This is a genomic window from Streptomyces sp. NPDC060027 (assembly GCF_042737005.1).
Taxonomy (GTDB): domain Bacteria; phylum Actinomycetota; class Actinomycetes; order Streptomycetales; family Streptomycetaceae; genus Streptomyces.
This window is the reverse complement of sequence record NZ_JBHWVI010000054.1, coordinates 1-44,372: the sequence shown is the minus strand read 5'-3', so window position 1 is coordinate 44,372 and position 44,372 is coordinate 1. Positions and strand designations below refer to the sequence as shown.

Below are 44,372 nucleotides of genomic sequence, written 5' to 3'. Positions count from 1 at the left end.
TCCTCGTACTGGATGTACTTGGGCTTTCGGCCGGTGCGGCGAGAGTGCGTGCCGGGAGTCGCGACGGGGCGAACGTTGCCTGTCGCGGCACTAGTTCTGGGCTCCGGTGGGCACCGCCTCCTCGGTGATGCCGACCGGCTGCGGCTCGGGCTGGGCCGACGGCGCGGGAAGCGCCCTGCGCAGCAGTACGGCGACCAGTGCGGCCATCGCGAGGAGTACGCCGATGGAGACGAAGGAAGCGATCTCCGTACCGTGGGCGAAGGCGTCGTGGGCTGCCGCGCTCAACTCACCACCGACCCGGCCGGGGAGTTCGCCCGCCACGGCGGCCGCCTCGGAGACGCTGCTGCGCGCCGCCTCGTGCGCCGCTCCGGTGACACCGGAGGGCAGGTTGTCGTCGAGGGTGGCGCCGTAGACCGCGGTCGCCAGGCTGCCGACGAGGGCGATGCCGACCGCGCCACCCAGTTCGTTGGTGGTGGAGGCCAGTGCGGACGCGGCTCCGGCCCGCTCGACGGGGGCCGCCTGGACAATGGTGCCGATCCCGAGCGCCATCACCGGGGCGAGACCGATGAACATGATCGCGGACGAGACGACCACCAGCGCCGTGCCGGAGTTCCCGTCGATCTGCGTCAGCACGCCGAAGCCGACGGAGCCGACCAGCAGACCGGCGATCAGCACGGGCGGGGTGCCGATCTTCTGGGAGATGCCGGTACCGACCACCGCCGCGACGATGCCGGGGATGATGACCGGAAGCTGCCACAGACCCGCTTCGGCCGGCGACATACCGAGCACTACCTGCATATGGGTGGTGGCCAGCAGGTACTGGATGCCGCCATTGGTCTCACTATGCGAGACACCCCATTGAGCTACATACCGACTCGCACGCATGTTACGTCCCGCTCGAGACTAACTCGACCTCAGCTCTGCTTCAGCATTCCTGGGGGGAGGCACGCAAGCCGTCGTCGTGGTCAGACGGCGGGCGAGGGCTGCCGTTCCACGCGGGCCACGTGCCACCGTAGGACGAGGGACAGCACCCAGGCGAGCAGGAACAGACCGGTGGCCACCACCACGGTGCACCAACGCAGGTCCGCGTCGGCCACGCGATCGCTGCCCACCCCGGGGTGGAGAGTCGACAGCAGGACGTGGAAGAAGAAGAACAGGCCTGTCAGGTAGAGGGCGTACCAGGCGGGCTTGCTCCAATCCTTCAAGTGGCGTCCGTCCATGCCCGACAACGGGAGCAGGCCGAAGACCACCACTTCGATGCCGGCGACGGCGGCCAACCCGACGGCGTAGGCGGCGACGTAGGGCAGGCTGCCGGGAGCCGCGTGCTCCGTCCGGGCGGCGGCGATCAAAGGTGCGCCCAGCACCCAGACGAGGACCGCGGCCGCCAGCACGCAGATCCCGCCGATCAGGACCGCCTGGCCCCTCCGCGTGCCACCGGGTGGCGTTCCACCACCGGAAGGCCGCACCCCGGCCGCGATGTACACGGCGACCAGGCCGTAGACGTAGGGGACCGGGAACTCGAGGAACCGGGACATCGCCGTCATCGCGACGGCCAGCAGCAGTCCCGCGGGGATGACCTTCAACTGCGAGGTGATCGCGCCCTGCGGCGGGTGAAGCAGCGAGTCCTTGGTCTTCTCGTAGGCCACCAGGATGATGAGCATCCCCGCGGCGGCCCCGACGATCTTGATCGCGGTCGAACCGCTCCACCCTGTTCCGGCGTCGGCCCAGACGGCCAGAGAGCCGCCCAGCAGGGCGAATCCGCACATCGTGACCCACCCGGGCATGCTGATCCGCCGAGATCGCCCGGTCCGCCGCGCCCGCCTCGCCCGCTCCTCCCGACGGCGGCGCCACCAGCGGGTCAGCGCGTTGTCCGCCAACTGGGAGGGAAAGGCCCGCTCCAGGAGGAGGACGAGCACGAGGAACCACGCGGCCATCGCGGCCGACCCGGCCACGTCCTTCAGCTTCCAAGAGACGTCGGCCGGGGTGTGCAGCGACCCGACGAGCCCCGACACCGGCTTGTCGTGGTCCTCTGCAGGGTCGTCGGGGTCTTGGTGCCCGACGTGGCCGGGCTTGCCGGAAGCGCCGCTCGGGTGCGAAGCACCACCGGTCGGGTGGCCCCGTGACGTGGAGGCACTGGGTGACGGTCCGGGCGAGTCGGTACCGCCCGTGGGCGGGGGTGTGATCGCTCCTCGGCCCCCCTCGTGATGACCGGTGGATCCCTGGGGGAGCGCGAAGAACGTCAGCTCCTCGGACGTGGGCAGGGTGATCTCACCCGCCTTCTCCCGAGACAGCCCTGGGCAGGTCAGTTCCACACTCAGGCGGCCCTTCAGGTCGTCCGGTAGGTGCGCGTGGAGATCGATGAACTCCCATTGTCCCGCCCGGGCGTTGCCCTCGAACGAGTCCCTGTCCAGCCAGGTGTCCAGCCGGTGACCTCCAATGACGATGTCACCCCGCGTGCAGGCGACCGGGTGGTCGGTGATGTGGATGGTGACGTCGTGGGGCACTCCGGACGGAGTGACGACGACCTCCGGGGGTTCCACGGTGAAGGTGCCCGAGTCCCGCGTCTCCGCCGGACGCCCGCACGCCGCGGTCACTTCGTGCCGCCCCTTCTCGGCGGTGGACGGGACGGTGATCGAGCTGTTCAGCGACCCGTTCTCGTCCGGCGTCCCTTCCTCGACCAACTCCCCGTCCCAGAGAAGGTCGACTCCGGATCCCTCGTCGCAGACGAAATCCGTGCCGCCGATCGTCAAAGGGGTCGACGGGGCCCCGGAGTCGGATGACAGCGTGATCTCCGGTCGGGGTCGGGGCCGGGACGGCTCGGCGACCTCGAATTCGGCTTGGGCGGTGGGCCCTTCGACGTCCGCGCACCGTGCCGTCATCTCGTACACCCCCGGAGTGGCGTCCTCCGGCACCACGACCGGTTGGTCGAAGGTTCCGGTGTCGTCGACCAACAGCTCGACAGGCGCCTGCCCCTCCACGGAGAACGTCAGGGGGCCCGCCGCCGTACCGTCCCCTTCCGCGGAGCAGGCGAAATGTGTGCCGCTCACCGTGAAGGTCTGGCCCTGCTTCACCTTGACGAAGGGAGGTGACAACGAGGGATCGGGGGGCGGCGGCGAGGGAGTGTCTTCCGTCGCAGTGTCCGTCGGTTGCGGAACGGGCCGCGTCCCGAGGGGAGTTGCCTGTGCCCACATCTGTCCCGGCCCATGAAGCGCCGGGGCATCGGCGACCGCCCGCGCCCCACCGCTCGGACCGACCGCCGTCGGCATCACCGCCATTCCGACGAGCACCGACACAGTGGCGACCGCGCCCCACACTCCGCGGTACCTCACCCGACCGGCAGGCCTCATGGCCGTCCCCCTCCCCCGCCCGCACGGCCCCACCCGGCCGTGTCCCCCTGGGCTCAGCAAGTCCGACGAACCAGCACGCTCCTTCGTTTCCGCACATGGGGGCGTACGAGGGCGTGATGCGGTGCAGGGGAATTTCACGCGCCACCGGCGTACGCCCCGCGTCACCCCGCGGGGGCTCGGCGCCCCCGACAGCACGAGAGTTCTCCGAGCGCGCCAGCGTCACCGAGGCAGGCCGTGTCGGCGGCTCGGCGCGATGGGTCCGCATGGTTCAGACAGTGCGCGAGATCGCCCGGACCGGCCGAGGTTCAGAACACGGGGTCGGTCACTGCCTCCACGCAGGGGCGGTCCGCGCGCCGCCCGTCACTCGCCGCCTCCACGCAGGAGCGGTCCGCGCGCAGCCATCACTCGCCGCGTCGATGCGAATGCGCGGCTGCGTCAGCTCGCCCTCTGGGCGACGGCCGGGGCGTCGTGGGTGCGCTCGTGTTCCACTCGGGCCGTTTCCAGGAGGCTCCGCCAGGAGGTGACGGTCGGCCGACGGCGCAGCAGGGCGCGGCGCTCGCGCTCGGTCATGCCACCCCACACACCGTGCTCGATGCGCTGGTCCAGCGCATAGGCGAGGCATTCGGTGAGTACGGGGCAGCCACTGCACAGTATTTTGGCCCGGTTCTGTGCGGCGCCCTCGACGAACAGGTCGTCAGGGTCGGCCGTTCGGCACAGTCCCCGGTCGCTCCAGTCGGTGCTCGTCATCTCGTGATGCCGTCCTCTCCCCTGGCCCCCGCCTGCGAGTTACCCCTCCGCCCTGGGCAACAGGCATATGACACTACGCCTTTTGAGGACCGTCACTCTATCTGCCGTACGTCACCACACCTTCGAGTGAGCGCCGCTTGCCTCCTGCGCCCAGCAGCGCTATGGAGGTCCGGAACGGCTTGCGGTGCGACCCAAAGGCCGACTTGGCGGGTTTGTCGGTCGCACCGGCCCGGGTCGCGGTTCCTGTCCGTGTCCTTACGGTCGCTCTGGGCGGAGTTGTGGTCGTGGAGGTTGGATTGATCACGTCCGAGCGCCCACGGCGCGACATCCTCGGCGCCGGCGGCTGTCGTTTCACCCTTCCTCGTACGGCGCTTTCACGTCCACCGGCGGCAGCGGCGGATAGCGTCCGAGGAATTGCACGGTGAAGGCGGCAGGAAAGCAGGAGTTGAGTCATGTCCCGGAACAAGCAGACCGTCGAGACCTATCTGGACGGCTTCCGCAAGAACGATCACGCACAGATCCTGAGTTGTCTGACCGATGACATCGAGTGGACCGTCTTCGGCGGCTTCCGTCTGACCGGCAAGGAGGCGTACGACGCCGCCATCGAGGGCCCCGGCTTCGTACCGCCGCCGCAGTTGGAAGTCGTGCGCATGGTCGAGGAGGAGGACGTGGTCATGGCCGAACTGGGCGGAACGGTGAAGCGCGACACCGGAGAGGTGATGCGCATGTCGATGGCCGAGGTGTTCCGGATGCGCGACGGGAAGATCTGCGAGCGCCGCGCGTGGGTGATCGAACTCAAGGAGAACGACTACCGCTGAGCTCGCCGTCGGCGCCGGTGCCGGCCGGTGAAGCGTTCCGGACCTGTGCGAAGTCCGCCGCTCACCTCAGGTGTCGGCCCGGTCCGCGAGCACCGTCTCGCGGAAGGCGGCAACCACGGGCCGCAGATCAATCCGGTGCCAGGCCGCCCAGAGCTGAACGGACCCCTCGTACCAGGGCAGTTCACGGACCGCGACGCCGTCGGACGTGCCGCGCACCATGCTTCTCTGAATGAGCGCGAGGCCCAGGCCGGAGGCGACCAGACCCAGCGCGGTGAGCGGGTCGGCCGCGTCGAGACGGATGTCCGGCGTGAAGCCGGAGGCGACGCACGAGGCGACGAACGTGTCGCGCCACGCCGGGTCCCGGGCGTCGGCCACCGCGATCCACGGCTGCCCGTCGAGATCGTCGGGCGTCACCTCACGGCACTGGGCGAGGGCATGCTTCTCGGGCAGTGCGAGCAGCAGCGGATCCCGCAGCAACGGTGCCGCGTTCAGATCCGGGTCGCCCTCGGGCGGCGGCGTGCGCACCAGCGCGATGTCCAGGCTGCGCTGGCGCAGTCCCTCGAACTGCTCGGACGACTCCTGGTCGTACAGCGCGACGTGAATGCCCGGGCGCTGATCGCGCAGGGTGCGCAGCGCCGAGGGGAGCACGCCGGTATGCATGGCATCGGCCACGTATCCGATGCACAGGCCGCCCTCCTCGCCGCGGCCGAGCCGCCGGCCGAGGTTCTCCAGCCGGTCGGCATGGCGCAGCAGCGCCCGCGCCTCGGTCAGGAAGACCCTGCCGTCGGAGGTCAGCCGGATGCGTTGCTGGCTGCGTTCGAAGAGCGTGAGGCCCAGGTTCTTCTCGAGCTGGGCGATCTGCCGGCTGAGGGGTGACTGGGAGATGTGCAGCCGCTCGGCGGCGCGGCCGACGTGTTCGGCCTCGGCGACGGCGACGAAATAGCGGAGTTGTCGCAGGTCAAGCATGTAGGACCTCGGAGGACTCAACTGTGTCCAAGCAAGTCTTGGACAGTCTCATGTAGGGATCCTAGCCTCGAACACGCAAGGCCGACGGATCACATGTTCGGTGAGATATCCGTCCGAACCACCATTGTGAGGACCCCTCCATGAGCATCAAGCCCCTCCTGCCCGGCGCGCTCGGCTTCGGCACCGCACCGCTCGGCAACATGTTCCGTGCCATCCCCGACGAGGAGGCCGCGGCCACCGTCGAGGCAGCCTGGGACCAGGGCATCCGCTACTTCGACACCGCGCCCTTCTACGGCGCCGGGCTCTCCGAGATCCGGCTCGGCGACGTACTGGCACAGCACCCGCGCGAGGAGTTCGTCCTCAGCACGAAGGTCGGTCGCGTCATCCTCGACGAGATGGAGGACCCGGCCGCCCGCGACCTCGGTGAGAAGGGCGGCCTCTTCGAACACGGCCGCCCGAACAAGATGGTCAACGACTACACCGCCGATGCCACCCTTCGCTCCATCGAGGACAGCCTCAAGCGTCTTCGGACGGACCGCCTCGACATCGTGTGGGTGCACGATGTCGCGCAGGACTTCTACGGGGACGAGTGGCTGGCCGCCTACGAGAGCGCCCGCACCGGTGCCTTCCGCGTCCTGCAGAAGCTGCGCGAGGAAGGGGTCATCAAGGCCTGGGGCCTCGGCGTCAACCGCGTCGAACCCCTGGAACTCACCCTGGACCTGGACGAGCCGAAGCCCGACGCCTTCCTCCTCGCGGGGCGCTACACGCTTCTCGACCACGACCGGGCCCTGCAGCGCCTGCTGCCGGCCGCCGCGGCCCAGGACGTCGACATCGTGGTCGGCGGCCCGTACAGCTCGGGCATCCTCGCCGGAGGAAGCCACTTCGAGTACCAGAAGGCGCCCGCGCACATCGTCGCCAAGGTGGAGCGGATCAAGGCGCTCGCCGAGCGGCACGGAGTCGGCATCAAGTCGGCCGCGCTGCAGTTCTCCCTCGCCCACCCGGCGACGGCCGCCGCGATCCCCGGCGCCACCAGGCCCAGCCGCATCGCCGAGGACGTCACAGCTCTCGGCGAGACGATCCCGGACGCGTTCTGGAGCGACCTCCGCGAGGAGCGACTCATAGCGCAGGACGCTCCCGTCCCCACCGCCTGACCCCTCCACCCCTCCCACCTCGCACACCCGCACACCCGCACACCCGCACACCCGCACACCCGCACACCCGCACACCCGCACACCCGCAGGAGAATCCCGTGGCCACGACCACCGCGTCCATCGACATCGCCGCGTCACCCGACCGCGTCTGGCGGCTCATCGGCGGCTTCGACTCGCTGCCCGACTGGCTCCCGTACATCCCCACCAGCGAACTGAGCGAGGGCGGACGCCTGCGCCGCCTGGAGAACGAGGAGGGCGAGGTCATCGTCGAGCGGCTCGAAGCCTTCGACAACGACGCCCGCACGTACAGCTACTCGATCCTGCGGGCGCCGTTCCCCGTCACCGGGTACCGCTCCACTCTCACGGTGCACGAGACTCCCCGCGAGGACACGGCCCGGGTGGAATGGTCCGGCGCCTTCACACCCGACGGCATCAGCGACCACGACGCCGTCGCCCTGTTCCACGGCATCTACACGCAGGGCCTGACCGCGCTGAGCGAAACCCTCACCGCGTCCGCCGGGTCCGCGGGCCGCCCCGGCGAGGGTGATCAGCGCAGTGTCACAGCCGCCTTGTAGGTGCGCGGCACCGGCGCCGTCTCGATCCGCGTGACGCCGTCCCACGCCACCCGCCGCGTCCAGTACTGGCGCAGGGCCTCCGCGTCGCGGCACAGCGCGTGGACGACCAGGTTCGTCAACGGCCGCCGCAGCCGCGGTGTCCGGCGTGGCCGCGGGGAGCACCGAGCTGTGCCCCGCAAGACGGGCCGCCGCTCCGCGGCGGCCCGCCCATCCATCCATCCATCCGGATGGAAACCCCCGCGCCCGCGGTTCACGGGTGCGGCGATCAGCCCCGGGTCAGGATTCCGCGCGCCTCGGCAGCCGCCAGTTCGGACGGACGAAGTGGCAGGTGTAGCCGTCGGGGTAGCGCTGCAGGTAGTCCTGGTGCTCCGGCTCCGCCTCCCAGAACGGACCGGCCGGTGCGACCTCGGTCACGACCTTCCCCGGCCACAGCCCGGAAGCGTCGACATCGGCGATGGTCTCCTCGGCGACACGCTTCTGCTCGTCGTCGACGTAGAAGATGGCGGACCGGTAGCTGAGACCGATGTCGTTGCCCTGCCGGTTCTTCGTCGACGGGTCATGGATCTGGAAGAAGTACTCCAGGATCGTCCGGTAGTCCGTCTTCGTGGGATCGAACGTGATCTCGATCGCCTCGGCGTGCGTGCCGTGGTTGCGATACGTCGCGTCGGCCACATCGCCACCGCTGTATCCGACCCGCGTGTCCAGCACGCCCGGGAAGGTCCTGATCAGATCCTGCACGCCCCAGAAGCAGCCGCCCGCCAGCAGCGCCTTCTCCTCGTTCCGGCTCATCGCACGCACCCTTCTACCTCGTCCTCGCCAGACTCGTACCGGCGCCACCGCCGCACGCGCTCCGAGCGGTCCGTCTGCCCCGCCCTCGCGGCGACGTGGCACCGATCTGCACAAGGCCGAAGACACCCGTCGAAATTCCCGGTCCGGGCCCTGGGGCCCGAGAAGGGGCAGGGGTCGGTCGGCGGGCCGGTCCCACGGTCCCGCACCGCACCGATAACGATCGTGCAAGTTTCAAACAGCAGCGGCCTGAGAATTTGCTATCGCTACCGGGAAAGGGGCTCAATGTCCGTGCTGTGTCAGCAGAAAATGGATAGGGAGCGGATGAACGGCACGATCGACGGCTTCAGCTACGGACTGGTCACCCCGGTGGCCGCCTACGTGATGGCGTGCGTGGGCTCGGCGCTGGGCCTGCGCTGTGTGGTGCGCACGGTGCACCACGAGCCCGGCTGGAGGCTGGGCTGGCTCGCCCTGGGAGCCACCTCTCTCGGCTGTGGCATCTGGACCATGCACTTCATCGCCATGACCGGCTTCTCCGTGGAGCAGACGTCCATAAACTACGACGTCCCTCTGACCGTGCTCAGCCTGGTCGTGGCGATCGTCGTGGTCTCCGCGGGCGTGTTCATCGTCGGGCACCGCGGTGCCACGCGGAACTCCCTGACCGTGGCCGGCGGCATCACCGGGGTGGGCGTCGCGATGATGCACTATCTCGGCATGTTCGCGATGCGGCTCAACGGAGACCTCCAGTACAACGCGTTCACCGTGGCGATGTCTCTGGTCATCGCCCTCGTCGCGGCGACAGCCGCACTGTGGGCCGCCGTCTCCGTACAGGGCTTCCTTCGCTCCCTCGGCGCAAGCCTCGTCATGGGCCTCGCTGTCACGGGCATGCACTACACCGGCATGGCCGCCGTGAGCGTCCATCTCCACGCCGGTGCGCAGCAGGCGGCCAGCGGCCAGTCCGGCGCCTCGCTCCTGCTGCCCATGCTCCTGGGCCCGACCATCTTCCTCATCCTGGCCGCGGCCGTCGTCATGTTCGACCCGGTCCTGATCCTCGGGGAGAGCAAGGGGAACCGGTCCCCCGAGCGACGCTCCGCGACAGCGGTGAGCGGGAGTCGGATTCCCGTGTCGGTGCCGGGCATCGAGAGGTCTTCGTCCTTCACGTCCTCCGCCTGGCACACCGACAACCGGCCTCCGGCTCCGGCTCCCGCTCCGTGGCTCGCAGCTGATGAGCGGCACGTGTCCCATCACGGCGACAGGAGCACCGGCGAGGCCTACACCTCCCGGCAGAGCACCGAGTAGGTCACCGCGCTCCGCTCCTCATGGTGGCGGAGCGCCACAGTCCTCTGCCCTCGGGACGATCTTGAGACTAGGGTGCCGGGCATGACCTCCATAGCCGTGCGCGGTACCACGCTCCACTACGACGACAGCGGTTCCCCGGCCGGGCTGCCGGTCATGCTGATCCACGGGCATCCCTTCAACCGGACGCTGTGGGACCCACAGGTCGAGGCGCTCGTCGCGGCCGGACACCGTGTCATCACCCCGGACCTGCGCGGCTACGGCGACAGCGGGGTGGACGCCGGTCCCGTCCATCTCGAGCACTTCGCCGACGACCTCGTCGGACTCCTGGATCACCTGGACATCGAGCGGGCGGTGGTCGGCGGCGTCTCGATGGGCGGCCAGATCGCCATGGAAATGCAGCGCCGCCACGCCCGTCGCGTACACGCCCTCGTCCTCTCGGACACCTCCGCACCGGCCGAGACGGACGAGGGCAAGGTGTTCCGCAACCGGCTGGCCGACCGCCTCCTGGCGGAGGGCATGGACGGCTACGCGGACGAGGTCATCGACAAGATGCTCGCCGCCTACAACGTGACCGCGATGCCGGACGTCGCCGCGCGCGTCCTGCGCATGATGCGCGCCACCGACCCCCGCGGCGCCGCGGCGGCCCTGCGTGGCCGGGCCGAACGACCCGACTACCGGGACACCCTTGCCGCCGTGCAGTCCCCCGTGCTGATCGTCGTGGGCGCAGACGACGCCTATACGCCGGTCGCCGACGCCGAGGTCATCCATGGCCTCGTCCCGCACGCGATCCTGACCGTCGTCGAAGGCGCCGGCCATCTCCCCGGTGCCGAACAGCCCGGCCTTTTCAATGCCGCGCTGCTGGACTTCCTCACCACCCAAGTGGTCACCCGTACCTGAGCACACGCTCGGCCGGTGGTCGGCTCGTACGGCGACAGCGCCGCCGTCAGGCGGCCCGCTCCTCCCCCGTGCGGCCCGCTCCCCGCGCACGCCGCTCCCCCGTGCGGGCCGCGCCTCCCGCCACGGTGGTCGGGTCATCCTCCGTACGTGCGCAGGTAGTCGAAACGGGCTGTGGCGCCTGCGGTGTCGAGGGACACCAGACCGATCTTCAGGGCCTGTTCCCGGGGCAGCGACCAGACGCCGGTCCAGGTCCAGTGCGCCCCGTCGGTACTGGTGGCGGCCCGGACCTCGTGTTCCCCGCCCGCGTCGTCCGCGTGGTACGCCAGCCTCATCCACAGCGTGCCCGCGGCCGGGCCGCCGAACATCGGGCCGTAGGCGACCGCGGTCGGGGGTGTGGTGGTGGGCCGGGGGCCCTCCTTCGCGAACTCGGTGACGTGGGTGACCTTCCCGGCGGTGTGGCTGAGCGGCAGTACCGCGTGCACCGGCTTGAAGTACCGGTCGTCGTTCCCGTACAGGACCGGGCCGGCCTGCTGGTTGCCCGGCCCGTTCGTCAGCCCCGGTCTGGTCTCCACGACGAAGTCGCCCGCGGGCGCGTCCCGGGTGAGGACGGAGGCGGTGTTCGTGCCCATGTTCAGTTCGGCGCTCTGGGTCGGCCAGGACAGCGCGCCGTCCCCGGTCGGGACGCCGGCGGCCGGGCCTCGCACCCAGCTCCAGCCGGAGGACAGGGCGGCCGAGTCGAACTCGTCGCTGTAGGCGGGCAGCAGCGCACCGGGTCGTGGGTCGGCGATGCGCCGGTGACCGGCGTGTACGGCTTCACCGCGCCCACGTTGTCGGCCGCCGCTCCGGCGCCCCGGGCGGCCGCACCCACTTTCCCGGCCCGGGCGGCCGTGGCCGGCACGGTACGGGTCCGGGTGGCGACGGCGTCGTGCAGCCGGTCCGCGCTGACCTCGACGGTGAGGCGGGTGCCGCGCAGTTCGGCGGCGACGTTGCGCCAGGCGCTCCACTGGAAGCCGGAGGGCAGCGCCGTCACCTGTTCCCCCGCGCTGACGCCGTTCACCCGGACGTCGGTGACCAGGGCGTCGCGGCTCCGGTCGAGCCAGGCCACGACGTGGTCGCCGGTGTCCTGGTAGGCAAGGACCAGACCCGCCGCGCCGCCCTCGGCCGTCACCCGCAGGTCGGCCTCGGCGCGGGTCTGCGCGGGAGCCCGGGCGGACGTGACCAGGTAGGCCGGGTCGGTGGCGCCGGCGGAGTGGGTGACGAAGGTGCCGGGGTCCTGCTCCGTCGCCGTCGCCCAGCCGGCCGTGCCCCAGCCCTGGGCCTGCCAGCCGCCGAGGGATCCGTCGTTGCGTCGGGTGCCGACGTGCCACTTGCCGACCTGGCCCAGTTGGTAGTCCCGCTCGGCGAGCGCGCCGGGGTAGGTGAAGGCGTCCTCGCGCAGGTCCTCCAGATAACCCACGTTGCGCTCGTAGTTGGCGAGGAGCCGGTGCCGGAACGGCGCCTGGCCGGTGAGCAGGCTGGCCCGGGCCGGAGTGCAGATGGCGGTGGGGGTGTAGAAGCGGTCGAAGCGAGTGCCGGTGGCGGCGAGCCGGTCCAGGTTCGGGGTGGCGACGTGCGGGTTTCCGTAGCACCCCAGCGTGTCCACCCGGTGCTGGTCGGTCATCAGGAACAGGATGTTCACGAGGCGGCCTTCGTGTAGCCGTCACCCGCGTAGAAGGAGTCCGCGGGCGGCGCCTTCTTCAGCTGCCCGGTGCTGACGAAGAAGTCCGTCATGACGTCCAGCCACTTGTCCACGGTGCCGTCCTTGGTCCAGGCGACCAGTTCGGCGGTGGTGAGCGTCTTGACGTGGCTCGCGTCCGCCTCGACCTTGTCCTCCGCGACCTTCAGGAGCTTCGCGGTGAGCTTGACGGACTCGGCAGGATGCGCCGCCCGCCAGTCGTTGGCCTCCTGGAGGACCTTGACCACCTTCGCCTCGGTGGCCGCGTTCACCTTCGCACCGGTGACGAAGGCGGTCGGGAACGAACCCCCGATGTTCTCCGCGCTCGCCACCTCGACCAGGTCGGGCACCTTCTGCTTGATGGTGTCGATGAGCGGGTAGTTGACGTCGGCGCCGTCCGATCTGCCCGGAGGAGAAGGCGGAGACGATGGTCGGCGCGTCCATGGCGACCTTCTTGATGTCGTCCATGGTCATCCCCGCCTCGCGCAGCGCGAGGTTGAGGATCATCTCGCCCGAAGTGCCCTCCGACACACCGACCTTCTTGCCCTTCAGGCCCGCCAAGGACGTGATCCCCGGCTTGGCGATCACACGGTCCGCGTAGGTCAGCGTGTCGATCGCGACGATCCTCGCCCTGCCCGAGGCGGGCAGCCAGATGGCGCCGGGTCCGATGTGGCCGTAGTCCAGGTCTCCGCCGCCCAGGGTCTGGATCTGGATGGGGCCGTTGACGAACGTCTTGTACGAGGCGGACAGGCCGTGCTTCTTCCACAGTCCCCGCTCGTCGGCGATGGCGAGCAGGGACGCTCCGTTGTAGTCGGCTTTGTAGCCGAACCGGATCGTCGTCGCGCCGCCGTCGCCGCCGTCGTCGTCACCCGAGGAGCAGGCGGACACGGAGAGCGCGAGGGTGGTGGCCGGTGGCGTCGACGAAGTGGGCGAAGCGGACGTTGGTCACCGCGTGGGCGTCGATCCGGAACGGCGAAAAGGTGACCTCGCGTACGGGACCCTCGCCGTCCTCGGGGAAACCGTCCGTGTCCCGTGTCCCCATCAGGAAGGTGCCGCCGTCGAGCAGCAGGCTCGCGTCCCGTCCGTGCACAGGCGCGGAATCCGGTGCGTGGCGAGTCGCCGCGCTTCCCTGTTCACGCGGGGGCGTCGCGGCATCCTGTTCGCGTGCCGCGGGCTCTTCCCGGTTCCGGTCGGTCGGGGCTCGGCGGCCGTCGTACGTCGCCCCGCGGCCCTGTGGGTCACGGACGGCCGGCCCCGAGGAGGTTCCGGCATCACCCCGGCCGGCCGCGGGCGCGCAACAGCTACTGGACTCGGCCTCGTTCTCCCGGCCCCCTCAAGAGGTGATCTTCACTCCGAGGCTACGGCACCGGTGATCCGCCGAGCGGTCCGGTCACAGCAGGAATGACGAAGGCGTCTGCAGCGGGATTTCGAACCACATGGTCTTGCCGGTGGGCATCCGCGTGCTGCCCCAGGATTCGGCGAGCAGATCGAGCAGTTCGGTACCGCGTCCGCCCTCCGCGTCGGCGTCGACCTCCCGGCGTACCGGGCCGGCGGGGTCCGTGTCCTCGACCTCGCACCGCAGGCGGGAGCCACGCGCGCACAGGTTGAGCCGCAGAGGGCCGCGTGTGTGGCGCAAAGCGTTGGTGACCAGTTCGCTGACCAGAAGTTCCGCGGTGTCGGCCAGAGCCTCCAGATCCCAGTCGGCCAGTTGCGCGGTCACCAGACGGCGGGCCCGGCGCGCGGAGGTCAGTTCCCGCGTCAGGGGCCAGGAGGTGTCCCAGGCGGTGACACGGGCGCGCGGCGCGTCGAACGGCCGGATGGGTTCCAGGGCGCGCGACCAGAGAGCCTGGTGCCGGGCGAGCCACGAGGTGGGGGCGGCCGGGCCGGACCGGTCCTTCTCCTCCGCCCGGTTCTCGGCATCCTCGCGCCCCGACCCCTCGGGCCGGCGGTAGAACCGTGCGAGACGCCCACGGCGAGGTATCGCCGGGAAGTCGATGGCCCCGGGGGCCATGGGAATCAGTCCCTTCTGCACTGCTGGCGACCACGGCTGCCGGGGCGGTACGGAACCCGTCGATGACTGGTTCAGGCATGTGCCAGGTCACGCGTTTACATGGCGCTCGTCACGATAGCAAATATACATGTAGCACTCGCTACGGTAAATATGCTTTCCGATGGTACCCATCCGGGCATATGGAGTGTGTTCGGTGTTACGGAGCCGCACGCAGCCACAGGGGGAGCCCCATGCCACGGCCGCCCGACCAGGCCAAACGACGCGATCTGATCGACCGGGTCCGCCTGTACATGATTCGCCACGGCCTGGCGGATCTCTCCCTGCGACCTCTCGCCCAGGAGCTGGGTACCAGCGACCGCATGCTCCTCTACTACTTCGGGACCAAGGAACGCATGGTCGCCGAGGCGCTCGCCCTCGACGAGAGGCGACCCCTCCTACGGGCCCGGGGCGCGCTCGGCCCCCCCGGCTCTCCCCAGGACCCGGCGGGCTTGCGCCGCTTCATGGAGGAGAGCTGGGAGCAGTTCAGGGCTCCCGGCCTGCGCGCCGCGCTCCCCCTCTACCTCGAGATCGTGACGGCCAGCCTTCTGCATCCCGACCGGTACGGGCCCATCATGCTCGACATGCTGACCGAGTGGACCGGCCTCCTCACCTCCGTCTTCCGCGACCTCGGCATGACCGAGGCCCGGGCCCGGACAGAGTCCACGCTCCTGGTCGACGCGACCTTCGGCCTGCTGGTCGCTTCGCTGGCCGAGGACGACCGGGACCGGACGGACGCGGCGTTCCACGCCCTCCTCGACCGCCTCGAGCCCGGCTGGCACGTCACACCTGAGGCTTGTCGGCCCGAGCCTTGACCCGCGGATGCGCCGTTCTAGGCGGATCACCGGGCGTCAGAGCTTGGCCCCGAAGTCCTGGGTCCACCACGGGCCGCCCGACCCCTTGTGCACCCCCACCCCGATGTTCTTGAACGAGCAGTTCAGGATGTTCGCGCGGTGGCCGGGGCTGTTCATCCAGGAGTCCATCACCGCCTGCGGGGTCTGCTGGCCCATGGCGATGTTCTCGCCGTAGGTGGACCAGCGGTAGCCCGCGGTGGTGATGCGCTCACCGGGGTCGGCGCCGTCGGGGTTGCTGTGCTCGAAGAAGTCGCGGGCGGCCATGTCCTCGGAGTGGGCCAGGGCGGCGTCCTCCAACTGCGCGTCCTCGGTGACCGGACCGCAGCCGGCGGCCGCCCGCTCCTTGTTCACCAGCGCGACGACCTGGGCCACGGTGCCTGTGGGGGCCGACTGCGCCTGGGGTGCGGCGGACACCCGCCGAGTCGGGGCAACCGAGGAAGGGGTGGCCGACGCGCTCGACTTGGCAGGGCGGGGCGATTTCGAGGTCTTCGCCTTCGGCCGCTTCGACGCGGACTCCGATGAAGAGGGGGACGCCGAGGCCGACTCGGACGCGGGAGGGCCGGCGGCGCCGGGTGCCGCGAGGTCCATGACGGAGTCGCCCGCGGTGCGCGAGGGGGTCGCCTCGTCGGTTCGTGTCCCGGGCCCGATACCGAGATACCAGAGGCCACCGCCCGCCACACAGGCCGCCAGGACGGCACCGCCCACGGCCCGGCGCCGGACGCGCCGGCGTCGGCGCGCCTCGCTGCGGGAGGTCGCTCCGCCCCGGGGCGCACGGTGCCCGACCGTGACCGAGCCCGCTTCTGCGTGGCCCGCGACGGCCTTGAGCTGCGATGTCGACCCCGCGGCGGCCATCCCGTCGGAGGTGGTCCGCAGGGCCGCGAGCAGCCCGGGCGATACGGCGATCAGCGCCAGGCCGGCCAGCAGTCCCTCTGCCGGCACCAGTCCGCTCCACAGGCCGGAGCAGCGTGCGCAGTCGCGGGCGTGCCGGGCTATTCGCTTGCGCCACAGGGCCGAGGGGCGGCGGTCCCAGGAAGCGAGGACGCCCCGCAGTTCCTCGCAGGGCGGCCGGCCGTCGAGGGCGCGTACCACCACACGGGCCGTCTCCAGCTGCGCCTTCATCCGCTGCACCCGGACCGCCGTGTGCTGCGGCGAGAGCTCCAGTGCCTCGGCGACCTCGGTCCGGGTCAGTTCACCGGCGCATTCCAGCCACCACAGGGAGAGGACTCCCCGATCGTCGGGCTCGAGCCAGCGGGTCGCCAGCGCGGTCTCCCGGCGCTGGCCGGAGAGCTGGAGCCGCACCATCGTCAGGTCCACGAAGTCGGCGCCGGGGTCCGCGAGCTCCTCGGCCTCCTCCACGGCGCCCGGGGCGAGCTGCCGGTCCTGCCAGTGCGCCCGGACCTGGTTCATCGCGATCGCGACCAGCCAGGGGCGGAAGCTCTCCGGCGACCGCAGCCCCTCCAGACCGTCCAGGGCGCGGAGCATGGTGTTCTGTACGACGTCGTCGACATCGACAGAGCCGTTCAGGGCTCGTCCCACAATGTTGTAGACCAGCGGCAGGAAGGTGCTGACCAGAGCGTCCTGGGCCTCTCCGTCACCCGCTCGGGCGGCAGTCACCAGTGCCGCCGTCGCCACCCCGTGCTGTCTCCTCATGAAAACTTCCCTGTCCTCGACTCCGAACGATGCTGCCGTCACCTGGGAGACCGCCCGCAGAACCTCGGATAACAGTTCTTCGGAGACTCGTTGCGGGAGACACTTGCCGCCTCGGTCCGTCGGCCGCAATGGGAAAGGTCACATCCGGGCCACCCCGTCCGAATGAGTCGGAGCGCTATGGCGGCCTTGCCCGGATTCGACCATGTACCCGCATCGCCCGCCGCACGTCTGTCCGCCGGACGGCGGGCACGCGCAGCGCCGGATGGCGGACCGGCGGGCACCCAAGAGCCCGCTGGTAAAATGGGGGCACGCTTCGTGTCGCCGGGGCCCGTGCCAAGAGGTACGGGCCCCGGGGCGTTCCGGGCGTCAGACTGAGGAAGGTTCCCCATGAACGCGAAGCCGCCGGCCCCTGGACTCTCCCCCGCCGGCGAGCGCCGGCCGACGACAGCGCCGGAGGGCGACGTCTCGACACCACAGACCCTGGCCTCGGGCCTGCCTCCGGCCGCGTCGTTCGACGCACTCGGCCTGCCGCCGGAACTGGTGAAGAAGATGACCGGCCTCGGGGTGACGGAGCCCTTCCCGATCCAGGCCGCGACGCTGCCCAACGCGCTGGCCGGGCATGACGTCCTCGGCCGCGCGCGGACCGGTTCCGGCAAGACACTGGCCTTCGGACTCGCCCTGCTCGCACGGACCGCGGGCCGGCGCGCGGAGGCGAAGCGGCCGCTGGCGCTGGTCCTGGTGCCGACCCGGGAGCTCGCACAGCAGGTGAGCGACGCGCTGGAACCGTACGCGCAGACCTTGAACGTACGACTGGCGACGGTGGTGGGGGGCCTGTCGATCAACCGGCAGCAGGCCCTGCTGCGGACCGGCGTCGAGGTGCTCATCGCCACGCCTGGGCGGCTGACCGACCTGGTGTCACGCCGGGACTGCGTCCTGAACCACGTGCGGATCACGGTGCTGGACGAGGCGGACCAGATGTGCGACCTGGGCTTCCTGCCGCAGGTCTCGGACCTCCTCGACCAGGTCCCTGCCGACGGACAGCGGCTGCTGTTCTCGGCCACGCTCGACCACAACGTCGACCAGCTCGTACAGACCTACCTTCACGACCCGGTTCTCGCCTCGGTCGACCGGGTGGCGGGCTCGGTCACCACGATGGAACACCATGTGCTGAACATCCACGGCGCCGACAAGTACGCGACGGCGACCGAGATCGCCGCGCGGGACGGCCGGGTACTGATGTTCCTGGACACCAAGGCAGGCGTGGACCAGTTCACCCGCCACCTGCGGGCCAGCGGCATCCGGGCCTCCGCCCTGCACAGCGGGAAGTCGCAGCCGCAGCGCACGCACACGCTCGCCCAGTTCAAGAATGGTGAGATCAACGTGCTGGTGGCCACCAACGTCGCCGCGCGAGGCATCCACATCGAGGCGCTCGATCTCGTCGTCAACGTCGACCCTCCGGCCGACGCCAAGGACTACCTCCACCGGGGCGGGCGCACGGCGCGCGCCGGCGAGTCCGGAAGCGTGGTCACTCTGGTCACCCCCAACCAGCGGCGCGATGTGAACCGGCTGATGTCCGAGGCCGGGATCCGGCCGGTCGTCACCCAGGTGCGCTCGGGCGAGACGGCGCTGTCGGACATCACCGGTGCCAGGCGCCCGCCGACCGAGACGAAGACCAACACCGGCAACGCGCCCTTCCGCGGGCTCGGCACCCGGCCGGGGCGCGCCGCCAAGGAGTCCCGTAAGACCGCGGACGCCCGAAAGGCCGCGGAGGCCCGTGCGGCGGCCCGGGTACGCAGGGGTCGCTGACGCGGGACGGAGCCGCCCTCCGGGGCGAGGTCCCGCGCGGCCACGAAGGCGAGGAAGAGGCGTACGCAGGGCCCGCTCCACGAACGGAGGGGCCCTGCGCGGCGTCGGCCTGCGCGGCGTCGGCCTGCGCCGTGTCGACGCCGGGAAGCCCTCGACGGCGGGAAGCCGTCGACGCCGGGAAGCCGTCGACGCCGGGAGGCCTCGACCTCACCAACCTCGCCCGAGGCCTCTCCGGGTACGCCCTTAGCTCACCGCCTGCTTCACCAGCGCGGCGATCCGCGCCTCCGCCTCGTCCGTCAGCTCGGTCAGGGCGAAGGCGCTGGCCCACATCGTGCCCTCGTCCAGCTTCGCCTGGTCACTGAACCCGAGCGTCGCGTAGCGCGCCTTGAACTTCTCCGCGCTCTGGAAGAAACAGACGACCTTGCCGTCCAGCGCGTAGGCGGGCATGCCGTACCAGAGCTTCGGCGCGAGGACCGGCGCGTTGGCCTTGACGACGGCGTGGACGCGCTCGGCCATGACCCGGTCGGAGTCCTGCATCTCGGCGATCTTCGCGACCACGTCCCGCTCGGCCTCGGCCGCCTTGTCCGCGCGCGAGCTGCGGCGGGCCTCCTTCTTCAGCTCTTGGGCGTGGTCCTTCATCGCGGCCCGCTCCTCGGCCGTGAATCCCTCGTGCTTGGCGCTTTCGCTGCTGCTCATGGCAGATGTCCCCTTGAGGATCTGATGTGCGTGATGTCGGGCTTGTATGTGGCGTCACACCACTATCCCACCATCGGCACGCACCGTGCCGATAATGCCTGAATATCCCGCGCGATCCCGGCATTGTCAACGGCACGGATCGTGCCGTTAGAGTGGCCTCATGACCGAGCCACCCGCCATGCCGCGCCGCCGAGGCGCCGCGCGCACCGACGAGCTGCTCCAGGCGACCCTCGATCTGGCCGCCGAGGTCGGCTACGCGGGCCTGAGCATCGAGGCGGTCGGCCGACGGGCCGGGGTCGGAAAGCACACGATCTACCGGCGCTGGCCCTCCAAGGCGGCACTGCTGCTCGACGCGCTCAGCCGTGTCTGGACCAGCGACCTGGACTACCGCGACACCAGGGACGTCCGAGGGGACCTGCGGGAGCAGTTCCTCCGTTCGGGCCTCGCCCTCTCCAGCCCGCCGATCGGCCCCGTCTACCGCGCGGTCATCGCCGAAGCACAGGCCGATCCCACCCTGCGGGCGACCCTGCACGAACGTTTCCTGGCCACCGTCGAGCAGAGCACCCTCGACCGGATCACCCGCGCCCAGCACACCGGGGAACTGACCGCGGGGGCGAACCTGGAATTCGCCGCCGAGGTGCTGTGCGGCGCCCTGTACTACCGCAGCCTCCTGTCGGCCCGCCCCATCGACGAGGCCGCGGTCGACGGCCTGCTGGACATGTTCATGGCCGCCTACGGAACCACGGGCCAGGGCGGCCCGGTTTCGCGACGCTCCGAGGAGGGAGCCGAACCCCCTGGTGCCTAGCCACAGTTGGGGCAGGCTGTAGGGCCGGAGGCGGCACATACTCGGATCCATGACCGGAAAATCGCAGCTCGGAGACTTTCTCAAGGCCCGGCGCTCCCAACTGCGGCCGGCGGACGCCGGGGTGGCCACCTACGGGGAGCGGCGCCGTGTGCCAGGGCTGAGGCGCGAGGAACTGGCGCTGCTGGCCGGGGTGAGCGCCTCCTACTACACCCGGCTCGAACAGGGGCAGTCGCCGAGCGCCTCACCCGAGGTGCTGGACGCCATCGCCGGGGCCCTGCGCCTGGACGAGTCCGAACGCGGCTACCTCCACGACCTGGCCCGGGCCGGCCGGCCCCGCGTCCGGCGTCGACGGCCCGCTCCGGAGCAAGTTACGCTCGCGACAGGGCAGTTGCTGGAAGCGCTGGCGGACACTCCCGCGATCACGCTCGGGCTGCGCGGTGACGTACTGGCGTGGAACCGCCTCGGCCACGCGCTGTTCGCGGGGCACCTGGATCCCGGCGCCCCCGGCCTCCCGGCCCAACGGCCCAACATGGCCGCGCTCGTCTTCCTCGACCGGCATACCCGCGACCTGTACGCGGACTGGCCGAGCAAGGCCAGAGCGGTCGTCGGCAATCTCCGCCTGGTGGCGGCCCAGCACCCGCAGGACACCGCCCTGCACGCCCTCCTCGGTGAACTCAGCGCGCAGAGCGCGGAGTTCGCCTCGATGTGGGCCGACCATCGCATCAAGGCCTGCACCGTCGCATCCTATGAGATGCGGCATCCGCTGGTCGGCCCGCTCACCGTCCTGCAGCAGACCCTGAGCCACGGGGCCGGTCCCAGCGTCGTGGTCGCCACCACGGAGGCGGGCTCGCCCTCCCGGGCGGCGCTGGCGCTCCTCGCCCGGGCCATCACCCGGGACGACGTCCCGGCCGCCCCGGCGCGGCCGGGCACCCCGGCCGGCAGCGGCTGACCGACACCGGCCGACCGGTACCCGCCGACGCCGCTCCCGCTCACTCACCGACGCACGCCCGAAATCGGAGAAGGAACCATGTTGAAGAAGCTCTCCACGTCCGCCGTGCCCGCGGCCGCCCTTGTCGTGGCCGCTGTCGCGACCGCGGCGCTCACCCCCGGCTCGGCGGCAGCCGTCCCGGCCCCGCTGGACAACGCACGCATCGCCGCGCACTTCGACCTGGCCAAGGGCCAGACACCGGAGAACATCGCCCTGACACCCCGTGGCACCGCGTACGTCACCTTCGCCAAGGCCCGCCAGATCGCCGAGGTCTCCCCCGGGGGCACCACCAGGATTCTGGCCACGCTGCCCGAACCCGCCGACGGCGGCGTCCACACCCCGGTGCTGGGCTTCCCGCTGACCTCCGGCATCGTCCGTGCCCACGACGGCACGCTGTACTTCCTGTATGCCACCGGCACCTCCGACCTGACCGGCGTGTGGCGCCTGCGCCCCGGCGGCGAACCGCGGCGGATCGCCGCGCTGCCCGCGGACGGCCTGCCCAACGGCCTGGCTCTGGACCCGCGCACCCGCACTCTGTACGTCGCCGACTCCGCACGCGGCACCGTCTGGAGCCTGCCCATCACGGGCGGCACCCCCACCGCCTGGTCCACCGCGCCGGAACTGGCCGCCACCGGATTCCTCGGCGCCAACGGCCTGAAGGTCCACAAGGGAGCGGTCTGGGTCACCAACCTCGACAGGGGCACCGTCCTGCGCATCCCGATCCGGCAGGACGGGCGTGCCGGTTCGGTCCGCACCAGGGCCACCGGTCTGACGGGAATCGACGACTTCGCCTTCACCGGTCACGGCGACCAGTTCCTCGCCGCCCTCGACGGCCCGAGCGAAGTCGCGCTCGTCGAGCCCGACGGCAGCCGTTCCACCGTGCTGAACCCCGCCGACGGCCTGCAGAACCCCACATCCATCGCGCTGCGGGGCCACACCGTCTACGTACTGAGCGCCGGCTGGATCACCGCCAAGGACCCCAACCTGATCCTCGCCCACCTCGACGACTAGTGCCGCGGCCGCACTCGGGCCGGCCGGTGCGCGAGAGGCACCGGGTCAGGGGACGACGGCGGCCGCGTCCCACACGATGAGTGTGCCCTCGCGGTCCATGGTCAACAGGTGGGTCCGGTCCGGCGACATGTGGCATTCATTGATGTTCTCGGTGTGGAGTGTCCTCACCGGCGGACTTGGTCATGATGAAGGTGCCGTCCGGGGCTACGGCGCAGTGATAGCCCACCTCGGGCGGGGCCGGGATCACCTGCCGTACGGCCTGGGCCGCCACGTCGTAGATCCTGATGTGCTTGTCCCGTCCGACCGCCACCAACCATGTGCTGTCAGGTGACATCGCGAAGTCCTGTGTCCAGACCGGTAGGTGCAGGATCGCATGATGCGCCGGAGGCTGCCGGTCGACGACCATCTGCTCGGTGAGGCCCAGGGCTTGCAACAGCTCCTGGGCCAGCTCTTTCGGGTCATGGGGCGCGGCGGGATCCAGTCGGCTCATGACCTCCTCGATCACCGAAGCGGCGGCCCTGGACTCCGGGGTGTCGACCAGGGCCAGGTCGGCCAGCAGTTCCCGCGCCTCCAGCCGCTGGATCCGGGCCATCTGCCAACTCGGATACACGACCAGCGCCGCGGCCTTCTCGGGCGCGCAGTGCCACATGTGCCATATCAGGTTCCGCCACCAGTACCCGGCCAGAACGGGCAGATCCAACCAGGTGCCGCCGGGCTGCGCCAGGACGCGGGCATTGTCGAGGAGTCGTTCGTGCCACTCGACCTCCTCCTCCGCCGTCCAACGTGACCTCAGGCGGTCGTGCAGTCCTTCGGGGACGGTGAGCCGCCCGCACATGGAACCTCAGTCAACCGCTCGAACGTCTGCGCGTAGGCGTTCCCCTGCGGTCCTCGCGTCAATCACACCGGCCGAAGGGGACGTAAGCCGACGTCAACAGCCCACCCATCGCGGCCCATAGTCGCAAATTTGCAATGTCCCGTATCAATCTTGCGCACGTTTATAGACTTACCTTGCTCTCGCTCCTAGCCTTCTTGCGTCCGCTCACCCCACGAGCCCTAAGGACGCACGCCTGTGACTTCCTCTCCCCAAGGCAGACCCCTGCGCCGCGGCGTAGCCGCATCCGTGTCATTGGCTCTCGCCGCGGCCGGCACGGTCGCGGCGGTGGCACTCGCCCCCCACGCGGTCGCGGCGGGAGTGCCCGCCCCCTCCCCTGTCGGGATCTCCGGCCGGGGCGCCGACGTTCCGTTCAAGGAACAGGAGGCCGAGTACGCCGCCACCAACGGCACCCTCATCGGGCCGGACCGCCTGTACGGCCATCTCCCCTCCGAGGCGTCCGGCCGTCAGGCGGTGACGCTGGACGCGGCCGGCGAGTACGTCGAGTTCACACTGACCGCACCGGCCAACGCCATGTCGTTCCGCTACTCGCTGCCGGACAACGCCGCCGGCACGGGGCGTGACGCGAGCCTCGACCTGAAGGTGAACGGGAACCAGCTCAAGAGCGTCCCGGTGACCTCCAAGTACGGCTGGTACTACGGCGGTTACCCCTTCAACAACAACCCCGGCGACACCAACCCGCACCACTTCTACGACGAGACCCGCACCACGTTCGGCTCCACGCTGCCGGTCGGCAGCAAGGTGCGCCTGCAGGTCTCCTCCACGAGCGCCGCACCGACGTTCACCATCGACCTCGCCGACTTCGAGCAGGTGGGCGCGGCGATCGGCAAGCCCTCCGGCGCTCTGGACGTGGTGAGCGACTTCGGCGCGGACCCGACCGGTACGGCGGATTCCACCGCCAAGATCCAGGCCGCGGTCGACGCGGGCAAGGCGCAGGGCAAGACCGTGTACATCCCGCAGGGCACCTTCCAGGTACGCGATCACATCGTCGTCGACCAGGTGACGCTGGCCGGGGCGGGCCCCTGGTACAGCGTGCTGACAGGGCGTGACCCGTCGAACCGGTCGAAGGCCGTCGGCGTGTACGGCAAGTACGCCGCTCAGGGCGGCAGCAGGAACGTCGACCTCAAGGACTTCGCCGTCATCGGCGACATCCGGGAACGTGAGGACAACGACCAGGTCAACGCCATCGGCGGCGCGATGTCCGACTCGACGGTCGACAACGTGTGGATGCAGCACACCAAATGCGGGGCCTGGATGGACGGGCCGATGGACAACTTCACCATCAAGAACAGCCGCATCCTGGATCAGACCGCCGACGGCGTGAACTTCCACGTGGGCGTCACCAACTCCACCGTCACCGACACCTTCGTACGGAACACGGGTGACGACGGGCTCGCGATGTGGGCGGAGAGCGTCCCGAACGTCAGGAACAAGTTCACCTTCAACACGGTGGTCCTGCCGATCCTCGCGAACAACATCGTCACGTACGGCGGCAGGGACATCACCCTCTCCGACAACGTCATGTCGGACACCATCACCAACGGCGGCGGCCTGCACGTCGCGAACCGCTATCCCGGGGTCAACTCCGGCCAGGGCACCGCCGTGTCCGGCACCACCACGGCCGCCCGCAACACCCTGATACGGACCGGGAACAGCGACTACAACTGGCAGTTCGGGGTCGGCGCGGTCTGGTTCAGCGGCCTCAACGAACCCCTGGACGCGACCGTCAACATCACCGACAGCGAGATCCTGGACAGTTCCTATGCCGCGATCATGAACATCGAGGGAGCGACGAAGGGGCTGCACTTCGACCATGTACGGATCGACGGGGCAGGCACCTACGCACTCCAGATCCAGGCACCCGGGTCGGCGTCGTTCAGCAACGTCACGGCGACGAACATCGGCCAGTCCAACCCGATCCACAACTGCGTCGGTTCCGGCTTCGCGATCACCCGTGGCGCGGGCAACAGCGGCTGGTACGCCGACCCACCGGTCTGCACCGGTACCTGGCCGGACCCGAAGTGGACCAACGGCGGAGTGCCGGGCGGGGGCACCCCGCCGCCCACCGATCCGCCCACCGATCCTCCGACCGATCCGCCGACCGATCCGCCGACCGACCCCACCGTGAACCTCGCCAGGAACCGGCCGGTCACCGAGACGAGCCACACCGACGTCTACCCCGCCTCCAAGGCCGTGGACGGCAACGCCGACACCTACTGGGAGAGCGCCAACAACGCCTTCCCGCAGTCCGTCACCGTCGACCTCGGCGCCGCCAAGGCGGTCAAGCGGGTCGTCCTCAAGCTGCCCCCGGCGTCCGCCTGGGCCACACGTACCCAGACTCTGAGCGTCCAGGGGAGCACCGACAACACCACGTTCACCACGCTCAAGCCGTCGGCCGGCTACACGTTCAACCCGGCGAGCGGCAACACCGCGACCCTCACCCTGTCCGGCACCCCCACCCGCTATCTGCGGGTCACCATCACGGGCAACACAGGCTGGCCCGCGGGACAGTTGTCCGAACTCGAGGCCTACACCGGCTGAGAGCGGCTCCGTCCCCCACCTTCCTGGCGGTCCTGTTCCGGAACTCTGACCCGGGGCAGGGCCGCCAGTGCCTCGAACGAGTCGCGGGACGGTCGACCGCCCCGGCTGTCAACGGCGTCGCAGGGACGGGTCGAGGAGCGCGGGCGGAGTGTCGTACTTCTCGTGGGCGGCGAGGTCGGTACCGGGGGCGACGATCGCGTCGATCGCGTCGAGCACGTCGGCGGAGAGCACAGTGTCGGCGGCGTCGAGTTGCGCCCGCAGGTGGGCCTCCGTGCGGGGGCCGATGAGCGCGCTCGTCACGGCGGGATGCGCCGTCACGAATCCGAGGGCGAGCTGGATCAGGGTCAGGCCGGCTCCGTCGGCCACTTCGGCCAGTCGCTCGACGGCGGCGAGCCTGGCCAGGTTGGCGGGCACGGTGGTGTCGAAGCGCTGCGGCATGAACGTCGAGCGGCTCGTGGTGATGTCCCGGCCCTCGCGGACCGCGCCCGACAGCCAGCCCGAGGCCAGCGGACTCCACACCAGCACACCGAGCCCGTACTCCTCGGTGACGGGCAGCACGTGGGTCTCGATCCCCCGCTGCAGGATCGAGTAGCTGGGCTGTTCGGTGACGTACCGGCTCAAGTGGTGTTCGCGTGCGGCCCATTGAGCCTGCACGAGTCGGTGGGCGGGAAAGGTGGACGAGCCGAAGTAGCGGATCTTTCCCGCGCGTTGCAGGTCGGTCAGGGCCGACAGCGTCTCCTCGTCACTGGTGTTCGGGTCCCATCGATGGATCTGGTAGAGATCGACATGGTCGACACCGAGCCGGCGCAGGCTGTTGTCCAGCTCGGTGACCAGCCAGCGGCGCGAGCCGCCCCGATGGTTCCGCTCGTCGCCCATGGGCATGCCCGCCTTCGTGGCCAGCACGATGTCGTCGCGTCGGCCGGCGATGGCTTTGCCGACCATCTCCTCCGACTCGCCGTCGCTGTACCTGTCGGCGGTGTCGATCAGGTTGATCCCGCCTTCGAGGGCGGCATCGACGATGGCGGTGGCCTCGTCCTGGGTGGTGCGCCCGATCGCGCCGAAGTTCATCGCGCCGAGCGCGAGGGAGCTGACCTGTACGCCGGTGCTGCCCAAGGTGCGGTACTGCATGATCCTGTCGCCTCCATTGCGGGTGAAGCGTGGTGGTGGACGGATTGGTCGCCGGGTTCCCGGTCTGCCATCATGAACAAACGGAACACCGTCCCGTTTGACGATACGGAACACTGTCCCACTTAACAAGCCGATACGGAACACCGTCCCGTTCGGCGGTTCGATCACGGAGGGAAGGGTGCGATGAGCGCCAGCGACGAGACCGCGGGGCAGGCGGCCCGGCCGAAACGAGCCGACGCCCGGCGCAATCAGGAGACGCTGCTCGACGCGGCCGCCTCGATCTTCGCCACGTCAGGCGTGGAGGCACCCGTACGCGATGTCGCGGCCGAGGCCGGTGTCGGGACGGCCACGATCTACCGCCACTTCCCGACGCGAGCGGATCTCGTCGTCGCCGTCTACCGGCACCAGGTCGAGGCCTGCGCCGAGGCGGGACCGGCCCTGCTGAGGGACTGCGCGTCCCCCCATGCCGCGCTGGCGCGATGGATCGACCTGTTCGTCGACTTCCTCGTGACCAAACACGGACTGGCCGCCGTCCTCCAGCCCGACAACACCGCCTTCGAGGCCTTGCACACCTATTTCCTCGACCAGCTCCTCCCGGTGTGCGCCCAGCTCCTCGACGCCGCGGCCGGGTCCGGCGAGATCCGCCCCGGCCTGAGCGCCTACGAGCTGATGCGCGGCGTCGGCAACCTCTGCATCGGCGCCGACAACGACCCCCGCTATGACGCGCGGCGACTGGTCGAACTCCTCATCGCGGGCCTGCGCCGAGCCCACTGATCCCCCTCCGTCGCCGGAGCCCGAGCCGGGCAGGCCGCTCCCGGCCGACCCGGTCCGCTCAGTCGGGGAGGCCGAGCGCTCCCGCCGCCTGGATCGCCAGCCAGACCTCGGCCAGGGCACCCGTCGACGTCAGATCCCGGTCGGCGAGCGCGCCGAACCGGCGCAGCCGGTGGGCGAGGGTGTTGGGGTGGATGTGGAGCGCCGCCGCAGCCGTCTCGGTGCGGCGGTCGCGCTCCATCCAGGTGCGGGCGGAGACCAGCAGCTGCGAGCCATGGGGCGCGTAGGCCGGACCCTCGAGGTGGTGGACCCCAGCACCGGCGACGTCTACGCGACCTCCCCGCTCTCGGGGGCGTCCCCGTCTGGCGCGACGCGACCCCGTCCGTGTGGCAGCGCGCGCTGCTGAAGATCGCCGACGCGATGGAGGCGCGGGCCGAAGAGCTGGTCGCCGCGGAGAGCCGGGACACCGGCGAGCCGCTGCATCTCACCCGCAGCGAGGAACTCGCCCCCGCGATCGACCAGGTCCGCTTCTTCGCGGGCGCGGCCCGGATGCTGGAGGGCCGCTCGGCCGGCGAGTACATGGACGGGATGACCTCGATCATCCGCCGCGAGCCGGTCGGTGTGTGCGCCCAGGTCGCGCCGTGGAACTACCCCCTGCTGATGGCCGTGTGGAAGTTCGCCCCGGCCCTCGCGGCGGGCAATGCCGTGGTCCTCAAGCCCTCGGACACCACCCCGGCCTCCACCCTGCTGATGGCCGAGATCATTGCGGATGTCGAAGGACCTCGACTTCGGCTGCGTGTGGATGAACACCCACATGGCACTCGTCGCCGAGATGCCGCACGGCGGGTTCGAGAAGTCCGGCTACGGCAAGGACCTCTCCGCGTACGGCTTCGAGGACTACACCCGGATCAAGCACGTCATGACGTCGCTCTGAGGGACCGCTCCACCGCGGTAGTCACTCTCGGGTGATGGTGTCGGGCAGGCCCGCGGGCCAGCCCGACCGTGCGTCACGGCCCGTCAGCCGTGCGAGACGTTCAGCCCGTAGAACGCGACGCGCGCGCCCTTCGTCGTGCTGTCGGAGGACGACTGGTTGTACGAGCCGGCCTTGAAGTACTGCTTGTACGGGAAGAACGACGACGGAATCGGGTAGTGCGTGGTGCTGCCGTTGACCGTCAGATCGATGGTGTTGCCGCCGGAGACGGCGATCGTGTACGTCCACGTCTTGCCGACCGCCACATGCCCCACCGTGTGGGGTGTCTGTCCGCCCGACGGCGAGTTCTCGGTGCCGACGACGATGTCACCGCTGGAGCGGTAGTACAGCTCCACCAGCGGTTTGGTGGACGATCCGCCGGAGCCGAGGTGGATCTGTCCGACGCACACGTTGGAGGTGACCGACACCACCCGCAGTGTCGCGCTCAGCCGGTGACTGCCGCTCAGCGACCAGTTCGCCGCGCTGCCACTGCGGTTCATCTCCCGCAGTTCGGAGCGGGCGTAGGAGGAGTTCGGTGTCGTGACGCCCTTCTCGGGCGCCCAGAAGGTCATCGCGCCGTCGCGGGTGTCGGTGTAGAAGTACGCGTCCTGGTAGCCGTTCGCCCCCTGCAGCCTGGAAGAGGAGATGGTGGTGGGCGAGCCCGGGGAGCCCACGGGCTCCTGCAGTTGCCAGACGGACAGGTCGAAGTTGCCACCGGGCGCGACGTCCGGATCGGCGGCGCCCGCGCCACCGGTGCCCAGGACGGTCGCCGCGACGACGACGCCCGCGACGGTGGCCGCCGTCAGAAGCCTGGAACGGGTCATGTTGACGTCCTTCACTGATCGTGGGGGATGGAAGGCGTTCCGCGGGTCCGGTGTGAACCGGTCCGCCCGGTGACGGTGACGACCCTCTCGCCGACTGTCCGGAGCAGACGGCAAGGGAAGGCACTGTTCATGTCATTGTTCATGTGGGTGAACAACGAGTTCACCTATGAACCCGCGCGTGCCGTGACGGTAAAGGTCTGAACCAGCTCCGTCAAGAGGTCGCGCGCCAGGCGGCCCTGGAATCAAGGGACTTGGGCCGGTCGAGGCGGATCTCGCACGTCCGCTGCCGTCGACGCCTTCGGTCACGAGGAACGCGGAATACCCGCCTCGCGCAGCAGGTGCCGCACCACACCGTCCTCGTCGTTCGCCGCGGTGACCGCGGTGGCGCGGGCGAGCACATCCGGGTGCGCATTGGCGGGCGCCACCCGACGGTCGGCGACGGAGAACATCGGCAGGTCGTTGAGGTGGTCGCCGTACACGGTGAGGCGCGCGTCCGCCATCCCGACGGCCTCAGCCAAGTTCCGTACGCCACACCCCTTCTCGGCCTCCGGATGCGCCACCTGCACCTCCGACCAGCCGGGCACGTACCGGTTCGCGGCGGCGAGCACCGCCGCACTCCCGTGCAGGGCCTTCTCCAGTTCGGCCACGGTCCGCTCGGCCCGGTGGTCCGGCACGAAGGCGATGACCGCGGCGGTGTGTTCGGCGTGCACGACATCCCGGATGTCGGCGCAGGGCCGCAGCCGGGGGTCGCCGTACGCGCGCTTCTCGTCGATGTACCAGGTGGCCGCGGGGTTCAGTCCCGTGCCGAAGTGGACGTGGTCGGCGGCGCCGTCCCAGGTGGTGAGGACCGCCTGGGTGCCCAGCGCCTCCAGCGTGTCGATCGCGACCAGCGCGGCGGCGGCGTCGAGCGTGCGGTGCGCGAGGTGACGACCGGTGGCGAGGTCGGTGAGAAAGGCGCCGTTGAGTTCGACGACCGGCAGGCGCAGCCTCACCCCGGCGAGCAGTGTCCCCATGGCGGCGGCGCTGCGCGCGCTGGCGACGGTCAACGCGAGCCCGGCGTCCAGGAGTTGGTTGAGACCGTCGCGCGCGAACGAGCTGAGCGTGGCGTCGGAACGCAGCAGCGTGCCGTCGAGATCGCAGACGTGCAGGTCGCCACGGCCGTCCTGGCCGGCGGTCCGGTCCTCGGGGGCGGCGAGCCGGGTCAGCCGTCCGGCCAGGACCTGGCCTCCGAGAGGTTCACCATCCGCCGGCACACCGCTTTCACCGAGGACCGCACGATCCTGTTCCAACAGACTCCCCCATCACCGTGACTTCCCCGCGACCGTACCGACCCAGGACACGGGAGCCTCCGAGCTCCATGACCAGGCCTTCGACCACCACCCCGGTGCGCGAACTCGGCCAGAAACCGTCACGTGCCCCGGTCCGCCCCATAGTCTGTACATCATGATCGATTCGTACAACCGTAAGAGCGACACCGAGGTCGCGACGACGGCGGCACGTTCCGGCGCGGAGGTGGTACGCGGCCTGTACGGCCGACGGCTCGCCCGCGTCGACAAGGGCGGCGGGGACTTCGCCACCACGGCCGACGTGCTGGCGGAGAAGGCGATCCTGGGCGTCCTGCGTGCCGCGCGCCCCGACGACGCGGTGCTCGGCGAAGAGGGCGGGCAGCAAGGAGCCGCCGGGGCCGCTCGCCGGTGGCTGGTCGATCCCTTGTGCGGCACCCTGAACTACGCCGTCGGCAGCATGCTGGTAGCGGTCAACGTGGCTCTGCGCAACGGGGTGGCGGCGGTGGCCGACCCGTTCGGCGATGAGGTCTTCTTCACCGACGGCGAGGCAGCCTGGGTCCGGCACGGCGGGGTCGACACGCGCCTCGCGCCCACGCCCGCCAGTCAGTTGGTCGACGTGAACCTGGACCCGCCGTTTCCGAACGCGCCCGGATTCCGAGCCGTGGACCTGCTCGCCCACCCCGGGTTCGTGGAGCGGTTCAGACCGCGGGTGGTCTCCACGACGCTGGCGTTGGCCTGGGTCGCGGCAGGCAGGCGCGCCGCGTACGTGACCGACGGCGGCGACCTGTCCGGAAGCGTGCATTTCGCCGCCGGTATCGCCTTGTGCCGGGCCGCCGGCTGCGTGGTCACGGGGATCGACGGTGCCCCGATCGGCGAGAACGGCCGCGGGCTCGTGGCGGCCGCCGACGCCGAGACCCACGATCTGCTGATGACGATGATCCGCGCCCAGAACTGACCGAGCCCCTGGAGTCGGCCGACTCGCGGCGTCCGCCCTGTGTAGCCTGAAACACGTGTATACGACGCGAATCTCGCGACGGGTGAACGCCTCGCGAGCAGAGGTCTACCGGGCACTGCTGGACGCGAACGCCGTCGCGAAGTGGCGGGTACCGACCGGTATGCGCAGCGAGGTCCATGCGTTCGAGCCCCACGAGGGTGGTGCGTTCCGGGTCTCGCTCAGCTATGAAGCACCGAACGGAACCGGCAAGTCGGAGGCGCACACCGACACCTACCACGGCCGTTTCGTGGAGCTCGTCCCGGATGAACGCGTGGTCGAGGTCGTCGAGTTCGAGACGGCCGATCCCGGGCTCCGCGGAGAGATGACCATGACCACGGAGCTGACCGAGGTGGACGGCGTAACCGAGGTCCTCATCGTGCACGAGGGAGTCCCGGACGCGGTGCCCGCCGCCGACAACGAGACCGGAACGCGCATGGCGTTGGACAACCTGGCCCGGCTGGTCGAGTCGAAGCAGGACGAGGGGGCGTGAGGTCGACGACTCCGTCAGGCCCCGAGCGGAGCTTCAAGGTCGTCCCGCAGGATCGAATCTGCCCGGTCCGGGCGGTACCGGTCCGGTCCCTTCCTTCCAGGGATGCTCGGAAGCGCGGGCACGGGTGCGACCGACGAGCCCGAGCAGGAAGCCCGCCGGGATGGTGACCAACCCGGGTGTCTGGAGCGGGAACCAGTGGAAGTCGTCGTCGGGGAAGACCGCGATGGAGGTGCCCGACACCGCGGGGGATCCGGTCAGCAGCAGCACGATCAGCGGAAGGGTCCCGTAGACGGTCCAGCGCACGCCGGTGGCGGAGTGGCCGGGCAGGAAGAGCGCGTACAGCAGGACCGGGGCGAGCACCGAGGCCGCGACGGTGAACGACAACGAGATCAGCGTCAGTCTGCCGCGGTCCCCGAGCTTCGCCGCCAGGACGACGGCGACGGCTCCGACCAGGACGATGGCCAGCCGTGCCCGGCGTATCTCCCCGGCCGCCGAGCGGCCCCCGGTTCCGTGGGCGGGCCGGCCGCCGAAGTCGCGGGCCAGGCTGGAGGCGGCGGCCAGGGTGATGCCCGCGACCGCGGCGAGGGTGGTCGCGAAGACGGCGCAGGCGACGATCGCGAACAGCATGCTGTGCCGGGCACCGCCGGCGACCGGGTCGAGAGCGCCCGTCACCAGCAGAAGTGCGGTCGCTCCCCCGGGGTCGGCGGCCCGCAGCAGGTCCCGCCCGATGAGGGCGCAGGCACCCAGCCCGGCCACCACGACTCCGGCGCACACCACCGCGACGGGGCCCACCGCCCAGCCGACGGCGCGCCGCGCGGTGCGGGCGTCCCGGACCGGGTACAGCCTCATGGTGATGTGCGGCAGACACGCGGCGCCGACCAGGAGCGTGGCCTCGAAGCCGATCAGGTCGAGGCGCCCGGCGACGGAGTGGCCGAAGTGGAGTCCGGGGGTCACATAGTCGCCGCCCGCTCCGGAGCGCTCCCGGGCGGCGTCGAAGAGGGCCGGTGGTGACCATCCGTACCGGGCGAGGACGATCCCGGCGAGCAGCAGCATGGCGGTGAGGGCCACACCGACCTTCAGGATCTGTACGTATCCGATGCCGCGCATCCCTCCGAACGCGGCGTAGCAGACCATCAGGGCGCCTCCGGCGACGGTGCACCCGGTGAGCGCGCCGTCGGGGAGCCCGAACATGGCCGCCATGATGCGACCGGCCGTGGAGAGCTGCACCAGGAGCAACGGAGAGAGGACGACGAGCGTGGCGACGCCGAGGGCCCGGCGTACGGAGGGGGCGCCCAGCCGGTCGGCGAGGAAGTCCCCCAGGGTGAACACGCCCGCGCGGCGCAGGGGTTCACCGAGGATCCGCATGACCAGATAGAGCGAGACGATGGTGGCGCAGGCGAAGAGGATGCCGTCCACCCCGTCGAGGGCGACCGCTCCCGTGGTACTGAGCAGGGTGGCCGCGGAGATGTAGTCACCGGCGATGGCGAGCCCGCCTCCGACCGGTCCGAAGGCCGCGCTGCCGCCCGCGTAAAAATGCTCGGGGTCGTCCAGGTCGGCCGCCGCCAGCCCGCACAGCAGCAGGGACACGGCGACGAACCCGAGGAAGACCACGACGGCGAGCGACTGTCCGTCGGCGGCGCTCACGCGTGGCGCTCCGATGTCGCTGGTGCGTGCAGTCCTGTCGGTGCGCCCGGGACCGGAGGTGAGGGAGATACGGGAGACATGCCGGGCATGGCATCAGCCGCCCCGCGCCGGGTACAGGGGCCGACGCGTTCGGGAGGCGGTTGCACAGCGCTACGGGGGCGGACTTGTGCGGCAGCACAAGCCCGGCACGCCTCCGTGAATCGACCCCAACACCATGGTCCGCCGGGGGAACTGGCGCGGGCATCACCCCCGAGCCCTCCCCCGTGTGGGAGGAGTACGTCCCGAACGCCGGCACTCAGCCCGGCGCCCTCACGGCCCGGACGGCCCCCGTTCGGACTGTTGGAGGCGCGTAGCAACGGACCGTCTCAGGCCTGGGCGACGGACCGCCTCAGGCCCGGGCGACGGACCGTCTCAAGGAAGGATCGAGTCGACGTATCCGCCGTCGACCCGCACCGCGCCCCCGGTCGTCGCCGACGCCTGTTCCGAGCTGAGGTACACGACGAGGTTGGCGATCTCCTCGGGTTCGATCAGCCTCTGCAGGAGGGACTGGGGGCGGTATTCGCGCATGAAGGCGCGCTGCGCCTCGCCCCAGGGCAGGTCGCGGTCCACGAGTTCATAGACGAACTCCTCGACGCCACCGGTGTGCGTGGGGCCCGCGATGACGGAGTTGACGGTGACGCCCGTACCCGCGGCCGCCTTGGCGAATCCCCTGCTCACGGCCAGCAGGGCCGTCTTGGACATGCCGTAGTGGATCATCTCCGCCGGGATGGCCACCGCCGAGTCGCTGGCGATGTACTGGACGCGTCCGAATCCCCGGTCCGTCATGCCGGGCAGGTAGAGACGGGTGAGACGGACGGCGGCGAGCACGTTGATCTCGAAGTAGCGCCGCCATTCGTCATCGCTGATCTCCAGGGCCGGCCTGGCCCCGAAGATCCCCAGGTTGTTGACCAGGATGTCCACCTCGGGGAGGGCCTCCAGGGCACGGGCGGCGCCCTCCTCGGTGCCGACGTCGGCGGTCACGGCCACCAGGTCCGCCTGGGGCGCCTCGGCCCGGGCGCGTCCGACGGCCTCCTCGACCCGGCGCGCGTCCCGCCCGTTGACACCGACGCGGGCGCCGGCCCGGGCGAGCCCCAGCACGATCGCCGCGCCGATTCCCTGTGTCGAGCCGGTGACGAGTGCGGTCCGTCCTGCAAGATTCAGCTCCATCAGCGCACTCCATTGCCGTCGTGGAGAGTCGGGGCACCTCACTCGTCCCCGTCCGATCATCACGGACGGCCCGGACATCGGCATGGCGGACGGGAGGGGCACGCGCACCGTGGCGGCCCGGCCACCGCGTTGATCCATCGGAATGATTCACCGGCGCGGCGGAGTGAAGGATGGGACGGTACGCCCCGCATCGACGGCGCCCGGACCTCGCGGTCACTAGCGTTGCCGCTTGTGTCGATGAGCTATGCCTTTGTGAACCTGAAACCCGGAGTGGGCAAGACGACGAGCGCGGTGTGGTTGGCCCACGCGCTGCACGAGTCGGGCTTCTCACCCCTGCTGGTGGACAGTGACCCCGCTTCCTCGGCGCTGCGGTGGAGCGAGTTGGCGGGAGGCTTTCCGTTCCCGGTGTTCTCCCTTCCGGTCGGTGACGTGCACCGGCGCGTGAACGACTTCCTCGGCGACCGGCGGGCCGTCGTGTTCGACGCGCCGCAGATGGAGGACCACGCCCACATCGCCCGGGGCGTCATGCGGTACGCGAGCGAGTGGATCGTTCCGGTCACCCCGTCCCCCATCGAACTGGACCGGATGGCGCCCATCGGCGGCGAGATGGGCGACGTACAGTCCCTGCGGGCTCTGCCGGCCCGCGCCGCTGTGCTGCTGAACCGTACGAACCGTCCCGACGCGACGCGGACCGGTCCCGACGCCGACGCCCGCGAGGCGCTCACCGAGCGCGGCTTCGACGTACTGTCCACCCACATTCCGCGACTCGACCTGTACTCCCAGTCGTTCGGCAGCCCTGTCGAGGTCAAGGGATCGGCGTACATGGATCTCGCGGACGAGCTCATCAAGCGTCAGGACACGATGTGAATCAGCGCAGGGACACCTACCGAGCCGCCTTGCAGCGGGAGCCGGACCCCGCAGCACCGCGCCATGCCAAGGTCGCGCGGCTGCACACGCGATACGTCCGCGTGACGATCGAGTTCGACCCCGCGTTGCCGCGCGAGCTGACCCGGTGGGTGGGACCACCCGTGTCCGCGGTCCTGCGCGTCGGCGCGGCCGTGCTGCGCCCGCTGACGGGCACCACGTAGGCACGTCGACGCCCGCCCGGGGGCGCTGGGAGCCCGCCGAGGACCCATCGAGGACCCGCCCGGCGAGCGAGGCACAGGACGGCCGCGAGATCGGGCGGCCTGTTCGGCGCATCGCCCGGCCGGGCGAGGGGCATCGACAGATGACCGCCCCGGCCCCCGCCCCACCGGTTTGCCCTCCCCCGTCGGTGGTCCTACGATGGCGGGCAGATATTTTAGCTCGCGAGGTAAATCTTCTCGCCTCGCCACTCAGAGGAGACTCATGAGCGGTCTGCATGGAACGCACGACCTGGGCCACACCGTCGCCGGATGGGCCGGAACCGCCATCGCGGTGATCGGTTTCTGTGTCGCGGGTGCCGCCATGACGAGGGGCTCGACACCGGGTCTCGTGGTCGGCGCGGCTGTCATCACCGTCGCCGCGGCGGCCACCTGGGTGCTGCATCTGTGCGGCTGGGGCAAGCCGAGCGGGCCCCGGTCCGTCCGTGAGCAGAACTGGCGCGTCAGGGACCAGGCAGCCGCCCAGGGTCACCCCGACTGCCTCGGCTGCCGCATCGCCGGACGAACAGGCGCCCGCCGCGCCGCCGCCGCGTCCGGGAGCAGGCCGCTGCCGTCCGCGCGTACACCCAGAGAGAGCGCGCCGACCCGCCTCCGGTCAGCCGTGCCGGCCGAGGCTTCAGCGGTACGGAGCGAGGGCTGGGGCGGGGGCGGGGACGAGCGCTGAGTCCGCCCGGACACTCAGTCCCGTGCGGGTGACGGGCCCTCGGCCCGGGCGGCTTCGCGCAGGTCGTCCAGGCTCTCCTGCATCGCCGTCCTGGCCTTGGCGAACCAGTCCGCCAGTACCGCGACCTCGTCGCGGGTGAAGTCGGCGAACAGCAGGCGCAGACGCTCGTAGAAGGGGCCGTAGACCTCGAGGATGCGCGCCTGGGCGGACTCGTCCATCACGACCCAGACCCGTCGACGGTCCGTCAGGTCACTCTCCCTGCGGACGAAACGAGCCTTCTCCAAACGGTTGAGCACACCGGTGACAGCGCCCGTGCTCAACCGGGCTCGCGCGGCGAGATCGCTCGCGCCCAGGGACTCACCGGCCAAGGACGCCTCGATCACGAACCCGAGACAGGTCAGGTCGGTGATGTTGAGCCCGAGCCGTCCGGCGATGTCCTGCTGCCCGAACTGCGCCAGCGCGATCAGGCGGTCCATCTCGTACAACGCCTGCTCAGCGGTCGCCTCGGGACGCGCCTTGCCCTCCATGCATCACCCATGACCCATGACATCACCACGCCAAGCCGAATCGGACGGGACAAACCCTAACGTTCATCCGCCCGGGCCACCGACCAGGCCGCCCGTACCGACGAGCGCGGGTGTACGAGGACGGGGACGCTCCAGGCAGGTGGTCGGGCCCGGACAGGGCGGCACCACAGCCGTTCGGTCCGTTCGGTCCGTTCGGCGACCCCACTGCGCGCGAGGTGCCGCGGTCTGCCGACACTCAAGCCATCATGGCGCCCCGACCTATTGATTCTGGGTGAACGCCGCACGGTACGCGCTGGGCGTGAGCCCTGTCCTTCTCGACAGGTGCTGGCGCAGAGAGTCCGTGGTGGCGAGGCCACTCAGCTGGGCAACCCGGCCCATCGGCAGGTCCGTTGTCTCCAGGAGTTCCTGCGCCCTGATCACACGCTGGTGGAGAAGCCACTGCAGCGGGCTCAGGCCTGTTTCGTCGTGGAACCTGCGAGTCAGCGTGCGGACGCTGGTCGTCGCGTGAGCGGCGAGGTCGGCACGGGTGAGCGGTTCATGCAGGCGATCGAGCGCCCATGTCCGGGTCGCGGCCAGTGAGGTGCCCGTCTCGGGCGGCAGAGGGGTCGCGATGAACTGTGCCTGCCCGCCGGGCCGCACCGGCGCCGCCACCACCAGTCTGGCGACGGCGTTGGCCGCCGCGGCGCCGTAGTCGGAACGGACCAGGTGCAGGCACAGGTCGATGCCGGCGGACAGCCCCGCGGAGGTCAGGACGTTGCCGTCCTCCACGTAGAGCACATCGGGCCGCAGCCGGACCGAGGGGAAGCGGGCGGAGAACTCCTCGGACTTGGCCCAGTAGGTGGTGGCGCTGCGGCCGTCGAGCAGCCCGGCTCGGGCGAGGACGAACGCTCCTGTGCAGATCGAGGCGATGCGTTTACCCGCGGCTGACGCGTGGCGCAGCGTCGCGAGAAGACGCGGTTCGATGTCGTCGCGGGCACCGGTTCCGGTCACGATGACGGTGTCGGCGTCGTCGACGGCCTCCAGCCCGTGCCGGACGGTGACCTCCATGCTGCTGGTGGCGACGGGACCGGGGTGGGCGGTACAGATGCGCACCTGATAGCCGGGGCGGCCGTCGATGGTCGTCTCGCCGAGGACGAGCTCAGGAATCGACAGGTCGAAGGTGGTGGCAGGGGGCACGGCGACGACGGCGACCTGACGCATGGCCCGAACCTCCGGGTGTTTGGCATTCGGGCCACTACCCTACGGATCAGCCGTGGCGGAGGGTAGGGGCGTTGGGGCGGACCGGTCCCAGCCTGTCGACCAGGGAGTGGACACGTGTCCTTGTACGTCATCGTCGGAGCCGGAGCCACGGGATCGGCCGCCGCACGGCTGTTGGCGGACGCCGGAGAGCAGGTCCGGCTCGTCACCCGCCGGGGCAGCGGGCCTGCGCACCATCGGATCGACCGGGTGACCGCCGACGCCACCGATACCGCGCGGCTGATCGAACTGACCCGCGGAGCGGCGGCCCTGTTCAACTGCGCCATGCCGGCCTACGACCGATGGCCGTCCGAGTTCCCACCGCTGGCCGCCTCGTTGCTGGCCGCAGCGGAACGTGGCGGAGCGGACTACGTCATGCTCGGGAACGCCTATGGTTACGGACCCGTTGACGGGCCCTCCACCGAGGACCTTCCCATGGCGCCCACCAGCGTCAAGGGCCGCGTCCGGGCCCAGATGTGGCACGACGCACTCGCCGCCCACGAGGAGGGCCGGGTGCGGGTGACCGAGGTCCGGGCCAGCGACTACCTCGGTGCGGGCGCGTACTCGCCGTTCACGCTCATGGTGGGGGCACAGGTGCTGACCGGTGCGCCCGTCTCGTACCCGGGAGACCTCGACGCCCCGCACAGCTGGACATACACCGCCGACGCAGCCCGGACGCTGATCGCCGCCGCCCGGAACGAGAAATCCTGGGGCCGGGCCTGGCACGTTCCGTCCACCTCCCGGATGCCGGTCCGCGAGCTGGCCGCACACCTGGCCCTGGCAGCCGCCGTGCCCAGCCCCGAGCTGACGCACATGCCGAAGACCGAGTTGGAGGAGATCGGACGGACCGATTCAGTCATGGCGGAGTTCCCGGAGATGCTGTACCTGTACGACCGTCCCAGCATCCTCGATGCGTCGTTCACCGCGGAGGCCTTGAACATCGCGCCGACGCCGCTCGATACGGTCCTCGACGAGATGGCGGGGGAGCACGGCCGGCCCGAGGCCTGCAAGCACCCTTCTGACGGTCGGTCAGGCACTCGAAACTGCTGAGTCCCAGGTCAGGAATGAAGGTCCCGGGGTCAGCCGACCCGTCCGCCTCGGCGAGCACCCGCGCATCCCCAGCCGGCCGCCACGGACGTCAGCACCTCGCGGACGGTGCGCACCCTCGCCGGAGGGGAGGCGGAGATGCGGGCTGCCGCCAACCGCCTGGCCCCGCCCGGCACTGCGCGTGACCTGACGAAGGCTCAGGTATCCATCGGGTGGCCGCCGTCGCCCTCGACCACGACCCGGTCGACGCCGGGCTCGTCGGCCCGTTCGACCATCGTCAGGTCGATCTCCCCGTCGCCGGTGGTGTCGAACTGGTAGAGATCGGCCTTGCCGTCACCCGTGGTGTCGGTCATCCATACGTCGGTCCTGCCGTCACCGTTGGTGTCGGCGCTGAGGACGACGTGATGCTCGTCCCCCTGGGTCTCGACCACTTCTTCCGTGCCGTCATTCGTCTCCATGACGGCCGGTTGCCCCCGTCGACCCGTCCAAAACTACGACCCCTCGCGGCCTGGCAGGACAGGCTCAGGCTCCAGGGCGGGCCCAGGAGGCCCGAGAACGGCCGGCCCCGGAGGCCCGAGAACGGCTGAACGCTCAGGCCAGGAACCGCGTCAGCACATCGTTGAGTTCGACCGGTTCCTCCGTGGGGAGGGAGTGGTGGGACGCGTTCGGAAGGAGAGTGACGGTCGCCCCGGGCATGAGCCGCCGGGCCTCGGCGGCCACGCGCCGCACCTGGTGAGCGCGGCTGCGACCGGCGAGGAGTACCAGCGCCGGAACGGCGCAGGCCGTCAGGTCTTCCGGCTTCGGGCGTCGCATGGCGACGACCTTCGACCGGTGGGCGGTGGCGGCGCTGCCCAGGAACGCCTGCCAGGCAGGATTCTCCGGCGTACGGCTCGTTTCCCACCGGTGGAAGGCTGCCGCCCGTTCGGCGCTGGGTCTGAGCAGCATCGGCAGCGCGCGACCGAGGTATCCGAGGCTCATCCCGGCGAAGCAGTTGGTGGGGTCCAGCAACGCGAGGCGGCCGAGCCGGTGGGGTGCGTGCAGCGCGTAGTTCAGGGCGATCCAGGCTCCGTAGGAGTGGCCGCACAGGTGCGCGCCGTCCAGGCGCAGCTCGTCGAAGAGGGCGTCGAGCCACGCCATCAGGTCATCGGCACCGCGCAGTGGCGCCCCGTCGTGGACGCTGCGGCCGATGTCGCCCATCAGGTCAGGCGCGTAGACCCGGCAGGCGGCGGCCAAGGGCCCGACGTTGGCGAACCACACGACCGAGGTGGTGCCCCCGCCGGGCAGCAGCACGAGCGGGGTGCCGTTCTTCGGGCCGGTGATGTGGACCCGGGTGCTGCCGTAGGGAGACGGCACATCGACACTCTCGACCTCGACGGGCCACTGGCGCAGGACGGTGTCGTACGCCGTCCGGAATCCTGCCTCGCCATCCATGATCGCCGCCCTATGATTGCTCGACCAACGATAGTCTCGATGGTCGAGATAATATCATCGGGAGGAACACCATGGACGATCGGAACCCGGACCTGCACCTGGTCCATCTGTTGCGAGCCGTCACCGTGGAACTCGATCTCTTCGCGGCCGAGTTCGCCGGCCTCCATGGCCTGCACCCCACCGATGTGCGCGCGCTGATCCACCTCCTGGACGCCGGCCGGGCCGACACGCCCGCCACCCCCGGATGGCTCGGCGCGCAACTGGGAGTGAACTCGGCGTCGACCACAGCCCTGATCGACCGGCTGGAGGGCCTGGAGCTCGTCCGCCGGGAACGGGACACCCGCGACCGCCGGCGGGTCCTGCTCACCGTCACGGACAAGGCCGTCGCCCTGGGCTGGTCCTTCTTCGGTCCGTTGATCGACGAGATGGTCGCGTCGATGCGCACCTTCGACGAGGAGGACCTGGCCACGGTGCGGCGTTTTCTGCTGGCCATGCGTGACGTCGCCGCCACCGGGCGACGGAACCAGAGGGACGGCTCCGGCGGGCAGTGACATGCCGACAAGGCGCACGTGGCGGCCGACGAGGTGCCCGTGACTGCGGACGGGGTGCCCGCAGGCTGTCGGCAGACCGGTCGCGCCTCGCGGCCCTGCTCGCAGCGGTACGTCGCCGCACCCTGGCCACCGACCGGTGCTTCTCCCGTAGGGCAGGATGGGTGTCATGACCGAGATCCGCACCCCCCGCCTCCTCCTCCGCCGCTGGTACGACGACGACCTCGCCCCCATGGCGGACATCAACGCGGACCCCCAGGTCATGCGCTGGATCGACGACGGGTCGGTGCGTGACCTGGACGACACGGCCGAGGACATCGAGCGGTGGGAAGAGGAATGGGACGAGGAAGGCTTCGGCCTCTTCGCCGTGGAGCTGCTGGGCTCGGGTGAGATGGCCGGCTTCGCGGGACTGTCCGTACCGGAGTACCTGCCGGAGGTCCTGCCCGCCGTGGCGATCAGCTGGCGGTTCGGCTCACAGTTCTGGGGCCAGGGCTACGCGTCCGAAGCCGCCCACGCCACCCTGGAGTTCGCGCTCCAGGACCGCGGACTCGACCGTGTCATCAGCATCAACCGGATGGGCAACGAGGCCTCGGAGAACATCGTCCGCAAGCTCGGCATGAAGCCGGAGAGCGAGACGACGCACCCTGTGTACGGCTTCCCGCTGAGCATCCACGCCATCGATCTGACCGAGTTCCAGGCGTGACGCCCGCCGCCCGAAGCTGACCAGCACTGCCGTCACCTCTGCCCGGGTGATGACGGCAGGGACTGCGGGAGGGACTGCGGGAGGGACTGCGGGAGGGACTGCGGGAGGACGCCGCCGAGCACTTCACCTGGCTGGCGGGTTTCCTCGGCCTCGACAGCCCGGCGTCCAGCGCGGCGACCCGCGAACTGCTGGGGTGGCGGCCGGATCAGCCGGGTCCGATCGAGGACCTGGACAAGGGCCACTCCTCCCGAGCCGAACAGCAGTAGTCGGCCGCGTCTCCCGGCCGGGCGGGGACGGCGAGGCACCGTCCGGCAGCCGACCCCGCGTCAACTCCGCGGGGCAGGCTCTTGACGGCGATATGCCGCCTGCCGGGTTCCGTCCGGGCGGAACCGGGGCACAGTGGCCGACATGCCTCTCTCGCTGCATCACATCGTCATCGACGCTCACGACCTCCCCGCCCTGGCCCGGTTCTGGGCCGAGGTGCTCCGCTGGCGGATCCTGTCCGAGCGGGAGCGGGAGGTCGTGATCGGGCCGGACGAGACGGCCCCGGTGGGCATCTGCTTCATGCCGGTGACGGACCACAAGGTCGTCAAGAACCGCCTGCACCTCGATCTGACGTCCGCGGCCGAGGACAGGGAGGCGGAGATCGAGCGCATCCTCGCACTCGGCGCCCGCAGAGCGGACGTCGGGCAGGGCGGCGACGAGTCTTGGACCGTGCTGGCCGATCCGGAGGGGAACGAGTTCTGCGTGGTCCGCCCGAAGGCGACCCTCATCCGCTAGGACCCTTCGACGACAGTCACCGCTCTCCCGACTCACGCGACGGGGTACTCTCCGACGCGGGCTGTCGGACCAGGTAGACGGCCGCGATGGAGACCAGCACGGCCATGCAGGCGATGAACACGAGCCCGGCGCCTTCCAGACCGATCGGACGCACCAGCACGCCCACGCCGATCACCGGCAGTGAGATGCCCGTGTAGGCGACGACGAAGAGGGTGGAGATCACCGCGGCGCGCTGGTGCTCGGGAGACGCCTGCGCCACGGTGGCCAGCGCCCCGCGAAAGGCCAGCCCCTGGCCGCCTCCGCCGACGATCGCGCTCAGCACCACCAGTGCCAGCAGGTCCCAGCGCAACGCGCCCGCGAGCAGCGCGAGCCCGGCGAGGAGGGCGAAGCAGCCCAGCGGCAGTGACCGCCGCACGCCGACCCGGCCGACGGCGAGCTGACCACCGGTCGAGGCGAAGAAGGCGAGGGCGACGATCAGCCCGCTCACCGCGTGGCTGTGCACGTCCAGGGACTCGGTGAGGAACGCCGGGCTGACCGACGTGAACACGCCGAACAGGGCGAACCCCACGAACGCGGCGATCGCGGGCGGCCCGAACACCGGACGCACCTCCGGGGGCAGGCCGGGCCGCTGTGGTCGTACCGTGCTCAGCGGTCGGCGTTCCCCCACGGTCTCCGGGAGCCGCAGCAGGACGGCGGCCGAGCAGGCCACCAGGACGAGGTGGACGACGAACGGCAGATACAGCGGCCAGGGCGCGTACTGTGCGAGCAGCCCGGCGAGCAGGGGGCCGCAGCCCAGCCCGCCCATATTGGCGGCCGTCGCCACGAAGGTGGCCCGGGCGGCGCCGCCCCGGGGTGCCAGTTCCATCACGTACGCGGTGGCGGCCCCGGTGAAGAGACCGGCGGACAGCCCCGACAGCAGCCGACCCGCGTACAGCCAGCCCAGTCCGGTGGCGCAGAGGAAGCAGACAGCGCTCGCGGCCGCGAATCCGAGGCCCCACAGCAGCACCGGACGCCTGCCCACCGAGTCCGAGGCGTTGCCCGCCAGCAACAGCACGCCGATGACCCCGAAGGCGTACACGGCGTACACGACGGTGACCATCAGCTCGGAGAATCCGAACTTCTCCTGGTAGAGGCCGTAGAGAGGGGTGGGCAGCGTGGTGCCGGCCATGCATACGGCGAACACCGCCCCGCTGAGCAAGCATGGGCGCCACCCTCGGCGATCACCGTCCATGCCGCCGACAGTAACGTCGTACGCCGCCGTGGTCCGCCCCGACGTGCCGCGACGGGAGGCCCTGCGCGTGCTCGCGATCCGGTACGCCGGAACGTCCGGTCCCCCGCCCGTGGGTGACGGACGGGGCACGGTCCGCCCTCCTGTACCGGGAGGGCGGACC

The 44,372-nt window shown here is 70.5% G+C and carries 44 protein-coding genes and 3 pseudogenes; 22 read left to right on the top strand and 25 right to left on the bottom strand.

The annotated features are described in order from the left end of the window. Positions 1–90: 90 nt before the first annotated feature. From ACFWBT_RS16470 to ACFWBT_RS16460, 3 genes are all read right to left on the bottom strand, one after another. The gene (locus ACFWBT_RS16470; RefSeq protein WP_385700510.1) at positions 91–885 is read right to left on the bottom strand and encodes an MFS transporter; all 795 of its coding nucleotides are present in this window, start codon (positions 883–885) and stop codon (positions 91–93) included. Between the two features lie 80 nt (positions 886–965). Beyond that, positions 966–3,092: an FGLLP motif-containing membrane protein gene (locus ACFWBT_RS16465; protein WP_385700507.1), complete on the bottom strand. Its 2,127-nt coding sequence runs from the start codon at positions 3,090–3,092 to the stop codon at positions 966–968. Positions 3,093–3,782: 690 nt separating this feature from the next. Beyond that, positions 3,783–4,094, bottom strand: coding sequence for a WhiB family transcriptional regulator (locus tag ACFWBT_RS16460; protein ID WP_266764794.1), 312 nt, complete (start codon positions 4,092–4,094; stop codon positions 3,783–3,785). 452 nt (positions 4,095–4,546) lie between these two features. Here ACFWBT_RS16460 and ACFWBT_RS16455 point away from each other — a divergent pair, with 452 nt between their 5' ends. Beyond that, positions 4,547–4,912, top strand: a complete 366-nt coding sequence (locus ACFWBT_RS16455; protein WP_385700504.1) for a nuclear transport factor 2 family protein — start codon at positions 4,547–4,549, stop codon at positions 4,910–4,912. A gap of 66 nt (positions 4,913–4,978) precedes the next feature. Here the strand turns inward: ACFWBT_RS16455 and ACFWBT_RS16450 are convergent, their stop codons facing one another. Beyond that, positions 4,979–5,878, bottom strand: a complete 900-nt coding sequence (locus ACFWBT_RS16450; RefSeq protein WP_385700502.1) for a LysR substrate-binding domain-containing protein — start codon at positions 5,876–5,878, stop codon at positions 4,979–4,981. Positions 5,879–6,018: 140 nt separating this feature from the next. On the opposite strand from ACFWBT_RS16450, the gene ACFWBT_RS16445 reads away from it, so the two are divergent. Both ACFWBT_RS16445 and ACFWBT_RS16440 read left to right on the top strand, forming a co-directional pair. Further along, positions 6,019–7,029: an aldo/keto reductase gene (locus ACFWBT_RS16445; RefSeq protein WP_385700501.1), complete on the top strand. Its 1,011-nt coding sequence runs from the start codon at positions 6,019–6,021 to the stop codon at positions 7,027–7,029. 98 nt (positions 7,030–7,127) lie between these two features. Beyond that, a complete protein-coding gene (locus tag ACFWBT_RS16440) occupies positions 7,128–7,604 on the top strand; it encodes an SRPBCC family protein (protein WP_385700498.1) in 477 nt (158 codons plus the stop codon). Here the strand turns inward: ACFWBT_RS16440 and ACFWBT_RS16435 are convergent. Together ACFWBT_RS16435 and msrA are read right to left on the bottom strand one after the other, a co-directional pair. Then, positions 7,577–7,723, bottom strand: coding sequence for a hypothetical protein (locus tag ACFWBT_RS16435; protein WP_385700496.1), 147 nt, complete (start codon positions 7,721–7,723; stop codon positions 7,577–7,579). The genes ACFWBT_RS16440 and ACFWBT_RS16435 overlap by 28 nt on opposite strands. A 157-nt stretch (positions 7,724–7,880) precedes the next feature. Next, entirely contained in the window at positions 7,881–8,393 is a 513-nt protein-coding gene (gene msrA / locus ACFWBT_RS16430) for a peptide-methionine (S)-S-oxide reductase MsrA (protein WP_261705186.1), read from the bottom strand. A 321-nt stretch (positions 8,394–8,714) separates the two neighbouring features. Here msrA and ACFWBT_RS16425 point away from each other — a divergent pair, with 321 nt between their 5' ends. Further along, a complete protein-coding gene (locus ACFWBT_RS16425; RefSeq protein ID WP_385700493.1) occupies positions 8,715–9,689 on the top strand; it encodes an MHYT domain-containing protein in 975 nt (324 codons plus the stop codon). A gap of 81 nt (positions 9,690–9,770) precedes the next feature. Beyond that, positions 9,771–10,586, top strand: coding sequence for an alpha/beta fold hydrolase (locus ACFWBT_RS16420; RefSeq protein ID WP_385700490.1), 816 nt, complete (start codon positions 9,771–9,773; stop codon positions 10,584–10,586). Positions 10,587–10,720: 134 nt separating this feature from the next. Here the strand turns inward: ACFWBT_RS16420 and ACFWBT_RS16415 are convergent, their stop codons facing one another. The 5 genes and pseudogenes from ACFWBT_RS16415 to ACFWBT_RS16395 form a co-directional block, all read right to left on the bottom strand. Beyond that, positions 10,721–11,290 carry a hypothetical protein gene (locus ACFWBT_RS16415; RefSeq protein ID WP_385700487.1) on the bottom strand — a complete coding sequence of 190 codons (570 nt, stop codon included), beginning with the start codon at positions 11,288–11,290 and terminating at the stop codon, positions 10,721–10,723. A gap of 602 nt (positions 11,291–11,892) precedes the next feature. After that, positions 11,893–12,264 (bottom strand): annotated as a pseudogene (locus ACFWBT_RS16410) (sulfatase-like hydrolase/transferase); the annotation flags it as partial. Beyond that, positions 12,261–13,188, bottom strand: a pseudogene (locus ACFWBT_RS16405) (aliphatic sulfonate ABC transporter substrate-binding protein). The pseudogenes ACFWBT_RS16410 and ACFWBT_RS16405, both read right to left, overlap by 4 nt. After that, entirely contained in the window at positions 13,166–13,390 is a 225-nt protein-coding gene (locus tag ACFWBT_RS16400; RefSeq protein ID WP_385700484.1) for an SUMF1/EgtB/PvdO family nonheme iron enzyme, read from the bottom strand. The pseudogene ACFWBT_RS16405 and the gene ACFWBT_RS16400 overlap by 23 nt, the downstream one beginning before the upstream one ends. A gap of 300 nt (positions 13,391–13,690) precedes the next feature. Continuing rightward, positions 13,691–14,311: an ATP-binding protein gene (locus ACFWBT_RS16395; RefSeq protein WP_385700482.1), complete on the bottom strand. Its 621-nt coding sequence runs from the start codon at positions 14,309–14,311 to the stop codon at positions 13,691–13,693. A 230-nt stretch (positions 14,312–14,541) separates the two neighbouring features. Between ACFWBT_RS16395 and ACFWBT_RS16390 the strand changes: the two genes are divergently transcribed. Then, positions 14,542–15,162: a TetR family transcriptional regulator gene (locus ACFWBT_RS16390; RefSeq protein ID WP_385700479.1), complete on the top strand. Its 621-nt coding sequence runs from the start codon at positions 14,542–14,544 to the stop codon at positions 15,160–15,162. Positions 15,163–15,198: 36 nt separating this feature from the next. On the opposite strand, the gene ACFWBT_RS16385 is transcribed toward ACFWBT_RS16390, so the two are convergent. Continuing rightward, complete coding sequence (locus ACFWBT_RS16385; RefSeq protein ID WP_385700476.1) at positions 15,199–16,851, bottom strand: sigma-70 family RNA polymerase sigma factor; 1,653 nt, start codon at positions 16,849–16,851, stop codon at positions 15,199–15,201. Positions 16,852–17,238: 387 nt separating this feature from the next. On the opposite strand from ACFWBT_RS16385, the gene ACFWBT_RS16380 reads away from it, so the two are divergent. Next, on the top strand, positions 17,239–18,657 hold the full coding sequence (locus ACFWBT_RS16380) for a DEAD/DEAH box helicase (RefSeq protein ID WP_385700474.1): 1,419 nt from the start codon (positions 17,239–17,241) through the stop codon (positions 18,655–18,657). Between the two features lie 243 nt (positions 18,658–18,900). On the opposite strand, the gene ACFWBT_RS16375 is transcribed toward ACFWBT_RS16380, so the two are convergent. Continuing rightward, a complete protein-coding gene (locus ACFWBT_RS16375) occupies positions 18,901–19,353 on the bottom strand; it encodes an iron chaperone (RefSeq protein ID WP_266764782.1) in 453 nt (150 codons plus the stop codon). Between the two features lie 160 nt (positions 19,354–19,513). On the opposite strand from ACFWBT_RS16375, the gene ACFWBT_RS16370 reads away from it, so the two are divergent. From ACFWBT_RS16370 to ACFWBT_RS16360, 3 genes are all read left to right on the top strand, one after another. Continuing rightward, entirely contained in the window at positions 19,514–20,158 is a 645-nt protein-coding gene (locus ACFWBT_RS16370; protein ID WP_385700471.1) for a TetR/AcrR family transcriptional regulator, read from the top strand. A 49-nt stretch (positions 20,159–20,207) separates the two neighbouring features. After that, positions 20,208–21,107 carry a helix-turn-helix domain-containing protein gene (locus ACFWBT_RS16365; protein ID WP_385700468.1) on the top strand — a complete coding sequence of 300 codons (900 nt, stop codon included), beginning with the start codon at positions 20,208–20,210 and terminating at the stop codon, positions 21,105–21,107. Positions 21,108–21,185: 78 nt separating this feature from the next. After that, positions 21,186–22,157, top strand: coding sequence for a hypothetical protein (locus ACFWBT_RS16360; RefSeq protein ID WP_385700465.1), 972 nt, complete (start codon positions 21,186–21,188; stop codon positions 22,155–22,157). A 136-nt stretch (positions 22,158–22,293) separates the two neighbouring features. On the opposite strand, the gene ACFWBT_RS16355 is transcribed toward ACFWBT_RS16360, so the two are convergent. Then, entirely contained in the window at positions 22,294–22,992 is a 699-nt protein-coding gene (locus ACFWBT_RS16355) for a hypothetical protein (RefSeq protein ID WP_385700462.1), read from the bottom strand. Positions 22,993–23,226: 234 nt separating this feature from the next. Between ACFWBT_RS16355 and ACFWBT_RS16350 the strand changes: the two genes are divergently transcribed. Beyond that, positions 23,227–25,590 carry a discoidin domain-containing protein gene (locus ACFWBT_RS16350; protein WP_385700459.1) on the top strand — a complete coding sequence of 788 codons (2,364 nt, stop codon included), beginning with the start codon at positions 23,227–23,229 and terminating at the stop codon, positions 25,588–25,590. Between the two features lie 108 nt (positions 25,591–25,698). On the opposite strand, the gene ACFWBT_RS16345 is transcribed toward ACFWBT_RS16350, so the two are convergent. Further along, positions 25,699–26,718, bottom strand: a complete 1,020-nt coding sequence (locus ACFWBT_RS16345) for an aldo/keto reductase (protein ID WP_385700457.1) — start codon at positions 26,716–26,718, stop codon at positions 25,699–25,701. Between the two features lie 183 nt (positions 26,719–26,901). On the opposite strand from ACFWBT_RS16345, the gene ACFWBT_RS16340 reads away from it, so the two are divergent. Next, positions 26,902–27,492, top strand: coding sequence for a TetR/AcrR family transcriptional regulator (locus ACFWBT_RS16340; protein ID WP_385700455.1), 591 nt, complete (start codon positions 26,902–26,904; stop codon positions 27,490–27,492). A gap of 58 nt (positions 27,493–27,550) precedes the next feature. Here the strand turns inward: ACFWBT_RS16340 and ACFWBT_RS16335 are convergent, their stop codons facing one another. After that, a complete protein-coding gene (locus ACFWBT_RS16335) occupies positions 27,551–27,751 on the bottom strand; it encodes a helix-turn-helix domain-containing protein (protein WP_385700513.1) in 201 nt (66 codons plus the stop codon). Between the two features lie 12 nt (positions 27,752–27,763). Between ACFWBT_RS16335 and ACFWBT_RS16330 the strand changes: the two are divergent. Then, positions 27,764–28,423: pseudogene (locus ACFWBT_RS16330) on the top strand (aldehyde dehydrogenase family protein). An 83-nt stretch (positions 28,424–28,506) separates the two neighbouring features. On the opposite strand, the gene ACFWBT_RS16325 reads toward ACFWBT_RS16330, so the two are convergent. Both ACFWBT_RS16325 and ACFWBT_RS16320 read right to left on the bottom strand, forming a co-directional pair. Then, positions 28,507–29,283 (bottom strand): polysaccharide lyase family 7 protein, encoded by a 777-nt coding sequence (locus ACFWBT_RS16325; RefSeq protein WP_385700453.1) that lies wholly within the window; start codon positions 29,281–29,283, stop codon positions 28,507–28,509. Between the two features lie 302 nt (positions 29,284–29,585). Beyond that, positions 29,586–30,572: an HAD hydrolase family protein gene (locus ACFWBT_RS16320; RefSeq protein ID WP_385700450.1), complete on the bottom strand. Its 987-nt coding sequence runs from the start codon at positions 30,570–30,572 to the stop codon at positions 29,586–29,588. Between the two features lie 154 nt (positions 30,573–30,726). Here ACFWBT_RS16320 and ACFWBT_RS16315 point away from each other — a divergent pair, with 154 nt between their 5' ends. After that, the gene (locus ACFWBT_RS16315) at positions 30,727–31,524 is read left to right on the top strand and encodes an inositol monophosphatase family protein (RefSeq protein ID WP_385700447.1); all 798 of its coding nucleotides are present in this window, start codon (positions 30,727–30,729) and stop codon (positions 31,522–31,524) included. 55 nt (positions 31,525–31,579) lie between these two features. After that, on the top strand, positions 31,580–32,053 hold the full coding sequence (locus ACFWBT_RS16310) for an SRPBCC domain-containing protein (RefSeq protein ID WP_385700444.1): 474 nt from the start codon (positions 31,580–31,582) through the stop codon (positions 32,051–32,053). A gap of 33 nt (positions 32,054–32,086) precedes the next feature. On the opposite strand, the gene ACFWBT_RS16305 is transcribed toward ACFWBT_RS16310, so the two are convergent. Next, entirely contained in the window at positions 32,087–33,697 is a 1,611-nt protein-coding gene (locus ACFWBT_RS16305; protein ID WP_385700441.1) for a cation acetate symporter, read from the bottom strand. 411 nt (positions 33,698–34,108) lie between these two features. Next, the gene (locus ACFWBT_RS16300) at positions 34,109–34,903 is read right to left on the bottom strand and encodes an SDR family NAD(P)-dependent oxidoreductase (protein WP_385700439.1); all 795 of its coding nucleotides are present in this window, start codon (positions 34,901–34,903) and stop codon (positions 34,109–34,111) included. Positions 34,904–35,140: 237 nt separating this feature from the next. Between ACFWBT_RS16300 and ACFWBT_RS16295 the strand changes: the two genes are divergently transcribed. The 3 genes from ACFWBT_RS16295 (at position 35,141) to ACFWBT_RS16285 (ending at position 36,709) form a co-directional block, all read left to right on the top strand. Further along, positions 35,141–35,770: an AAA family ATPase gene (locus tag ACFWBT_RS16295; protein WP_385700436.1), complete on the top strand. Its 630-nt coding sequence runs from the start codon at positions 35,141–35,143 to the stop codon at positions 35,768–35,770. Then, positions 35,767–35,991, top strand: coding sequence for a hypothetical protein (locus tag ACFWBT_RS16290; RefSeq protein ID WP_385700434.1), 225 nt, complete (start codon positions 35,767–35,769; stop codon positions 35,989–35,991). Before ACFWBT_RS16295 ends, ACFWBT_RS16290 begins: the two co-directional genes overlap by 4 nt. Before the next feature lie 259 nt (positions 35,992–36,250). Further along, positions 36,251–36,709: an HGxxPAAW family protein gene (locus ACFWBT_RS16285; protein WP_385700431.1), complete on the top strand. Its 459-nt coding sequence runs from the start codon at positions 36,251–36,253 to the stop codon at positions 36,707–36,709. 14 nt (positions 36,710–36,723) lie between these two features. On the opposite strand, the gene ACFWBT_RS16280 is transcribed toward ACFWBT_RS16285, so the two are convergent. Beyond that, positions 36,724–37,236, bottom strand: coding sequence for a MarR family transcriptional regulator (locus ACFWBT_RS16280; RefSeq protein WP_385700428.1), 513 nt, complete (start codon positions 37,234–37,236; stop codon positions 36,724–36,726). A 258-nt stretch (positions 37,237–37,494) separates the two neighbouring features. After that, positions 37,495–38,436: a GlxA family transcriptional regulator gene (locus ACFWBT_RS16275; protein ID WP_385700425.1), complete on the bottom strand. Its 942-nt coding sequence runs from the start codon at positions 38,434–38,436 to the stop codon at positions 37,495–37,497. A 114-nt stretch (positions 38,437–38,550) separates the two neighbouring features. Here ACFWBT_RS16275 and ACFWBT_RS16270 point away from each other — a divergent pair, with 114 nt between their 5' ends. After that, positions 38,551–39,522, top strand: coding sequence for an NAD-dependent epimerase/dehydratase family protein (locus tag ACFWBT_RS16270; RefSeq protein ID WP_385700423.1), 972 nt, complete (start codon positions 38,551–38,553; stop codon positions 39,520–39,522). A 194-nt stretch (positions 39,523–39,716) separates the two neighbouring features. On the opposite strand, the gene ACFWBT_RS16265 is transcribed toward ACFWBT_RS16270, so the two are convergent. Further along, complete coding sequence (locus ACFWBT_RS16265) at positions 39,717–39,977, bottom strand: hypothetical protein (protein WP_266764715.1); 261 nt, start codon at positions 39,975–39,977, stop codon at positions 39,717–39,719. 133 nt (positions 39,978–40,110) lie between these two features. Further along, positions 40,111–40,950, bottom strand: a complete 840-nt coding sequence (locus ACFWBT_RS16260) for an alpha/beta fold hydrolase (protein WP_385700420.1) — start codon at positions 40,948–40,950, stop codon at positions 40,111–40,113. A gap of 71 nt (positions 40,951–41,021) precedes the next feature. Here ACFWBT_RS16260 and ACFWBT_RS16255 point away from each other — a divergent pair, with 71 nt between their 5' ends. From ACFWBT_RS16255 to ACFWBT_RS16245, 3 genes are all read left to right on the top strand, one after another. Continuing rightward, positions 41,022–41,501, top strand: coding sequence for a MarR family winged helix-turn-helix transcriptional regulator (locus ACFWBT_RS16255; RefSeq protein WP_385700417.1), 480 nt, complete (start codon positions 41,022–41,024; stop codon positions 41,499–41,501). 166 nt (positions 41,502–41,667) lie between these two features. Further along, positions 41,668–42,201 (top strand): GNAT family N-acetyltransferase, encoded by a 534-nt coding sequence (locus ACFWBT_RS16250; RefSeq protein WP_385700415.1) that lies wholly within the window; start codon positions 41,668–41,670, stop codon positions 42,199–42,201. Positions 42,202–42,609: 408 nt separating this feature from the next. Next, positions 42,610–42,981, top strand: a complete 372-nt coding sequence (locus tag ACFWBT_RS16245) for a VOC family protein (RefSeq protein ID WP_385700412.1) — start codon at positions 42,610–42,612, stop codon at positions 42,979–42,981. A 16-nt stretch (positions 42,982–42,997) separates the two neighbouring features. On the opposite strand, the gene ACFWBT_RS16240 is transcribed toward ACFWBT_RS16245, so the two are convergent. Continuing rightward, positions 42,998–44,212 carry an MFS transporter gene (locus ACFWBT_RS16240; protein WP_385700410.1) on the bottom strand — a complete coding sequence of 405 codons (1,215 nt, stop codon included), beginning with the start codon at positions 44,210–44,212 and terminating at the stop codon, positions 42,998–43,000. Positions 44,213–44,372: the final 160 nt, after the last annotated feature.

Coding starts and splice junctions, on each gene's coding strand:
- ACFWBT_RS16470 (WP_385700510.1), bottom strand. CDS start 885: ATGCGTGCGAGTCGGTATGTAGCTCAATGGGGTGTCTCGCATAGTGAG.
- ACFWBT_RS16460 (WP_266764794.1), bottom strand. CDS start 4,094: ATGACGAGCACCGACTGGAGCGACCGGGGACTGTGCCGAACGGCCGAC.
- ACFWBT_RS16455 (WP_385700504.1), top strand. CDS start 4,547: ATGTCCCGGAACAAGCAGACCGTCGAGACCTATCTGGACGGCTTCCGC.
- ACFWBT_RS16450 (WP_385700502.1), bottom strand. CDS start 5,878: ATGCTTGACCTGCGACAACTCCGCTATTTCGTCGCCGTCGCCGAGGCC.
- ACFWBT_RS16445 (WP_385700501.1), top strand. CDS start 6,019: ATGAGCATCAAGCCCCTCCTGCCCGGCGCGCTCGGCTTCGGCACCGCA.
- msrA (WP_261705186.1), bottom strand. CDS start 8,393: ATGAGCCGGAACGAGGAGAAGGCGCTGCTGGCGGGCGGCTGCTTCTGG.
- ACFWBT_RS16425 (WP_385700493.1), top strand. CDS start 8,715: ATGAACGGCACGATCGACGGCTTCAGCTACGGACTGGTCACCCCGGTG.
- ACFWBT_RS16420 (WP_385700490.1), top strand. CDS start 9,771: ATGACCTCCATAGCCGTGCGCGGTACCACGCTCCACTACGACGACAGC.
- ACFWBT_RS16395 (WP_385700482.1), bottom strand. CDS start 14,311: ATGGCCCCCGGGGCCATCGACTTCCCGGCGATACCTCGCCGTGGGCGT.
- ACFWBT_RS16390 (WP_385700479.1), top strand. CDS start 14,542: ATGCCACGGCCGCCCGACCAGGCCAAACGACGCGATCTGATCGACCGG.
- ACFWBT_RS16385 (WP_385700476.1), bottom strand. CDS start 16,851: ATGAGGAGACAGCACGGGGTGGCGACGGCGGCACTGGTGACTGCCGCC.
- ACFWBT_RS16380 (WP_385700474.1), top strand. CDS start 17,239: ATGAACGCGAAGCCGCCGGCCCCTGGACTCTCCCCCGCCGGCGAGCGC.
- ACFWBT_RS16375 (WP_266764782.1), bottom strand. CDS start 19,353: ATGAGCAGCAGCGAAAGCGCCAAGCACGAGGGATTCACGGCCGAGGAG.
- ACFWBT_RS16370 (WP_385700471.1), top strand. CDS start 19,514: ATGACCGAGCCACCCGCCATGCCGCGCCGCCGAGGCGCCGCGCGCACC.
- ACFWBT_RS16365 (WP_385700468.1), top strand. CDS start 20,208: ATGACCGGAAAATCGCAGCTCGGAGACTTTCTCAAGGCCCGGCGCTCC.
- ACFWBT_RS16360 (WP_385700465.1), top strand. CDS start 21,186: ATGTTGAAGAAGCTCTCCACGTCCGCCGTGCCCGCGGCCGCCCTTGTC.
- ACFWBT_RS16355 (WP_385700462.1), bottom strand. CDS start 22,992: ATGTGCGGGCGGCTCACCGTCCCCGAAGGACTGCACGACCGCCTGAGG.
- ACFWBT_RS16345 (WP_385700457.1), bottom strand. CDS start 26,718: ATGCAGTACCGCACCTTGGGCAGCACCGGCGTACAGGTCAGCTCCCTC.
- ACFWBT_RS16340 (WP_385700455.1), top strand. CDS start 26,902: ATGAGCGCCAGCGACGAGACCGCGGGGCAGGCGGCCCGGCCGAAACGA.
- ACFWBT_RS16325 (WP_385700453.1), bottom strand. CDS start 29,283: ATGACCCGTTCCAGGCTTCTGACGGCGGCCACCGTCGCGGGCGTCGTC.
- ACFWBT_RS16315 (WP_385700447.1), top strand. CDS start 30,727: ATGATCGATTCGTACAACCGTAAGAGCGACACCGAGGTCGCGACGACG.
- ACFWBT_RS16300 (WP_385700439.1), bottom strand. CDS start 34,903: ATGGAGCTGAATCTTGCAGGACGGACCGCACTCGTCACCGGCTCGACA.
- ACFWBT_RS16295 (WP_385700436.1), top strand. CDS start 35,141: ATGAGCTATGCCTTTGTGAACCTGAAACCCGGAGTGGGCAAGACGACG.
- ACFWBT_RS16285 (WP_385700431.1), top strand. CDS start 36,251: ATGAGCGGTCTGCATGGAACGCACGACCTGGGCCACACCGTCGCCGGA.
- ACFWBT_RS16280 (WP_385700428.1), bottom strand. CDS start 37,236: ATGGAGGGCAAGGCGCGTCCCGAGGCGACCGCTGAGCAGGCGTTGTAC.
- ACFWBT_RS16275 (WP_385700425.1), bottom strand. CDS start 38,436: ATGCGTCAGGTCGCCGTCGTCGCCGTGCCCCCTGCCACCACCTTCGAC.
- ACFWBT_RS16265 (WP_266764715.1), bottom strand. CDS start 39,977: ATGGAGACGAATGACGGCACGGAAGAAGTGGTCGAGACCCAGGGGGAC.
- ACFWBT_RS16260 (WP_385700420.1), bottom strand. CDS start 40,950: ATGGATGGCGAGGCAGGATTCCGGACGGCGTACGACACCGTCCTGCGC.
- ACFWBT_RS16255 (WP_385700417.1), top strand. CDS start 41,022: ATGGACGATCGGAACCCGGACCTGCACCTGGTCCATCTGTTGCGAGCC.
- ACFWBT_RS16250 (WP_385700415.1), top strand. CDS start 41,668: ATGACCGAGATCCGCACCCCCCGCCTCCTCCTCCGCCGCTGGTACGAC.
- ACFWBT_RS16245 (WP_385700412.1), top strand. CDS start 42,610: ATGCCTCTCTCGCTGCATCACATCGTCATCGACGCTCACGACCTCCCC.
- ACFWBT_RS16240 (WP_385700410.1), bottom strand. CDS start 44,212: ATGGACGGTGATCGCCGAGGGTGGCGCCCATGCTTGCTCAGCGGGGCG.